Annotated in this window: 51 protein-coding genes and 1 pseudogene (1 of these 52 only partly in view); 33 read left to right on the top strand and 19 right to left on the bottom strand. The window is 72.4% G+C overall.

What is annotated here, in order from left to right; genetic code table 11:
- Window positions 1-185, bottom strand: the beginning of a protein-coding gene (locus DTB53_RS35545; RefSeq protein WP_012382342.1) for an SMP-30/gluconolactonase/LRE family protein. Its footprint begins 835 nt before the window's first position; 185 of the gene's 1,020 nt are visible here — the first part of the coding sequence; it begins with the start codon at window positions 183-185; its stop codon lies beyond the left edge, outside the window.
- 222 nt (window positions 186-407) lie between these two features.
- On the opposite strand from DTB53_RS35545, the gene DTB53_RS35540 reads away from it, so the two are divergent.
- A complete protein-coding gene (locus tag DTB53_RS35540; RefSeq protein WP_012382341.1) occupies window positions 408-2,216 on the top strand; it encodes a flavin-containing monooxygenase in 1,809 nt (602 codons plus the stop codon).
- An 85-nt stretch (window positions 2,217-2,301) separates the two neighbouring features.
- Window positions 2,302-3,090, top strand: a complete 789-nt coding sequence (locus tag DTB53_RS35535; protein ID WP_012382340.1) for an SDR family NAD(P)-dependent oxidoreductase — start codon at window positions 2,302-2,304, stop codon at window positions 3,088-3,090.
- A gap of 52 nt (window positions 3,091-3,142) precedes the next feature.
- Here the strand turns inward: DTB53_RS35535 and rph are convergent, their stop codons facing one another.
- The 3 genes from rph to DTB53_RS35520 form a co-directional block, all read right to left on the bottom strand.
- Window positions 3,143-5,803 (bottom strand): rifamycin-inactivating phosphotransferase, encoded by a 2,661-nt coding sequence (gene rph, locus DTB53_RS35530; RefSeq protein WP_012382339.1) that lies wholly within the window; start codon window positions 5,801-5,803, stop codon window positions 3,143-3,145.
- Window positions 5,804-6,153: 350 nt separating this feature from the next.
- Window positions 6,154-6,831 carry a response regulator gene (locus DTB53_RS35525; protein WP_003971268.1) on the bottom strand — a complete coding sequence of 226 codons (678 nt, stop codon included), beginning with the start codon at window positions 6,829-6,831 and terminating at the stop codon, window positions 6,154-6,156.
- A complete protein-coding gene (locus DTB53_RS35520; protein ID WP_012382338.1) occupies window positions 6,832-8,016 on the bottom strand; it encodes a sensor histidine kinase in 1,185 nt (394 codons plus the stop codon).
- Window positions 8,017-8,285: 269 nt separating this feature from the next.
- On the opposite strand from DTB53_RS35520, the gene DTB53_RS35515 reads away from it, so the two are divergent.
- The 3 genes from DTB53_RS35515 to DTB53_RS35505 all read left to right on the top strand — a co-directional run bounded on the left by DTB53_RS35515 (window position 8,286) and on the right by DTB53_RS35505 (window position 14,027).
- Complete coding sequence (locus tag DTB53_RS35515; protein WP_042497866.1) at window positions 8,286-9,761, top strand: alpha/beta hydrolase; 1,476 nt, start codon at window positions 8,286-8,288, stop codon at window positions 9,759-9,761.
- Between the two features lie 203 nt (window positions 9,762-9,964).
- Window positions 9,965-10,621, top strand: coding sequence for a DUF5701 family protein (locus tag DTB53_RS35510; protein WP_012382336.1), 657 nt, complete (start codon window positions 9,965-9,967; stop codon window positions 10,619-10,621).
- A 409-nt stretch (window positions 10,622-11,030) separates the two neighbouring features.
- Window positions 11,031-14,027 carry a 3-keto-alpha-glucoside-1,2-lyase-like domain-containing protein gene (locus DTB53_RS35505; RefSeq protein ID WP_012382335.1) on the top strand — a complete coding sequence of 999 codons (2,997 nt, stop codon included), beginning with the start codon at window positions 11,031-11,033 and terminating at the stop codon, window positions 14,025-14,027.
- 213 nt (window positions 14,028-14,240) lie between these two features.
- On the opposite strand, the gene DTB53_RS35500 is transcribed toward DTB53_RS35505, so the two are convergent.
- A complete protein-coding gene (locus DTB53_RS35500; RefSeq protein ID WP_003971263.1) occupies window positions 14,241-14,825 on the bottom strand; it encodes a DUF998 domain-containing protein in 585 nt (194 codons plus the stop codon).
- A 102-nt stretch (window positions 14,826-14,927) separates the two neighbouring features.
- Window positions 14,928-15,347: a DoxX family protein gene (locus DTB53_RS35495; protein WP_012382334.1), complete on the bottom strand. Its 420-nt coding sequence runs from the start codon at window positions 15,345-15,347 to the stop codon at window positions 14,928-14,930.
- Between the two features lie 26 nt (window positions 15,348-15,373).
- On the opposite strand from DTB53_RS35495, the gene DTB53_RS35490 reads away from it, so the two are divergent.
- Window positions 15,374-15,865: a MarR family winged helix-turn-helix transcriptional regulator gene (locus DTB53_RS35490; RefSeq protein ID WP_012382333.1), complete on the top strand. Its 492-nt coding sequence runs from the start codon at window positions 15,374-15,376 to the stop codon at window positions 15,863-15,865.
- A 56-nt stretch (window positions 15,866-15,921) separates the two neighbouring features.
- Here the strand turns inward: DTB53_RS35490 and DTB53_RS35485 are convergent, their stop codons facing one another.
- Window positions 15,922-16,911: a helix-turn-helix domain-containing protein gene (locus DTB53_RS35485; RefSeq protein WP_012382332.1), complete on the bottom strand. Its 990-nt coding sequence runs from the start codon at window positions 16,909-16,911 to the stop codon at window positions 15,922-15,924.
- A 160-nt stretch (window positions 16,912-17,071) separates the two neighbouring features.
- On the opposite strand from DTB53_RS35485, the gene DTB53_RS35480 reads away from it, so the two are divergent.
- Window positions 17,072-18,100: a saccharopine dehydrogenase family protein gene (locus DTB53_RS35480; protein WP_042497863.1), complete on the top strand. Its 1,029-nt coding sequence runs from the start codon at window positions 17,072-17,074 to the stop codon at window positions 18,098-18,100.
- 102 nt (window positions 18,101-18,202) lie between these two features.
- On the opposite strand, the gene DTB53_RS35475 is transcribed toward DTB53_RS35480, so the two are convergent.
- Both DTB53_RS35475 and DTB53_RS35470 read right to left on the bottom strand, forming a co-directional pair.
- Window positions 18,203-19,009 (bottom strand): alpha/beta fold hydrolase, encoded by an 807-nt coding sequence (locus tag DTB53_RS35475; protein WP_042497861.1) that lies wholly within the window; start codon window positions 19,007-19,009, stop codon window positions 18,203-18,205.
- A gap of 123 nt (window positions 19,010-19,132) precedes the next feature.
- Window positions 19,133-19,861: a TetR/AcrR family transcriptional regulator gene (locus DTB53_RS35470; RefSeq protein WP_012382329.1), complete on the bottom strand. Its 729-nt coding sequence runs from the start codon at window positions 19,859-19,861 to the stop codon at window positions 19,133-19,135.
- A gap of 148 nt (window positions 19,862-20,009) precedes the next feature.
- Here DTB53_RS35470 and DTB53_RS35465 point away from each other — a divergent pair, with 148 nt between their 5' ends.
- The 7 genes from DTB53_RS35465 to DTB53_RS35435 all read left to right on the top strand — a co-directional run bounded on the left by DTB53_RS35465 (window position 20,010) and on the right by DTB53_RS35435 (window position 27,790).
- Complete coding sequence (locus DTB53_RS35465) at window positions 20,010-21,218, top strand: saccharopine dehydrogenase family protein (protein ID WP_012382328.1); 1,209 nt, start codon at window positions 20,010-20,012, stop codon at window positions 21,216-21,218.
- Between the two features lie 133 nt (window positions 21,219-21,351).
- Window positions 21,352-21,759: a YciI family protein gene (locus DTB53_RS35460; protein ID WP_003971255.1), complete on the top strand. Its 408-nt coding sequence runs from the start codon at window positions 21,352-21,354 to the stop codon at window positions 21,757-21,759.
- A 7-nt stretch (window positions 21,760-21,766) separates the two neighbouring features.
- Window positions 21,767-22,912 (top strand): RNA polymerase sigma factor, encoded by a 1,146-nt coding sequence (locus tag DTB53_RS35455; RefSeq protein ID WP_012382327.1) that lies wholly within the window; start codon window positions 21,767-21,769, stop codon window positions 22,910-22,912.
- Window positions 22,913-23,136: 224 nt separating this feature from the next.
- Window positions 23,137-23,415: a hypothetical protein gene (locus DTB53_RS35450; protein ID WP_003971253.1), complete on the top strand. Its 279-nt coding sequence runs from the start codon at window positions 23,137-23,139 to the stop codon at window positions 23,413-23,415.
- Window positions 23,405-24,460, top strand: a complete 1,056-nt coding sequence (locus DTB53_RS35445; protein WP_012382326.1) for a polyprenyl synthetase family protein — start codon at window positions 23,405-23,407, stop codon at window positions 24,458-24,460. Before DTB53_RS35450 ends, DTB53_RS35445 begins: the two co-directional genes overlap by 11 nt.
- A 69-nt stretch (window positions 24,461-24,529) precedes the next feature.
- Window positions 24,530-25,714 carry an oxygenase MpaB family protein gene (locus tag DTB53_RS35440; RefSeq protein ID WP_012382325.1) on the top strand — a complete coding sequence of 395 codons (1,185 nt, stop codon included), beginning with the start codon at window positions 24,530-24,532 and terminating at the stop codon, window positions 25,712-25,714.
- Between the two features lie 144 nt (window positions 25,715-25,858).
- Window positions 25,859-27,790: an HtaA domain-containing protein gene (locus DTB53_RS35435; protein WP_042497859.1), complete on the top strand. Its 1,932-nt coding sequence runs from the start codon at window positions 25,859-25,861 to the stop codon at window positions 27,788-27,790.
- Between the two features lie 78 nt (window positions 27,791-27,868).
- Here the strand turns inward: DTB53_RS35435 and DTB53_RS35430 are convergent, their stop codons facing one another.
- The gene (locus DTB53_RS35430; protein WP_012382323.1) at window positions 27,869-29,998 is read right to left on the bottom strand and encodes a glycoside hydrolase family 6 protein; all 2,130 of its coding nucleotides are present in this window, start codon (window positions 29,996-29,998) and stop codon (window positions 27,869-27,871) included.
- Window positions 29,999-30,475: 477 nt separating this feature from the next.
- On the opposite strand from DTB53_RS35430, the gene DTB53_RS35425 reads away from it, so the two are divergent.
- Complete coding sequence (locus DTB53_RS35425; RefSeq protein ID WP_042497857.1) at window positions 30,476-31,612, top strand: PQQ-dependent sugar dehydrogenase; 1,137 nt, start codon at window positions 30,476-30,478, stop codon at window positions 31,610-31,612.
- A 132-nt stretch (window positions 31,613-31,744) separates the two neighbouring features.
- Here the strand turns inward: DTB53_RS35425 and DTB53_RS35420 are convergent, their stop codons facing one another.
- Entirely contained in the window at window positions 31,745-32,356 is a 612-nt protein-coding gene (locus DTB53_RS35420; protein WP_042497854.1) for a helix-turn-helix domain-containing protein, read from the bottom strand.
- Between the two features lie 208 nt (window positions 32,357-32,564).
- Between DTB53_RS35420 and DTB53_RS35415 the strand changes: the two genes are divergently transcribed.
- Entirely contained in the window at window positions 32,565-33,491 is a 927-nt protein-coding gene (locus tag DTB53_RS35415) for a LysR family transcriptional regulator (RefSeq protein WP_003971246.1), read from the top strand.
- 25 nt (window positions 33,492-33,516) lie between these two features.
- Here the strand turns inward: DTB53_RS35415 and DTB53_RS35410 are convergent.
- A pseudogene (locus DTB53_RS35410) lies at window positions 33,517-33,869 on the bottom strand (aminoglycoside phosphotransferase family protein); the annotation flags it as partial.
- 146 nt (window positions 33,870-34,015) lie between these two features.
- Between DTB53_RS35410 and thpR the strand changes: the two are divergent.
- Entirely contained in the window at window positions 34,016-34,645 is a 630-nt protein-coding gene (thpR, locus tag DTB53_RS35405; protein ID WP_003971245.1) for an RNA 2',3'-cyclic phosphodiesterase, read from the top strand.
- Between the two features lie 40 nt (window positions 34,646-34,685).
- Here the strand turns inward: thpR and DTB53_RS35400 are convergent, their stop codons facing one another.
- Both DTB53_RS35400 and DTB53_RS35395 read right to left on the bottom strand, forming a co-directional pair.
- The gene (locus DTB53_RS35400; protein WP_012382318.1) at window positions 34,686-35,342 is read right to left on the bottom strand and encodes a maleylpyruvate isomerase N-terminal domain-containing protein; all 657 of its coding nucleotides are present in this window, start codon (window positions 35,340-35,342) and stop codon (window positions 34,686-34,688) included.
- Window positions 35,343-35,500: 158 nt separating this feature from the next.
- Window positions 35,501-36,112 carry a hypothetical protein gene (locus DTB53_RS35395; RefSeq protein ID WP_012382317.1) on the bottom strand — a complete coding sequence of 204 codons (612 nt, stop codon included), beginning with the start codon at window positions 36,110-36,112 and terminating at the stop codon, window positions 35,501-35,503.
- Window positions 36,113-36,265: 153 nt separating this feature from the next.
- Between DTB53_RS35395 and DTB53_RS35390 the strand changes: the two genes are divergently transcribed.
- Both DTB53_RS35390 and DTB53_RS35385 read left to right on the top strand, forming a co-directional pair.
- Window positions 36,266-37,774 carry an MFS transporter gene (locus tag DTB53_RS35390; RefSeq protein ID WP_012382316.1) on the top strand — a complete coding sequence of 503 codons (1,509 nt, stop codon included), beginning with the start codon at window positions 36,266-36,268 and terminating at the stop codon, window positions 37,772-37,774.
- A gap of 90 nt (window positions 37,775-37,864) precedes the next feature.
- Window positions 37,865-38,410 carry a TetR/AcrR family transcriptional regulator gene (locus DTB53_RS35385; protein WP_012382315.1) on the top strand — a complete coding sequence of 182 codons (546 nt, stop codon included), beginning with the start codon at window positions 37,865-37,867 and terminating at the stop codon, window positions 38,408-38,410.
- Window positions 38,411-38,437: 27 nt separating this feature from the next.
- Here the strand turns inward: DTB53_RS35385 and DTB53_RS35380 are convergent, their stop codons facing one another.
- A complete protein-coding gene (locus DTB53_RS35380) occupies window positions 38,438-38,926 on the bottom strand; it encodes a MarR family winged helix-turn-helix transcriptional regulator (RefSeq protein ID WP_003971240.1) in 489 nt (162 codons plus the stop codon).
- Between the two features lie 113 nt (window positions 38,927-39,039).
- On the opposite strand from DTB53_RS35380, the gene DTB53_RS35375 reads away from it, so the two are divergent.
- Window positions 39,040-39,450: an Ohr family peroxiredoxin gene (locus DTB53_RS35375; RefSeq protein ID WP_012382314.1), complete on the top strand. Its 411-nt coding sequence runs from the start codon at window positions 39,040-39,042 to the stop codon at window positions 39,448-39,450.
- Window positions 39,451-39,489: 39 nt separating this feature from the next.
- Here DTB53_RS35375 and DTB53_RS35370 read toward each other — a convergent pair whose 3' ends face one another.
- Window positions 39,490-41,019: an alpha/beta fold hydrolase gene (locus tag DTB53_RS35370; protein WP_012382313.1), complete on the bottom strand. Its 1,530-nt coding sequence runs from the start codon at window positions 41,017-41,019 to the stop codon at window positions 39,490-39,492.
- Between the two features lie 93 nt (window positions 41,020-41,112).
- Between DTB53_RS35370 and DTB53_RS35365 the strand changes: the two genes are divergently transcribed.
- A complete protein-coding gene (locus DTB53_RS35365; RefSeq protein WP_012382312.1) occupies window positions 41,113-42,165 on the top strand; it encodes a MerR family transcriptional regulator in 1,053 nt (350 codons plus the stop codon).
- Here the strand turns inward: DTB53_RS35365 and DTB53_RS35360 are convergent.
- Window positions 42,154-43,065: a LysR family transcriptional regulator gene (locus DTB53_RS35360; protein WP_042497849.1), complete on the bottom strand. Its 912-nt coding sequence runs from the start codon at window positions 43,063-43,065 to the stop codon at window positions 42,154-42,156. The genes DTB53_RS35365 and DTB53_RS35360 overlap by 12 nt on opposite strands.
- A 230-nt stretch (window positions 43,066-43,295) precedes the next feature.
- On the opposite strand from DTB53_RS35360, the gene DTB53_RS35355 reads away from it, so the two are divergent.
- Window positions 43,296-43,790, top strand: a complete 495-nt coding sequence (locus DTB53_RS35355) for a hypothetical protein (protein WP_202549345.1) — start codon at window positions 43,296-43,298, stop codon at window positions 43,788-43,790.
- 21 nt (window positions 43,791-43,811) lie between these two features.
- On the opposite strand, the gene DTB53_RS35350 is transcribed toward DTB53_RS35355, so the two are convergent.
- Window positions 43,812-44,474, bottom strand: a complete 663-nt coding sequence (locus DTB53_RS35350) for a TetR/AcrR family transcriptional regulator (protein ID WP_003971234.1) — start codon at window positions 44,472-44,474, stop codon at window positions 43,812-43,814.
- A 217-nt stretch (window positions 44,475-44,691) separates the two neighbouring features.
- On the opposite strand from DTB53_RS35350, the gene DTB53_RS35345 reads away from it, so the two are divergent.
- A complete protein-coding gene (locus tag DTB53_RS35345) occupies window positions 44,692-46,590 on the top strand; it encodes an RICIN domain-containing protein (RefSeq protein ID WP_042497846.1) in 1,899 nt (632 codons plus the stop codon).
- Between the two features lie 163 nt (window positions 46,591-46,753).
- Here the strand turns inward: DTB53_RS35345 and DTB53_RS35340 are convergent, their stop codons facing one another.
- On the bottom strand, window positions 46,754-47,344 hold the full coding sequence (locus tag DTB53_RS35340; protein ID WP_003971232.1) for a TetR/AcrR family transcriptional regulator: 591 nt from the start codon (window positions 47,342-47,344) through the stop codon (window positions 46,754-46,756).
- A 114-nt stretch (window positions 47,345-47,458) separates the two neighbouring features.
- Here DTB53_RS35340 and DTB53_RS35335 point away from each other — a divergent pair, with 114 nt between their 5' ends.
- From DTB53_RS35335 to DTB53_RS35290, 10 genes are all read left to right on the top strand, one after another.
- Entirely contained in the window at window positions 47,459-48,583 is a 1,125-nt protein-coding gene (locus DTB53_RS35335; RefSeq protein WP_012382308.1) for an ABC transporter permease, read from the top strand.
- Complete coding sequence (locus DTB53_RS35330; RefSeq protein WP_012382307.1) at window positions 48,580-49,266, top strand: ABC transporter ATP-binding protein; 687 nt, start codon at window positions 48,580-48,582, stop codon at window positions 49,264-49,266. Before DTB53_RS35335 ends, DTB53_RS35330 begins: the two co-directional genes overlap by 4 nt.
- 578 nt (window positions 49,267-49,844) lie before the next feature.
- Entirely contained in the window at window positions 49,845-50,057 is a 213-nt protein-coding gene (locus DTB53_RS35325) for a hypothetical protein (protein WP_003971229.1), read from the top strand.
- 103 nt (window positions 50,058-50,160) lie between these two features.
- A complete protein-coding gene (yhfZ, locus tag DTB53_RS35320; protein WP_003971228.1) occupies window positions 50,161-51,099 on the top strand; it encodes a GntR family transcriptional regulator YhfZ in 939 nt (312 codons plus the stop codon).
- 91 nt (window positions 51,100-51,190) lie between these two features.
- On the top strand, window positions 51,191-51,577 hold the full coding sequence (locus tag DTB53_RS35315) for a PRD domain-containing protein (RefSeq protein WP_003971227.1): 387 nt from the start codon (window positions 51,191-51,193) through the stop codon (window positions 51,575-51,577).
- Between the two features lie 76 nt (window positions 51,578-51,653).
- A complete protein-coding gene (locus DTB53_RS35310) occupies window positions 51,654-52,010 on the top strand; it encodes a DUF2620 domain-containing protein (RefSeq protein ID WP_012382304.1) in 357 nt (118 codons plus the stop codon).
- Window positions 52,011-52,053: 43 nt separating this feature from the next.
- Entirely contained in the window at window positions 52,054-53,388 is a 1,335-nt protein-coding gene (locus tag DTB53_RS35305; protein ID WP_003971225.1) for a YhfT family protein, read from the top strand.
- Between the two features lie 47 nt (window positions 53,389-53,435).
- Window positions 53,436-54,392, top strand: a complete 957-nt coding sequence (locus tag DTB53_RS35300; RefSeq protein ID WP_012382303.1) for a phosphotriesterase family protein — start codon at window positions 53,436-53,438, stop codon at window positions 54,390-54,392.
- 1 nt (window position 54,393) lies between these two features.
- Window positions 54,394-55,521, top strand: coding sequence for an aminotransferase class V-fold PLP-dependent enzyme (locus DTB53_RS35295; protein ID WP_012382302.1), 1,128 nt, complete (start codon window positions 54,394-54,396; stop codon window positions 55,519-55,521).
- A gap of 2 nt (window positions 55,522-55,523) precedes the next feature.
- On the top strand, window positions 55,524-56,535 hold a 1,012-nt coding region (locus DTB53_RS35290; protein ID WP_112416021.1), incomplete at its 3' end, for an alanine racemase.

Raw genomic sequence — 56,535 nt, 5'->3', positions numbered from 1 at the left:
AAGGTCATTCCGGTCTCGGCGTGCACCTGGGTCAGTCGCATGACCTTCTGTGCCCGGATGGTCCTGCCCTCGGAGCCCGGGGCCGTCCCACTCTCGGAACCGCCTTGCTCCGTACCGCATCCGGTGAGGATCAGCGCGCCGACAGCGGCCAGCGCGGAAAGGGTTCGGGGTGAAAGTCGCCTCATGGGGGATCGGTCTTCCTGTCGGTGTCCTGTGGGCCTGTGGGCGTGTTTCGAGGTGGTGGGGGGGGCGGGGGTCGGGGCGACCCGGGCAGTGGGCGGGGGTGCTTGGCCGAATGTCGCTGTTCCTCCCCGCCTCCAACCGGACACTATTGTCCGGTAGTTGTTACCGTAGCGGACGGCCGCCCGACCGGGGCCGCCCACCACCATCCGGATCGAGGCCCCCACATGACGACTCCTCAACCCCCGGTTCCGCACGAGCTCGCCGCGCTGAGGCGCCGCTACCGGATCGAGCGCGAGCGGCGGGTGCGCCCCGACGGAGCCGCCCAGTACCGCGACGCCGACGCCGAGTTCGGGTACTACGCGGCGGACCCCTACACGCAGGGGCCGGTCGTGCGCGACGCTCTCCACGACACCGTGGACGTCGCCGTCATCGGCGGCGGGTTCGGCGGCATCCTCACCGGGGCGCGGCTGCGGCAGCAGGGCGTCGAGCGCGTCCGGATCATCGAGAAGGGCGGGGATTTCGGGGGCACCTGGTATTGGAATCGCTATCCGGGCGTCCACTGCGACGTCGAGTCGCACGTCTACCTGCCGATGCTCGACGAGACCGGGTACGTCCCGGAGTGGAAGTACGCGCCCGGTGACGAGATCCGCCGTCACGCGGTGCGGATCGCGCAGAAGTTCGACCTGTACGCGGATGCGTTGTTCTCCACCGGGGTCACCTCTCTGACCTGGGACGAGGCTTCCGAGACGTGGATGGTGGCCACGGACCGCGGCGACACCGTCCGGGCCACGTACGTCGTCAACGCCACCGGCACCCTCACCGACCCGAAGCTGCCCGGGATCCCCGGGATCGAGGACTTCGCCGGCCACACGTTCCACACCTCGCGGTGGGACTACGCGTACACCGGCGGCACCGCACGGGGCGGCATGACCGGACTCGCCGACAAGCGGGTGGGCATCGTCGGCACCGGGGCCACCGGCATCCAGGTCATCCCGATGCTGGCCGAGGACGCGGCGCACCTCTACGTCTTCCAGCGCACCCCCTCCACCGTGGACCTGCGCGGCAACCGCCGCACCACGGCCCGGGACGTGGGCGCCGACCGCGAGCACTGGGCCCGGGAGCGGCGGGAGAACTACCTGCGCATCGTCTCCGGCGAGAGCGCCGACGAGGACCTGGTGGCGGACCGGTGGACCGCGTCGGCGGGCCTGCTGGAGAAGCTCCTGCCGAGCTTCCGGCGGCAGGGTGACCGGCAGGACTTCGAAGCCGCCTACGAGGCCGCCGACGCCGCCAAGATGAACGAACTCCGTGCCCGCGTGGATCAGACGGTCACGGATCCGCGGACGGCGGAGAAGCTCAAGCCCTGGTACCGCTACGCCTGCAAGCGCCCCACCTTCTCCGACCTGTACTACCCGGCGTTCAACCGCGACAACGTCACTCTCGTCGACACCGCGGACACCCACGGCATCGAACGCGTCACCGAGCACGGCGTCACGGTCGCCGGCACCACGTACGAACTCGACTGCCTGATCTTCGCCACCGGGTTCAACGTCGGAACCTCCGGCATCCACTCCGGCAAGCTCCCCGTCCACGGCCGTGGCGGCGTCCAACTGCTGCACAGGTGGGCGCGGCAGGGACCGCGCACGCTCCACGGTTTCACGAGCAACGGCTTCCCCAACCTGCTGCAGATGGGGCCCCTGCAGAACGCCAGCAGCGTCAACTTCACGCACATCCTGGACGAGCAGGCTGTCCACGTCGCCGCCCTCGTCGCGGCCGCGGAAGCCGGCGGCGCCCTCATCGAGCCCTCGCCCGAGACCGAGGAGGCGTGGATCGCCGTCCTGGCCGAGGGCGCGCCCGACCACGCGTGGTTCCACGCCGAGTGCACCCCCGGCTACTACAACCGTGAAGGACGCGGCCGGCCCAACGGTCCCCTCGCCTATCCGCACGGAGCCGTCGCCTTTCACGAACTGCTGGGGCGCTGGCGCGAGGAGTCCATGGGGGAAGTCCTCCGTAGCAGGACCGTCCGCCTCGTCTGACGCGCCCGACTCGGCTCGGCACGCCCGGTCCTCGTCCCCCTCACGTCTCAGCCCTCAGCTCTCGCATTGTTGGAAGGACCGAGCCATGAACACACCCGTATCCGAGCCGGACAGCGCCTCTCGGCCGCGGCGGAGCGTGATCGTCACCGGGGCCGCGTCCGGCATCGGCCGGGCCTCTGCTCTGGCCTTCGTCGCTCAGGGGGACCGCGTCCTGGCGGCCGACCTCGACGCGGCGGGTGTGGAGGAGACCGTACGGGAGGCCACGGCCACCGGGGGCACCGCCCTGGCGGCCGTCGGGGATCTGACCGATCAACGGGTGGTCGACTCCGTGGTGGCCCGCGCGGTGGCGGAGTTCGGCGGGGTCGACGTCCTGGTCAACAACGCGGGGATCATGGACCGCATGTCGGCGGCGCACGAGACCGACGACGCCGAGTGGGACCGGGTGTTGCGCGTCGACCTCACGGCCCCCTTCCTCCTCACCCGCGCGGTACTCCCCCACATGCTGGCCGCCGGCGCCGGCTGCCTGGTCTTCACCGGCTCCGAGGCCGGCCTGCGCGGCGGCGGCGCCGGGGCCGCGTACACCGCCGCCAAGCACGGGATCACCGGGCTGGTGAAGAACCTGGCGGTGATGTACCGCGGGCGGGGCATCCGGGCCAACGTGATCGCGCCCGGCCCCACCGCGACCGGCATCGGTGTCGACAGCCGACCCGACGCGCACGGCCCCGCCGTCCTCAGGAGCCTCATCGGCGCGAACATCGGCCGCGTCGGCTCGGCGGACGAACAGGCCGCCGCCATCGTCTGGCTCGCGTCCGACGCGGCGTCCTTCGTCAACGGCGCCGTCCTGCCCGTGGACGACGGCTGGTCGGCCGTCTGACGCGACCGGGCCGCACCGACGCGTCACGGGCGTGCCGCGTCGGTGCGGGCGGTCAGGGCAGGAGTTCCACGTACCCGTCGGTACCGTGGACGCGGATGCGCTGTCCGTCCCGGATGATCCGGGTGGCGCGATCCACGCCCACGACGGCGGGCAGGCCGTACTCCCGGGCGATCACGGCCCCGTGGGTCATCAGGCCGCCGACCTCCGTCACCAGGCCCGCGATCCCGACGAACAGCGGCGACCAGCTGGGGTCCGTGAAGGTCGTGACCAGGATGTCGCCCGCTTCGAGGTCGGCCTCCGCCATGTCGAGGATGACGCGGGCCCGTCCCTCCACGGTCCCGGCGGACACCGGCAGGCCGGTCAGCGCGCCGTCCGGCACGTCGTCGCGCCGGTACGCGCCGGTGACGGCCTCACCGTCGGACGTGAGGACCCGGGGCGGGGTGAGCGCGTGGTACGACCGGAACGCCTCCTTGCGGCGCTGGATGAGCCGCTCGTCCACCCGGTTGGACCGCACGGCCTCGTGGAGTTCCCGGAACGTCAGGTAGAAGGCGTCCTCCTTCTCGGGAAGCACCTCGTCCCGGACGAGGCGTTCGGCCTCCGCCAGCAGGGCGCGCTTGTAGACGAGGTAGCGGCTGACGATGCCGTACTTCGGGTACTCCCGGTATCCGATGAAGGTCCTGACCCGGTCGATCATCCGCTGGGTCTCTTCGGCCTTCCGGTGCCCGTCCGGCAGGGCCCGCAGCCGTGACAGGACGTCCTGTTCCTTCCACCGGGCCTTCCGGCGCCCCTCTTCGAAGCGCTGCTGCGCGGCGCCCGGCCCGAAGTTCCGCACATGGTCGAGGATCACGGGAACGAGCGCGGTGGGGCGCTCGCACCATCGCGGCCTGGTGATGTCGATCTCGCCGACGCAGCGCATACCGTACCGGTCGAGGTACGCCTCGATGGCGTCCCGTGCCTCGCCCCCGCCCTCGGTCCTCGCGAGCTCGTCCAGGAAGGTGGCGTCCTCGAGCTGCTCGGCGTCCCGCAGGAAGGCCAGCACCTGCGGCAGCGGGCGGATCACGTCCGCGACGTCGAGCAGCGCCAGTCCCATCTCCGACGTGATGTTGTCCGGGGCCGACAGCGTCAGCGTGTCGGCGACGTTCTTCTCGCCCAGCCACTCCAGCAGTCTCTCGTTGAGCCACCAGGTGGCGTCCATTCCCGCCATGAGGGCCCGCATGCTCAGGGGGTCGGCCAGCACCCGCTTGTGCTCCTCGAAGGCTTCCAGCAGGAAGTCGAACAGTGCCGGACCCTTCTGCGTCCGGATGTCTCGTTCCAGGGCGGCGATGGAGGCCCGGCTGCGCTCGATCAGTCGGGTGACGACGGCCGGATCGGTCTCGATCGGGGCGGGCGCGCCGGTGGACGGCGGTGCGGCGGGGGTCGTGTCCGGGAGCGGGAGGACGAAGCCGTCACGGTCGAGGACGGTCTCCAGGGCGTCCCTGACCAGCGGATCGCCCTTCCCCACGACGTCCAGGAGGGTGTCGCGGCTCGTGGGCGACGCCAGGCGCGGGGTGACGTCGACGAACAGCCGCCCGCCGGCCTCGTGCATCGGCACCATGGCGGTCAGCTGCCACATGGAGTACCCGAGGGGCTTCATGGGGTCGGTCATCATCTGCTGGTGGCCGACGGAGACGTAAACGCGATTCCCCCCTGTGGTCCTCCCGTCGTGCCCCTCGGCGTCCTCCCCGGCCTTCCCCTCGTCGCCGTCCTCGATGACGGGGAGGGGGAAGAGGGTGGTGATCGGCCTGCTCTGCACGATCCGGAAGCCGTCGTCGACGAGGCACCATTCGATGTCCTGCGGGCGGCCGAAGTGCGCTTCGACGCGACGGCCGAGCCCCACGAGGCGGACGGCCTGCTCGTCCGTCAGCGCCGGGCGCTCCCGCTGCCGCGGATCGACCGTCACTTCCCGCGTGCCGCCGTCGGGCAGGGCGTGAACGGCGCGCTCCTTGGCGGCGATGGTCCTGGTGACGACTGCGCCGTCCCGGACCGTGAAGACGTCCGGGTTCACGAGGCCGGAGACCAGGGCCTCGCCGAGGCCGAAGCCGGCGTCCACGGTGGCGGTCTTCCGGTTGCCGGTGACGGGGTCGGCCGTGAAGAGGATGCCGGACGCCTGCGGGAAGACCATCCGCTGCACGACCACGGCCATGTGGACCGTACGGTGGTCGATGCCGTTGCGCTGGCGGTAGACGACGGCCCGTTCGGTGAACGTCGAGGCCCAGCACCGCCTGATGTGCTGGATGACCGCGGCAGGCCCGAGGACGTTCAGGTACGTGTCCTGCTGGCCGGCGAAGGAGGCCGTCGGCAGGTCCTCCGCCGTCGCGCTGGACCGGACGGCGTACGGGGCGTCCTCGCAGAAACGGTCGAGCGAGCCGGTGATCGCCGCGGCGATGTCGCCCGGGACGGCGATCCCTTCGATGCCGGCCCGGATCCGCCCGCTGAGCGTGCGGATCGCCTCCCGGTCCTCCGGGTTCAGCCGCGCCAGCTCATCGAGCCGTTCGTCGATCGACGGCACCTCCGCCAGGGCCCGCCGGAAGGCCTCCGTCGTCACGCAGAAGCCGTCCGGCACGCGGATGCCGTCGATCCGCGTCAGCCCGCCGAGGTGCGCTCCCTTGCCGCCCACGGTCGCGACGCGCGTCTCGTCGACCTCGCCGAGGTCCACCACATACGGGTCCGTCATCGCGACACCTCCACGGCAGTCGTGTTCCCTCGCATCGCGGCAGCCGATCGTGTCACCGGGGCCCGGCGCCCCGTCGAACCTCTTGTCGGGCACGTGCTCATTCCTGGTTGTCTTCCCTCGGACGAAGAGACCGGCGGATCCTTCCGGCCGGTCGGCGCAGGTCGCACCACCGTTTCCGCTGGTGGTGGCGTCGACCCGAGGATTCTGCGCCCTCACCGGGGTCTTGCCGCAAGCCCCCCGGTGAGCTATAAGTTGAGAGTGGCAAGGAGAGGTCTCCCTCCTTGCCTTTGTTGTTGGCCCCCTGGCGCCGGGACGTCCTCCGCGTCGTCGCCCCTCGGTCGTTCCCCCGGTCATTCCTCCGCGTCGCGGACCAGCAGGGCGATCTGTACCCGGTTCTGCACCGCCAGTTTGGAGAACAGGCTGCCGGTGTGCGCCTTGACCGTAGCGACGCTGATGTTCAGCCGCTGAGCGATCTCCGGGTTGCCCAGTCCGTCGGCGATGGCGCGAGCCGTTTCGTGTTCCCGCTCGGTCAGCGCCGACAGCCGTTCCCGCGCGGCCCGGCGGGTCGAGTCACGGGCGTGGGAGGACAGCGGGCCGGTGGCCGCTGCGATCACCCGTGCCGTGGCGGCCGGGGACAGCACCGGGCTGCCGTCCGCCACGGCCCGCACGGCGTCGAGGATCCGTTGCGGCGGGGTGTCCTTGAGGACGAAGCCGAGAGCTCCGGCCCGCAGGGCGCCGAGCACCAGGTCGTCGGAGTCGAAGGTCGTCAGCATGAGCACCCGGGGCGGCGCCGCCCGGGCCAGGATCTCCCGGGTCGCGCCGAGTCCGTCGAGGCCGGGCATCCGTACGTCCATCAGCACGACGTCCGGCCGCTGCTCGTCCACCACGATGACCGCGGCGTTCCCGTCGGCGGCCTCGGCGACGACGGTCAGATCCGGTTCGCCGTCGATGACGAGCCGCAGCGCCATGCGCACCAGTTGGTCGTCGTCGACGATGACGACGCGCACCGGCTTCCGCTCGCTGTCCACTCATGCTCTCTTCTCGTGGGTGGCGTTCGGCCAGGGTAGCCGCGCGCGGAGGACGTAGCCGTGGTCGGCCGTGGGGTGATGGTGGAGGGTTCCACCCGCCAGGCCGACCCTTTCGGTGAGGCCGAGCAGCCCGAATCCCGATGCGGGCGGCCGGTGCGCGGTGCTCGCGGTGGCCGGGGCGTTGCGGACGTCGACGCCGAGCCCCGCGCCCGCCGCGCCTTCGAGTGCGACGCGGACGGGCGCGCCCGGGGCGTGTTTGGCGGCGTTGGTCAGCCCTTCCTGGACGACCCGGTAGCAGGTTCTTCCCACGACGTCGGCCGGTGTTCCGGTCACCTCGGTGGTGAGGGTGACGTCGAGTCCCGACGCGCGGGCGTCGGCCACCAGGTCGGGGATCCGGTCGAGGGAGGGCTGCGGTGGTTCCGGGTGGCCCGGGTCGGCCCGGAGCACGCCGAGGACATCGCGCAGTTCCTCCAGAGCCTGGTGGGAGCCCTCGGCGATGCCGCGGACCAGGAGACGGCTCTCCTCGGCTCCGAGGTCGCCGCGGTGGTCCAGCACTCCGGCCTGCATGGCGACCAGGGAGATGCGGTGGGCGAGCACGTCGTGCATCTCGCGGGCGATCCGGTTGCGTTCCAGGACCCGTGCCTGTGTCGCCCGTGCCGCCTGTTCCCGCTCCGCGCTCTCCGCGCGGTCCCGCAGGGACCGCACCTCGACGCGCCGCGCGCCGATGGCCATGCCGACGGCCGCGGCGATACCCGCGGTGAGGGCCGGCAGCGCGAGCTGCAACCAGAGCATGCCGGGCGGGTTCTCGACCGGGTAGACGCCGCCCGCGAACTGTGACGCGGCCACATAGGCGAGGGCGACGGCCCCGATCTCCGCCGGGCGGCGTCGCGTGGCGATCGAGCCCAGCGCCAGGAGGGCGGCGCCGGTGGCGAGCGTCGACGCGGTCGAGGCGATCGCGACCGTCATGGCGACGGCGAGGGGGAATCGCCGCCGCCACAGCAGGGCCGTCAGGCAGCCGAGGGCCACGAGCGGATCGCCGAAGCGGAACCAGGCGCCCGGGCCGGCGCCCTGCCCGTGCAGCAGCACTCCGATGTAGAGCCAGATCGGCACGCTCACCGCGGCGGCCGCCGCCAGCCGCCAGGTCTCCTGCCACCGTCCGAGCCGTGGCGCGCCGTACGTGTTCACCCGTTCATTGTCGCGATGCCGTACGGGCGTCGAGTCGTCCCGGGGGCGGAGACGGCATCGACCGGAGTCGTAGCCGCGGCTCGCCCGTGGTCGGCGCGGCTTCGGGCCGCCGGACCGATGTGCCGCCCCGGCCCGCGCGCACAGACTCGTCCGGACAGCGGCCCCGAGCGTGGAGGCGGCCGGTACGACCACGTCACACAACCGGCGGCCGAGGCTCCGCCGCCGGTGTTCCCGGCGCCCCGCGCGCCCCTTCTCCAGGAGGACGTCAGATGCGTACATCCTTGTCCCTCGCTCTCGCCGTCGGCGTCATGGCGGTGGCGGTCGCGGTGCCCGGAGCGTCCGCTGCGGTTCCGGACAGCGCGCGGGTGGGTCCCGGCCCCGTGCGGTGGGGCCCGTGCCCCGAGGACGTCACCGCCCCCGGGCTGGAGTGCTCGACGCTCGACGTGCCGCTGGACCACCGGCGCCCGGAGGGCCGCCGGATCGGGATCGCGATCTCCCGGCTGGCGAGCGAGAACCCGTCGCAACGCCGGGGCGTACTGGTGACGAATCCGGGCGGTCCCGGGGGCGCGGGGCTGGAGTATCCGGCGGTTCTGGCCGGCGCGGGGCTGCCGCGGGAGGTGCTGGACTCCTACGACGTGATCGGCTTCGACCCCCGTGGCGTCGGCCGGAGCGCGCCCGTGACCTGCGATCTGACGCGGGAGCAGCAGTACCGCGGGAACTTCGCCCCCTACGCGCACACCCCGGCCGACGTCGCGCGGGAGGCAAGGTACGCGCGGACCGTCGCGAAGCAGTGCGCTGCCTCGCGCACGGCGTCGGCACTGCCGCACATCACCACCGCGAACACCGCGCGCGACATGGACCGGCTCCGTGCGGCGCTGGGTGAGCCGAAGCTCTCGTACCTCGGTCACTCCTACGGCACCCAGCTCGGTGCGGTGTACGCGACGATGTTCCCGAACCGCGGCGACCGGGTCGTCCTCGACAGCAATCTGGGCCCCGGCGGCTACGACGTCACCGCCATGCGGTCGTTCGGTCGCGGGCTGGAGGACCGGTTCCCGGACTTCGCGGCGTTCGCGGCAGCGCACCCCGGGTACGGTCTGGGGTCCACGCCCGAACAGGTGACCGCGAAGTTCTTCGAACTCGCCAAGCGGCTGGACGAGAAGCCGGTCCGGGGCATCGACGGGACCGCGTTCCGCGGCGTCACGTTCGAACGCCTCTACGCGGATGCTCTGATGCCCGGCCTGGCGGAGCTGTGGCGGGCGATCGACAGGGACACAGCGCTGCCGCCCTCTCCGCCGCTGCCCGCGAACCTGGAGAACCTCCTGGCCGCGCGCCATTACGTGATCTGCAATGACTCGCGCTGGCCGAGGACGGTCCGGGAGTATCAGCGCAACGTCGCCGTCGACCGGCTGAGGTATCCGATGATCGGGGCTTCCACGGCCGGGATCGGACCGTGTGCCTTCTGGCCGACGGAGCGGGCCGAGCCGCCGGTGCGGATCGGTGACCGGGGTCCGTCGAACGTGCTCATGGTGCAGAACGAACGCGACCCGGGGACGCCGCTGACCGGCGCCCGGGAGCTGCGACGGGCGTTCGGCCAGCGGGCCACGCTGGTGACGGCCGACCAGGGCGGGCACGGGGTCTACCCGTTCGGCGGCAACACCTGCGCGAACGACGCGGCGACGGCGTTCCTCACCACCGGGCAGCGCCCGGCGCGGGACCAGGCCTGCCCTGCGGAACCGGGCGCGTAGGGGAGACGAGAGCGGTGTGGGGGCGGGGGGCGCCGGCGTGTGGAACGGGAGCGGCGGAGGCGGCGCCGACGTGTGGAACGGGCACGGCGAAAGCCGGGCCGTCGGCGGGCCGGAAGGGGGTGGTCGCATCGGGAACACTTCGGTGAGCTCCCTCGTTTCGACTTCCGGCCCACTACCGCCAACCGTGAATCCGAGGAACAGCCTTGCCCGATCCTTCCACTGCCGGCACCGTGCACCCGCTTCCGTCGCCCTCCGATCAGGCGGAGCGCCTGATCGGGCTCGGGGTCCACGAGATCGCGGGGATTCCCGCCGAGGACGTCCGCGCGTTCGCCGCAACGGCCGGCCGGGGCCGTGACGTTCTGCTCGCCGTCCATCCGGACCGCGCCCCCGCCTCCGCCCTCGCGCCGCTGCTCCTCCGCGACGGCAAGCCCGGCTTCGTCGTCGTCGACATGCCCGACGTCGACCGGTTCGCCCCCTCCGCGCTCGACCTCCCCGACGCGCCGCTCTACTTCGTCGCCGGGCTCGACCGCGGCGACCACATGGCCAACTGGAGCCCGGAGGAGGCGTTGCCCGCCCTCACCGAGGAGGGCCGCACCCCCTTGGTGCTCACCGAGGGAATCCACTGGGTCCTGCAACAGCCGGCGGTGCTTGAGCGCAACCTCTGCTTCATGACCATCGGGTCCCGGCTGCGCAAGGCGGACGGCGCCCTGGACGCGCGTACCCCGGCGCTCTGGATCAGCAACGGCACCGGGCGGGACGGCAAGGAGCGGCGCAACGCCCCCAAGGTCGGCTGGTGCTGGTGGGGCAACCGCCATACATGGCTGGGATTCGCCTCCGCCGCGGGCCGCGAGGGCCGGTAGCACCCCTTTCGCCCCGCCGTCGAGCCATCTTCGACGTCTCACCTTCGATGACCGGCCTTTCGATGACCGGCCTTTGATGGAGCGGACGCCCGGCGCCCGTTCCATCGGCGCGCCCGAGAGCACCTCCCGAAGGTGCGCACCCACGCCCCGATCCGAACTGACAGCCTGCCAGATTCCTTGCACAGCAAGGGGTTTGGCGACTTTGCATCAACAACTGCGAACTTTGAACACTGTGGTGACGAAGTATGGACGCCGCCGATAGAAGCCTCCTACTGTTCTCGGCGCAGCCACCGGAGCCCTGTCCGGGCGAAGCGCTGCCACCGCACGAGCCGAACGTTCACCCCCGGGCGCCGGGTGGCCCCACCCACCGCCGCGACGCGCCCCTCGCCGCGAGGGGCCAGGAGGAAGAATGCATCCACGGCCGCTCCACCGTTGCCGCAGACATCTCACCGGTCTGCTGGTCTCCACGTTTCTCGTCGGCGCCTTCTCCGCCGCGCCGGCCGCCGCCGCGCCGGCACCGCGGGACGAACTCCCGCCGCAGGAGCCGGGCGTCACCCTGCGCGTCTTCGACGTACAGGTCCCCCTCAGCGAGCTCTGCGACATCAAGGCCGGACAGACCCCGAACGTCGACAAGTTGATGCCGGGCATCGACTGGAGCTCGCCGGACGACTTCGGCTTCGGCGATCACTTCGTCTCCCAGGTCACGGCCAACCTCACCGTTCCCGACGACGGCGCGTACGCCTTCCGCCTGACCAGCGACGACGGTTCGCGCCTTCGGATCGACGGCTCCACCGTCATCGATCACGACGGGCTGCACGGAGCCGAGCCCAAGGACGGCTCGACCGAGCTGACGGCCGGTCATCACGCCTTGCGGATCGACCACTTCGACCGCACCGGCGGCCAGCAGGTCACGCTCGAATGGAAGCCGCCGGGCGCGGGCGACTTCACCGTCGTGCCGAACTCCGTGCTGAGCACCGACGCCGACGTCGTACGGGTGACGGCACCGGGCAGGAAGGAGTGCGAGGGCGCTCTCGACTCCCCCGGCGACGGGCTGCCGCTGTCCGGGACGCACCCGGACTACGCGCTCACCGATCTGCGGCCGGCGGGCTTCGAGCCGCAGGTCACCGCGATGGACTGGCTGCCCGACGGCCGGCTCGCCGTGACCACCTGGGGCGGCACCGACAACACGACCGGGGAGCTCTACCTCCTCGACAACGTCCGGGGCGACACCGGCCCCGACGAGGTGACCGCCAAGAAGGTCGCCGAGGGGCTTAAGGAGCCGATGGGCGTCAAGGCGGTCGACGGCAAGCTGTACGTGTCCCAGAAACACGAGCTCACCGAGCTGACCGACACCGACGGCGACGACGTGACCGACGAGCGCCGGACCGTGGCGACCTGGCCGTACGGCGGGAACTTCCACGAGTTCGCCTTCGGTCTGCTCTACCGGGACGGGTACTTCTACCTGAACCTGTCCGTGGCGATCGACCTGGGCGGGGCGACCACCGATCCGCAGCCGGCGCCCGGCCGGGGTTCGACCATCAAGGTGAACAAGGAGACCGGCGAGGTCGACCACATCACCGGTGGTCTACGTACGCCCAACGGCATCGGCTGGGGCCCCGAGGGGGACATGTTCGTCCTCGACAACCAGGGCGGCTGGCTGCCCTCCTCGAAGCTGCTCCACATCAAGCAGGACCGCTTCTTCAACCACTACACCAACCCCTCCGGGCCCTTCGACGACAGGCCGGTCACCAAACCGGTGCTGTGGCTGCCGCAGAACGAGATAGCCAACTCCCCCAGCACTCCCCTTCAGTTGACCGAGGGGCGGTTCGCCGGGCAGATGCTGTTCGGGGACGTCACGTACGGCGGCATCCAGCGCGCGTACCTGGAGAAGGTCGACGGCGAGTACCAGGGTGCGGTGTTCCGCTTCACCCAGGGCCTCGAAGCCGGTGTCAACCGGATCAGCCTGGGGCCGGACGGCGCGATCTACGCCGGCGGCCTGGGCGCGGGCGGCAACTGGGGCCAGGAGGGCAAGCTGACCTACGGGCTCCAGAAGCTGTCGCCGAGCGGGGACAAGGCCTTCGACATCCTGGCGATGCGCGCCGAACCGGGCGGTTTCGAACTGGAGTACACCGAGCCGATCTCCGAGGAGACGGCCGCGAAGCTGGCCGAGAGCTACCGGGTCGAGCAGTGGACGTACGCCCCGACGCCCGCCTACGGGGGGCCGAAGATCGATGAGGAGGCCCTCGGGGTCAGCGCGGCCACGCTCTCCGAGGACGGCAGGAAGGTCACACTGACCATTCCCGGGCTCAAGGCGAACCGGGTCGTCCACCTCCGCTCGCCACGCCCCTTCAGCTCCGCCGACGGCACCGAGCTGTGGAGCACGGAGGCCTGGTACACCCTCAACTCGCTGCCCGGCGACCAGCCCCCGGCCACCCGGTACGAGGCGGAGGAGGCCACCCTCACCGGGGGTGCGGGCTTCGACACCGAGCACGCGGGCTACTCGGGCGGCGGCTTCGTCGACAACTTCGGCAACGAGGGAGCGGCGGTCACCTTCGACGTGGAAGCCGGCGAGGCCGGTACCCACGACGTGGGTCTGCGCTACTCCAACGGGCCGAACCCCGCGCCCGGCACGAAGACGGTGAGCGTCCACGTGAACGGGGAGAAGGTGCGCCAGACCAAGCTGCTCTCCACCACGGACTGGAAGACCTGGTCGACGGGCACGGAACAGCTGGAGCTGCGCGAGGGCCGCAACACGATCAGCTACTCCTACGACAGCGGCGACACCGGCCATGTGAACCTGGACATGATCACCGTCCATCCGCAGGGCGCCCGCGTGCAGCTTTTCGACGGCACGGACCAGGCGGCCTGGCAGCATCCGGACGGGCGGGCTCCCGAATGGCCGGTGAGCGGCGGGGAGATGGAGGTCGCCGGCGGGGACCTGCGCACCAAGCAGGGCTTCCAGGACTTCCGTGCGCACGTCGAGTTCCGGCTGCCGAACCTTCCGCCGGACGTGACCGGCCAGGACCGCGCCAACAGCGGCGTGTATCTGCAGGATCGCTACGAGGTGCAGATCCTCGACTCGTACGGTGACACGACGCTCGCCGACAACGAGGCCGGGGCCATCTACACCAAGAAGGCCCCGGACGTGAACGCCGCGACGGCCCCGGAGACCTGGCAGACGTACGACATCACCTTCCGCGCCGCCCGCTTCGACGCCTCGGGCGCGAAGACGGAGGACGCCCGGGTCACCGTCGTGTGGAACGGCGTCACCGTCCACGACGACGTGGCCGTCGACGGCCCGACGGGCGGCGGAGCGGCCGAGGGTCCGACCGCCGGGGCGATCAAACTCCAGGACCACGGGAGCAAGGTCCGCTACCGCAACGTGTGGGTCGAGCCGCTCACCTAACGACTCATCCGCGGTACGGCGGCCGGGCCGACGAAACGGTTCCGGGGTGACGGCGAACGGCTGCCACCCCGGTCCCGTCCGCTCGGGTGCTCCCGTCGCCCCCCGGCAAGATCCGGCCGACGGCGACTACGCGGCTCTCGACGCCTGGCTGCGGGGCGTCACGGGCGGGGCTCGGCGCCTGTCCCACCACGCGTCTTCGGGCTCCCGGGTCCGTCAGGCAGCGGCCCTGCGGCAGGAGACGACCACCAGGAACGGCCACAGCGCCTGGACGAACGTCACGACCCGCTCGGCGACGCCGGGCGCCCCCGCGCTCTGCAGCTCCGCCAGGAACCACAGAGCGCTCGCGCCCATCAAGGCGCTCGCGGCGAGCGACACGTCGAGCCTCAGCCCCCACGGGACCGGCCTCCGGTCCCGGACGGCGGCCAGGGGAGGCCACACCGCCAGCAGGACGAGGCCCACGGTGGACACGGCCCCGTGCTCCAACGCCCCGCCGCTGCTCGGGGCGGGCACCAGCGTCAGGGCCAGTGCGCACAGTCCGCCGCCGGCCAGGGCCACCCGACCGGCGGGTGCCGCGGGGCGGAGCGCGTGCGCGGTCAGCACGTAGCACGACCCCAGCACCAGCAGCATCCCCGTCATCAGCCAGTAGCTGGTGGCGCCGTAGGAGGCCAGCACGCTCAGGGTCTGCCTCGCGGGGTCGTACTCGGGGCCCTGGCGCGTCTGCGCAATCATCCAGGAGCCGACCAGCAGGACGGGGGCGCATCCGGAGGAGACCAAGGCCCACCAGGGAGCAGATCGCATCGAGTCAGCATAAATGCGTGCATCTCGCCTGCTGCTGACATCCGCTCGATGTCAGCCGGCCGGTGCCACCTGCCGCCCGGGGCCCGGCGGAGGTCGGGGCGTTCAGGCCGACAGTACGCGCAGGACCAGTGCGGCGGCGGCCAGCAGGGCGAGCACCACGGGCGGCGCGATCTCGTAGTCCTTGACGCGCAGGTGGGTGACGACGGCCCCGACGAAGTAGAGGACGACGCCGACGGCGGCGGCGGATCCGATCAGCGGCACGCCGAGGCCGATCAGCAGGCCGAGGGCGCCGGCCGCCTTGAGCGAGGCCAGCCAGGGGAACCAGGTGCCGGGGACGCCCACCTTGCCCATGGAGGCCGTGACGGCCTCGTTGCGTGTGAACGTCAGCGCGGCGGAGGCGCCGAGCGCGAAGGCGAGAAGGACGCCGACGACGGCGTAGGCGATGAACATGGTTACCTCGGGATCATCAATGATGCGAATGGCTAGATCGTTGATGACTATAAACAATTTTAAGAGTTCCACAATGTGCGTCCTGATACCGTGGTGGAATGTCAGCTCAGGACAGGGCCGCCCAGCCATCGGCGGGGCCTTCGACGTCTCCCGGCGATCCGGGCTACCGCCTCGGATTCCTGCTCGCCTACCACGGCAACGCGACGCAGACCCTCATCCACAAGGCGCTCGCGGCCACCGGGCTCACCCCGCGGCACATGATGACCCTCCTGCAGCTCGCCGACGGGCCGGTCACGCAGAAGGCGCTCATCGAGCGGCTCGACGTCGACCCCAGCGTCCTCGTGGCCCTCCTCAACGATCTCGAGGCCGACGATCTCGTACGCCGTCGTCGTGACACCGCCGACCGGCGCCGCCACATCGTCGAGATCACACCGCGCGGCACCTCACAGCTCCGCACCTCCGACACGGCGCTCGACACCGTGGAGGACGAACTCTTCACCGACCTGTCCGAGCGCGACCGGTCCACGCTGCGCCGACTGCTGGGCAAACTGCGGACCTCCCCGCAGGACTTCAGCTGCACGGAGGACTGACCCGCCACTGGCTGCGGAGGTCCGGCACCCGGGAAGTCACGGGAGTCCGGACGGAGTCAGCGGATGATGCCGGCCCCTCCCCCGGTCCCCGTGCCCGGGCCCGGTCCGGTGCGGGAGCGGAAGGTACGGCGATAGGTGTCCGGCGGCACGCCGACCGTGCGGTTGAAGTGGCGGCGCAGCGTCGTGGCGGTGCCCAGGCCCGTCGCCGTCGCGATGGCGTCGACGGTGTCGTCGGTGGTCTCCAACAACTCCTGCGCGTGCCGGATTCGTTGGACGAGGAGCCACCGCAGCGGCGTGGTGCCGGTCACCGACCGGAAGTGCCGGCCGAGGTTGCGCGAGCTCATCCCCGCCCGGCGTGCCAGGTCCTCGACCGTGAGCGGGTGGCCCAGCCGCTCGATCGCCCAGGGAAGCAGGGCGGCGAGCGGATGGTTGTCCGGTGCGGGGACCGGTGCGGTCACGAACTGGGCCTGACCACCGTCCCGGTGCGGCGGCACGACCAGGCGCCGGGCGAGGGCGTTGGCGACCGACGAGCCGTGGTCGAGGCGCACGAGGTGCAGGCACAGGTCCATGGCGGCGGCCTTGCCGGCGGACGTGAGGACCCGGCCGTTGTCCACGTAGAGGACGTCCGGGTCGACCATGACGCCGGGGTGACGCCCCGCCAGCTCCCGGGCGTGCGCCCAGTGGGTGGTGGCCCTCCCGCCGTCCAGGAGGCCCGCGGCGGCCAGCACGAAGGCTCCGGTGCAGAGCGACGCGACCCGCGCGCCGGCCTCGTGTGCCGTCCGCACCGCGTCGACGAGCTCGGCCGGCGGGTCCCGGTCGGTGTCGGCCCAGCCCGGGACGATGACGGTGTCGGCGCGCGCCAGAGAGGTCAGCCCGCGGTCGGGCTCCACGAGGAAGCGGCCGACCCGCACGGCACCCGGCCCGCAGAGCGAGAGGCGGTACCAGGATCGCGCCCCGGCGGGCGCGTGGGACCCGAAGACCTCGCAGGCCAGCGACAGTTCGAAGGGAAGCATGCCGTCGGTGACGGCCAGCGCGACGGTACCCATGTCCGAAAGTGTACGAGGGATGGCGTTCCGGACAGGCGCGGTGAGCGACTCCTCTTCGCCAGGATGTCCGTGACGGGCCACCGGGCTTCGGCCGGTCACGGATCACGGGCACCCCGGTCGTCGAGGGGCCGACCCACTCATGCGCGGACAGGGAGCACTCATGGCATCGGGACAGCAGGTGGTGGTGTTCGGCGCGTACGGACACACCGGGCGGTTCGTGGTCGCGGAACTGAGGGAGCGTGGTTTCCGCCCGGTCCTCTCCGGGCGTGACGCGGTCAAGCTCAAGGCCCTGGCGGAGACCGGGGCGGCGGAGGTCCGCGCGGCGTCGGCCGAGGAACCGGAGTCGCTCGACCGGGCGCTGGCCGGCACGGCGGCCGTCATCAACTGCGCGGGTCCCTTCGCCACGACGGCGGCCCCCGTGATCGAGGCCGCGCTGCGCGCCGGGATCCCCTACCTGGACGTGGCGGCCGAGATCGAGGCCAACGCCGACACGTTCACGCACTTCGGGGGCCCGGCCCGGGAGGCGGGGGCGGTGGTCGTCCCGGCGATGGCCTTCTTCGGGGGGCTGGGTGACCTGCTGGCCACCGCCGCGATGGGTGACTGGTCCGTCGCCGACGAGGCGCACATCGCGTACGGGCTCAGCAGTTGGCACCCCACCGCGGGTACGCGCGCGGCGGGTGCGGTCTCGCGGCAGCGGCGGGGCGGCCGGCGCGTCGTCCACACCGGCGGCCGGCTGGAGCACCGGTACGACGCCCCGCCCCGGTCGGAATGGCGCTTCCCGGAACCCCTGGGGCTGCGGCCCGTCGTCGGGGAGTTCACGATGGCCGACGTCGTGACCCTTCCCAGCCACCTCTCCGTCCCCGAGGTGCGCACGTACATGACGGCCGGTGCGGCCCGGGACGTCGCCTCCCCGGAGACGCCCGCCCCCGCAGCGGCCGACGAGCGCGGGCGGTCCGACCAGACCTTCCTCGTCGACGTCGTGGTCCGCTCGGGCGGCGCCGAACGGCGGGCCGTGGCTCGCGGGCAGGACATCTACGCCGTGACCGCGCCGCTCGTCGTGGAGGCGGTCGACCGGGTCCTCACCGGACGGACCCGTGCCCACGGGGTGGCCTCGGCGGGGAAGATCTTCGACGCGCCCGACTTCCTCGGTGCGCTGGCCCCGCACATCACGGTGGAGCTGTGGCCGTGAGGGGGTGGCGCCGTCGGCGGAGGCCGGCGGACCGCTGTGGGTGGAACGGCGGGCCGGGCAGCGAGGCCGGTGGGGTGAGAGGGCGTGCTCGTGCGGCGGCCGTCAGGCGGTGGTGCCCTCCGGGGCCCCGGTCGCCGCCCGCCGGATGGGCATCATGGTCTCCACCGCCTCCTGTGCCAGGTGGTCGAGGATCAGCCGGTCGACGAGGGCCGCCTTCTCCAGGGGTACCAGGTGGGACGCCCCGGGAACGACGGCCAGCTCGGCGTCCGGAAGCGCGCGGTACAGGGCGGTCGTGTGCTCCAGCGTCACCATGTCGTCGTCGCCGACCATGACGAGGGTGGGCGCCTCGACGCGGGCCAGATCCCGGGTCGTCAGCGTGGGCTGCGTGCGCCACATGTCGATCACCTTCTCGGCCACCACCGGCCAGTGGCCCGCGCCGTCCGGTGAGGCCCGCTCGTACAGTTCGCGGAAGAACGCGAGATCGGGCGCGGCGGGGGTCATCGCGTCGAGCATCGACGGCTCGACGAAGGCCTCGGGCCCCGGGCGGAAGTTGGCGCCGATCGCCACGGCCTTGCGGACGAGGTCGGGCCGGTCCCCCGCGACGATCAGGGCGACGACTCCTCCGTCGCTCCAGCCCACCAGATGCGCCGGCCCTCCGACGATCTCCTCCAGGAAGGCCACGGTGTCGTCCGCCATGTCCTGGTAGGTCAGCGGCCCCGCCACATCGGGTGTGTGCCCGTGGGCGCGCCGTTCCGGCAGATACAGGCGGTGCCCGGCGGCGAGGTCGGCACGCTGTGCGCCCCAGGTGTCGTTGGTGCAGAAGCCGCCGTGCAGCAGCACCAGCGGATCGCCGTCCCCCTCCACCTCGTACCAGGTCCTCACACCGGGCAGATCAACGTAGTCGCCCATCGCTCCAGGCCTTCCCGGGCTGTCGTCGCCCCCGTCCCCGTCCAGTCTGCGCCGTGCTCCCGGGGGCTGCCAGGCGGAGCCGTGCGACCACATCCGGGGCTCGCGTACGGAGCCGCCCGGGGATCAGGCGTCGTCCGCTTCGCCGCGGCCCCGCATGCGCCGGACGCTCGCCTCCGCGCCGTCGAGCAGCATTTCCAGGGCCGCGGGGTACGCGCTGTCGTTCATCCTGGCCACCAGCAGCGGAGCGAGGGCGGCGATGTTCGGGTGGGTCTCCGCGGGCAGCCGGGCGTAGGTGGCGCGCCAGACCTGTTCGTCGGCGGCCCGTGCCGCTTCGGGCAGGGCGAGGCTCGCGGCGTCCAGTGCGGCGAAGGCGAGCGCCTGGTCCACGAACGCCTGGTAGATCCGTACGACGTCCGGGTCGGGCAGTCCGGTCGACCGCAGGACGCCGAGGATCGCCTCGTCGCCGGCGATCTCGTTGGCGCGGCCGCTGACCCGGCTGGCGGTCAGCACCGCGGCCTCCGGATGCGCCAGATAGGCGGTGTGGATGCGCCGGCCCACCTCGCGCAGGTCCTCGCGCCACGGTCCGCCGGGCAGCCACCCCCGCATCGCGCGTCCGATCAGTTCGTCGGCGATCGCCAGGGTCAGGTCGTCGATGCCGCGGAAGTAGCGGTAGAGCGTGCTCGGGTCGGCTCCGAGTGCCACGCCCAGGCGTCGCACGGTCAGCCCGTCCCTGCCGTGTTCGTGGAGCATGCGCAGGGCCGTCTCGACGATCAGGCGCTGGGTGACCACCACGCCCTGCCTGGTCGGCCGCCTGCGCCGCCGCGCCTCCTCCGGAACGACTTCCTTCGCCATCGGCGCCCCTTCTCCCGTACCGACGCCGGCACGGTCTCGGCGAGCTTACGCCAACAGCGTTGACGTTGCTCAAGGGCAGCCCTTTCATGGACGAATCCAAGGGCACCGGCCTTCATGGCCCGGCTCTCTGACGAAAGGCACATCCGCCATGCGCGTTCTGCTCGTCGGCGCAGGTGGCGTGGGGACCGCGATCACCGGGATCGCCGCCCGCCGCGCCTTCTTCGACCACATGGTCGTCACCGATTTCGACCTCTCCCGCGCCGAGGCCGCGGTGGCCGCCCTCGGCGCGGAGGAGACCAGGTTCACCGCGCTGCGCGTCGACGCCTCGGACCGGGCCGCGGTCACCGCCCTCCTCGTCGAGCAGCGGTGCGACATCCTCGTGAACGCCACGGACCCCCGGTTCGTGATGTCGCTGTTCGACGCGGCGCTGGCCGCCGGGGCCGACTATCTGGACATGGCCATGTCCCTGTCCTCCCCGCACCCGGAGCGTCCGTACGAGGAGTGCGGCGTCAAGCTCGGCGACGAGCAGTTCGAGCGCGCCGCGCAGTGGGAGGAGGCCGGCCGTCTCGCGCTGGTCGGGGTGGGCGTCGAGCCGGGGCTCTCCGACGTCTTCGCCCGGTACGCGGCGGACGAGCTGTTCGACGAGATCGAGGAGATCGGGGTCCGGGACGGCGCGAATCTTGAGGTCGACGGCTACGACTTCGCCCCGTCGTTCTCGATCTGGACGACCATCGAGGAGTGCCTGAACCCGCCGGTGGTCTGGGAGAAGGAGCGGGGGTGGTTCACCACGGCCCCGTTCAGCGAGCCGGAGGTCTTCGACTTCCCCGAGGGCATCGGCCCGGTCGCCTGCGTCAACGTCGAGCACGAGGAGGTCCTGCTGATCCCGCGCTGGGTGGAGTCCCGGCGGGTCACGTTCAAGTACGGTCTGGGCGACGAGTTCATCGAGACCCTCAAGACCCTGCACGCGCTCGGCCTCGACCGCACGGACAAGGTGACCGTGCCCGGCGGCGAGGTCTCCCCCCGGGACGTGGTCGCGGCCTGCCTCCCCGACCCCGCGTCCCTCGGCGACCGTATGCGGGGCAAGACCTGCGCCGGCACCTGGGTCAAGGGCGCCAAGGACGGTGTGCCACGCGAGGTGTACCTCTACCACGTGGTCGACAACGCGTGGTCGATGCGCGAGTACGGCTCGCAGGCCGTGGTCTGGCAGACGGCGATCAATCCGGTGATCGCCCTGGAGCTGCTGGCGAGCGGCGCCTGGAGCGGCGCGGGCGTGCTCGGCGCCGAGGCGCTGCCTCCTCGGCCGTTCCTCGATCTGCTCGTCGACCACGGGTCGCCGTGGGGCCTGCGCGAGCAGTGACCACCGGCCCCTCAGGGGCCCGCCGAAAAAAGATCCGAGAAGTTTCGGGCGACGGTGTCGAGAACACGGGTCCGGCTCCGTCCCCGTAGTGGAAGCGGCCACAATGGGCCGCACAGCACCGAGGAGTGACACCATGGCCAAGTACCTTCTGCTCAAGCACTACCGCGGAGCCCCGGCCTCGGTCAACGACGTGCCGATGGACCGGTGGACGCCCGAGGAGATCTCGGCGCACATGCAGTACATGCAGGACTTCGCGGACCGGCTGGAGAAGACCGGGGAGTTCGTCGACGGGCAGGCGCTCGCCCCCGAGGGCGCTTGGGTCCGTTACGACGGCGAGGGCCGCCCGCCGGTGACCGACGGGCCGTTCGCCGAGACCAAGGACCTCATCGCCGGCTGGATGATCATCGACGTCGACGGCTACGACCGCGCCGTCGAACTGGCCGGGGAGCTGTCGGCCGCTCCGGGGGCGGGCGGGAAGCCCATCCACGAGTGGCTGGAGGTCCGCCCGTTCCTGTCCGCGCCGCCCACCGTCACGGAGTGACCCGACGATGAACGAGGCCCTTCTGCGGAGCCTCACGCCGAGCGTCCTCGGAGTCCTCGTCCGCCGCGGAGCAGACTTCGCGGCGGCCGAGGACGCCGTGCAGGACGCCCTGGTCGAGGCGGTCCGCGTGTGGCCGGGCGAGCGGCCGCGGGATCCGAAGGGCTGGCTGGTCACCGTGGCCTGGCGGCGGTTCCTCGACGCGACCCGGGCGGAGGCCGCCCGACGGCGGCGGGAGGACCTCGTCCACGAGGAGCCCACGCCCGGCCCCGTGCCGGCGGTGGACGACACGCTCCAGCTCTACTTCCTGTGCGCCCACCCGTCGCTGACGCCGTCGTCCGCCGTCGCGCTCACCCTGCGCGCCGTCGGGGGGCTCACGACCCGCCAGATCGCCCGGGCCTATCTGGTGCCCGAGGCGACCATGGCGCAGCGCATCAGCCGGGCGAAACGCACCGTCTCCGGTGTGCCGTTCGATCAGCCCGGCGATGTGGCCACCGTGCTCCGCGTCCTCTACCTGGTCTTCAACGAGGGGTACTCCGGCGACGTCGACCTCGCAGCCGAGGCGATCCGGATCACCCGCCGGCTCGCGGTGGCGATCGACCACCCGGAGGTGGCGGGGCTGCTCGCCCTCATGCTGCTCCACCACGCCCGCCGCGCCACCCGCACCGCGCCCGACGGGAGTCTGGTGCCGCTCGCCGAGCAGGACAGGGACCGCTGGGACAAGGGGGCGATCGCCGAGGGCGTCGGGATCCTGCAGGGGGCCCTCGCCCGCGACCGGCTGGGCGAGTTCCAGGCCCAGGCCGCGATCGCCGCGCTCCACGCCGACGCGCCGACCGCCGGGGAGACCGACTGGGTGCAGATCGTCGAGTGGTACGACGAACTGGTGGGCCTGACGGACAGCCCGGTCGTGCGGCTCAACCGTGCGGTGGCGGTCGGCGAGGCCGACGGACCGCGCGCCGGGCTGAACGAACTCGCCTCACTGAGCGACACGCTGCCCCGCCGCACGGCGGTCGCCGCGTATCTCCACGAGCGGGACGGCGACCTGCCGAAGGCGGCCCGGCTGTACGCGGAGGCCGCCCACAAGGCCCCCACGCTCGCCGAGCGCGACCACCTCACGCGCCAGGCCGCCCGAATCAACGCGGATCTCCGGAACTGACGAGCCCGACCGCGCCCGCACGCCTCCTCGGGTGTGCGGCCGGTCCGGTCCACGGTTGTGCGGCCGGTCCGGCGTACGCCCCACCGATTCCGCCTTCGAACCGTACGGTCGAGCGAGGTGATCACTCGATCGTGACTTCCCCCCGTTCGTCGCCCGGTGCGTCGGGATGCTGGGTACGGGCGCGCGCGTCCGGCGCCGTCGGCAGCTGTGGGGTGGGGAGTGGCATGACGCGAGAAGCGGGGCCTGAGGGTGGCCTGGACGAACGGGTGGTCCTGCTCGTGGCGGGAGCGGCCGATCTGGCCGTGAGCGCGGTGGGTTCGGCCCTGGGCGCGGTGCGCGGGCTGCTGCGGCGCTCGGACGCCGCGGAACTGGCGGCGGAGGCCGAGCAGGAGTTGACCGCGCGTGGGCGTCTGGTGCTGGGTCGGTACACCGCCCCGCCGCCGGCCCATCTGGAACTGCTCGCCCGGCAGGTCGTCGCCCGGCGGGCCGCCGATGACGCCTGACCCGCGGGAGCCGGCCTCTCTCAAGGTCCGGGTCGAGAAGGTGCTGCACCCGTTCGTCGCCCGGGAGGCCGATCTGTTCGCGGCGATCGACCCGGCCCTGGCTCCGGTGGCCGCGCAGGTGGAGGCGGTCGTCGCGGACGGCAAACGGCTGCGGGCGGCGTTCTGTTACTGGGGCTGGCGGGCGGCGGGGCAGCCGGACAGCGACGCGCTGGTGCGGGCGGCCGCTTCCCTGGAGCTGATCCACGCCGCCGCCGTCGTCCACGACGATCTCATCGACGACAGCGCTCTGCGGCACGGCCGCCCGACCGCGCACATCGCTCTGCGCGGTGCCGTGCGCCGTCGCCCGCGTTCGGTCGCCGCCGCCAGGTCGTTGGCGATGCTGGTGGGGGATCTGCTGATGGGAATGGCCGGGCAGCTGTTCACAACCAGCGGTCTGCCCGCCGCCTATCTGGGCCGGGCCCGCCCGCTGTGGACGGTTCTGGGCCGGGAGCTGATCGCGGGCGAGTGCCTGGAGATCCTGCGCACCGGAGCGGAGCCGGACACCGCGGCCTCGCTGAAGGTGATCCGGTACAAGACCGCCAAGTACACCGTCGAGCAGCCCCTGTTGATCGGTGGCGCGCTGGCCGGGGCCGGTGCCCGGCTGTGCGAGGGCTACTCCGCCTACGGGCTGCCCCTGGGCGAGGCCTTCCAGCTGAGGGACGACCTGCTGGGGCTGTTCGGAGATCCCGGACGCACCGGCAAGGCCAACGCCGACGACGTGTGCGGCCATCGGCCCACGGCTCTGCTGGCGGAGACCTGGCGGGTCGCCGGTGACGACGACCGCGACCGGCTCCGGTCCCTGCTGGGCCGGCGCGACCTGGACGAGGACGGGCTGAACGCGGTGCGGGCGGTCATGCGCCGGCTGAAGACCCCCGGACTCGTCGAAGGCATGATCTCGGCGCGCGTCGACGAGGCCCTCGCCGCCCTCCACGAGCTGGACGTGCCACCGCGCGCTGCCGAGGCCCTCACCGCGCTGGCGACGTCGGCGACCGTCCGGATGTCCTGACCTCTCGCCCGTCCGCCACGCACAGCACCACATCTCACAGCACCCGCACCAAATACGAGGAGGTCCGTCGTGACGTATACCGAGGCTTCGATGAACGCCCTGCGGCAGGGCGGTGACGAACTGGCCGACGCCACCGTCGCCGCGCTCTTCGAGCGCGGGGAGGTGGGGAAGTTCAACACGCTGATGCGCTACGTCTCCACGGCCGGCGCACCCCTGCCGGACGGGTTGCCCGACGTCGCCCGGGAGTACCTCCGGGCCACGAGTGCCCCGCCGGACTGGGTCGATTGGGCGGAGATGGAGAAGGCCCGGCTGTTCTTCATCGACAACAACGTCCACATCTCGACCGCGCTGTCGTTCGCCTCCATGCCCGCCTGCTACCTGGTACCGCACGTGGCGAAGCTCCTCTCGGCCACCCACGGACTGAAGTACCCCTCCAAACGGATGGCGGAGACCGGCCAGTTCACGGTCCACCTGATGCGGCCCGACGCCTTCGAGGCCGGAGGCCGGTTCCTCCCCGCCGCCCAGAAGGTCCGCCTTCTGCACGCGTCGATCCGCCACCATCTCCTGCGCGAGGAGCGGTGGGACACCGACGCGCTCGGGACGCCGATCTGCCAGGAGGACATGATCGGCGGGCAGATGTTCTTCTCCCTGCTCGTGCTCGACAGCCTGCACCGCCTCGGCATCCACCTGTCGGAGGAGGGCGCCGCGGCCTACTACTACGCCTGGCGCGTGGTCGGCGCGATGCTGGGCGTCAGCCAGGAAGCCGCCCCCCGGTCCCTGGACGAGGCGCGCCGGTTCCTCGACCTCTACATGATCCGGCACATGGGGCCCTCCGACGAAGGCGCGCTGCTGACCCGGCAGCTCATCGAACTCTACGAGGAGGTCGTGCCCGGGACCCTCTTCGATCCGATCGTCTCCGCGCTGATCAGGCACCTGGTCGGCGCCACGTGCGCGGACTGGCTCCAGGTGCCCCGCACCTCGTGGGACACCGTCGTCAAGGCCGTACCCCACCTCCTCGGCGCCCTGGAGACCGTGGAGGACCGGTCACCCCTCGGCGCCTGGGCCCTGGACCGCCTGGGCCACCTCACCACCGTCCTCGAACTGTCCTCCCTCACCCGTGGACGCGTGATGCACTACGCCATCCCCGAGCAGCTCAAGGAGGAGTACGGGGTCTCCCCCGGGTCGTCCCGAACCCGCCGCTGGAGCCCGCCGCCCGTCACCGTCCCCGCCCACCCACCCCACCGTGACAATTAGGTAAGCCTCACCTAATATGCGATGTGTCGTCTTCGGGTCCCCACATGCCGAGAAGCCGGTATCCCCCCTTCTTTCGTTCGCCTCCCGGGAACGGCTCCGTCCAGACGTGCGCCGTACCCCTCCCCCGAAGGAGACATGCAGCGCATGTCCATGCCCCGCCGCGGCCGCCTGGCCGCTCTCGCAGCCCTGACCGTCGTATCCGTGGGCGCCGGCGTCCTCGCCGTTCCCGCCTCCGCCGCCACCCCGGGCGTCCACGCGGCCGAGCGGGCCCAGGCCGGCGGTACCACGTCCGCGGCCTCCCCGATCCTGGTCTCCGGCCGGTCCTCCTGGGGGTTCAAGGACTCCTGGGTCCGTTACGTCACCGGCTCGGGCGGGTCGGTGACGGTGGCCGGCGGCGCGACCGCGGACGCGACCGGACGGGTCGACTACCCCGTCCGGCACGGCTCGGTGGACCCCGCGGGGCGCTCCGCCGATGTGCGCTTCGGCGGCTCGGTCACCTACGCGGTCCCGAGTCACGGGATAACCGGCATCACGCTCGCCAACCCCCGTGTCGTCCTCAAGAACGGCAAGGGCACGCTCCACGCGGACGTGACGACCGACCTCACCGCCGGCGAGGCCCCGGTGACCACGCCCGGCGTGCCGCTCGCCGCCCTGACGGCCTCCGCCGGCGCCCTCGACGGAGCCGTCCTCGACTGGAAGGGCATCACCACCGCGCTCACCGACGAGGGCGCGGCCATCTTCGCCTACCAGGGCCGGCCCATGTACCCGGTCGGCACGGCGCTGGACCCCGTCGCCATCAGCGGCGACGTCAGCGTCCCCACTCTGACGGTCAGCCAGGTCACCGGCCTGGGCGCGGAGAACGAGGTCACCGTCAGCGGCAAGGGCTACCAGCCCGGGCGCGGCGTGTATCTCGCCCAGTCCATCGCCCTGCCCGGCACCACCTACCCCAGCGTCTTCGGCAACGCGGCGTACATCCGTCAGGTCGGCGCGGACGGCACCTTCAACGTCACGCTGAAGCTCACCGAGACCTTCACCCCCTCCGGGGGACCCGCCGTCGACTGCCGGACCACCGCCTGCTTCGTGACGAGCTTCAACTCGCACGACGGCAGCGACTCCAGCTGGATGCCCTCCCGGGCCCAGGACGTCGCCCAGCCGCTCCGGTTCGGCGTCGAGGTGCCCGCCGCCACCGTCACCCAGCACCCCGCGCCCCGTACCGTCCGTTCGGGCGCCACCGCCACGTTCACCGCGGCCGCAACCGGCGCGGACACGGTCCGCTGGGAGCGGAGCACCGACGGCGGCAAGACCTGGAGCACCGTCTCCGGAGCCGTCACCACCACCCTGTCGGTCAAGGCGTCGGCCGCGCTCCACGGCCAGCGCTACCGTGCCGTCTTCGTCAACACGAGCGGCGAGACGGCCACGTCGGCCGCCGCTCTCACGGTGTCCGCGGTGCCCGCCCGGATCGTCTCCTTCAACGCCTCCCCCGAGCCGGTCGGCAAGGGTTCCAAGCTGAAGGTGGTCGGCACGCTCCAGACCGTCGGCGCCACGGACAACGTCTGGCGGCCACTGGCCAAGACGCCCGTCGTGATCGAGTTCCGGGCGAAGGGCGGCAAGACCTGGAGCCGGGCCACCACGGTCAGCACCAGCGGCAAGGGCATCGCCTCGGCGTCCGTCACCGCCGTCAAGGACGGCACCTGGCGTGCCCGTTACGCGGGGACCGCCGACCGTGCCGCGGCCGTCAGCACCCTTGACAACGTGGACGTCAAGCTGCGGACGGCCATCTCCGGCTTCAACGCCTCGCCCGAGCCGGTCCGCAAGGGGCGCACCATCACGGTCAAGGGCACCCTGCGCAGCCTGGACGGCACCTGGAAGAACACCTCCGGCCAGTCCGTGGCCATCCTCTTCAAGGCCGACGGCTCCAGCAAGTGGAGCACGCTGGCGACCGTGCGGACGAACGGCAAGGGCGTGTTCTCGAAGGGGTTCACCGCCAAGAAGGACGGCACCTGGAAGGCGCAGTTCAAGGCCACGTCGTCCCGTCTGGGCACGACCGGCGCCGGCGACCGGGTCGACGTGCGCTGACCCGCCCGGCCGCCGCGCCGCTGCCCCTCTCCCGTCGTCCGGGGAGAGGGGCAGCGGCCGTGCCGGTGGTGGGACGGATCAGGGCGCGGTGCCCCAGGCGAGGGCGGAGCCGGTGAAGACGCCGATCCTCGGGGCGTCGGCGAAGGCCGTGTTGGTGGCGCGGCTGTAGTCGTCGCTCTCCTGGAACGCCGACCAGTCGCTCTTGTTGATCCGCAGCTGGATCTCCCCGGTCGAGGCGCCCGCCGCGAGGCTGCCGCCGCCGAAGCCGACTTCGAGGTAGTGGCTGGCGCCGGTGGCGGGTGTGCTCGCCGACCGGACGCCGTGCGTCACGTTCCCGCAGCCGAGCACCGCGTAGTCGCAGGCGGTACCGAAGGTGCTCGCACCGCCGTCGGGGGTGAACCAGTAGCGGGCCGTGACCGTGGACAGGTCGATCGCGGCCGAACCGGTGTTGACCAGGCGGAGGGACATCCGGATCTGGTTGTCGGTCGGCGAGTTGTCGGTGTTGCGGTACTCGGCCTTGAGGGCTCCCGTTCCGGTGCCGCCGCCCGCCTCGGTGGTGACCTGTGCGGCCGGGGTGCCCGCCGAGACGTTGCCCGCCGCGTCCTTGGCCCTGACGGAGTAGCTGTAGGCGGTCGAGGCGCGGACCCCGGTGTCCGTGTAGGTCGTCGTGGACGTCGTCCCCACCCGGACGCCGTCGCGGAGGACGTCGTACCCGGTGACGCCGGTGTCGTCCGTGGAAGCGGTCCAGGCCAGGGTGACGCTGCTGCTGGACTTGGCCGTCACCCGCAGGTTCGTGGGCACGGTCGGCGCCTGGGTGTCGTCCTCGCCTCCACTGCCGCCGTCCAGCGGCGGGTGGGCGTTGCGGAGCAGTTCCTGGAACTGCCCGGAGAACCAGTGCCCGGCCACCGGGGAGCCCGGCAGGGCGCCGGTGAGGTTGAAGCCGTTGCGGCCGTTGCCGGTGTACGTGGGATCGCACATCCGGTCGAAGCCCTTGCCCTCGTCGTTGTCGATGGGCTCGCTGCTGCCGTCGGACTCGCCCGGGGGCTTGGCCCAGACGTAGGCGTCGATCCCCGGCTCGGGGGCGGTCGTGGGGCGCTCGCCGATGCCGGCGCCGCTCTGGTTGCACCAGTTGCCGGCGTGGATGCGGCGGTCGGTGCGGCCACCGTCGACGTAGGCGTCGGCGCTGGTCAGCGGTCCCGGTCCGGTGGGCCGGGAGGAGCCGCCCCAGCCGTTGCGGGCGGTGTCGATGAGCATGCCGATGTCGGAGGCGAAGCCCTGGCGGACCAGCTCCGTGCGCAGGGCCTTCGCGAACGAGAGCTCGTCCACGTAGTAGTTCCAGTCCACCCAGCGCGACTGGCGCACCGTGGTCCCGTTCACGGAGTCGGTCACCGCGAAGTGCGGCTCCTTGAGCGCGGAATAGTTGGCCGTGTTCACGATGAAGCCGTGCACGTCGGAGACGGTGGCGCCCTCCGTCGTCGCCGCCTTCTTGAACTGCTGGGCCGCGGGGACGAAGTTGGAGTCCCAGCCGAGCCAGCCGTGGTGGGCGGCGTCGACGTAGTTGTACACGTTGGGCAGGGCGCCCAGGGTGTGCAGGGCGTATCCGATGCCCTTCTCGTAGTTGCCGTTGGCCTTCATGGTGGCGCACTCGGGGGTGGAGCCGGCGGTCCCTCCGGCGTTGGTGACGAGGTTGGGCAGCGAGTCCGGTTCGATGAGCGTGACGATGCGCATGCTCGCGTAGGCGGGGTCGCCGAGGATGTCGGCGATGGGGTCGATGTAGTCGTCCTTGTAGCGGCTCAGCTCGGTGGGGCCGAGTTCGCCGTTGGAGGCGAGGGCCGCGCAGTCCCGGCCGGGCAGGTTGTAGATGACGACCTGGAAGAGGTCGGCTCCCTGGCTCACGGCCGTGTCGAGGTGTGCGCGCAGACCCCGCGCACCGGGTGTGCCGCCGATCGCGGCGATGCGGTCCATCCAGACGAACGAGGGCTCGTCCGCGATGACGTCGCCGCCGGGCTCGGCGGCGGCCTTGGCCGACCAGTCGGGGTTCACGTACGCGGTGGCGCCCGCATAGGGGTTGTCGACGCGGTCGGCGGCCAACGCCTGTCCGGGTACGGCCACCGCGAGTGCGGCGCCCATGACCAGTGCGGACAGTGCGGCGGCCGCCCTTCTGCGAAGTGCGCGCGGGGGGTGCTGGGTGGTGCCTCTGCTGCTCATTGCGGCTCCGTGCTCCTCTCGTACGTCCGTCGGGGGTGGCGACGGACGGGTTCAGGGGTCCGTGACGCTCAGGAGGTAAGGGGTACGGGTGGGGAAGCGTGCGTGTGGGAGCGCTCCCAAACTGGCGCGGCATTCGATGCCTGTCAAGCGGTGCAACGCAATTACGTTGCATGAACAGGGAGTTGAGCGCTGTTGGAGCGCTCCCACCAATGGCCCGTCAGAGCGTACGCACACCTCGCGGGTCGACTTCGCGTCGCGGATTGGCCGACTACCGACTTGCGGAGCGGGCGAGCGCCACCGCGGGAGAAGACGACGTGACGCTGGTCTAGGCCAGACCACGTCCGTCCCCCTATCCTCGCCCGTAGCCGGTGACACACCAACTCCCCCACCCAGGTTGCCTGCCGGCTCGTGCCCCCCACTCAACTCCGCTCGAGCAGCCGGGTGACCTCCCCCCTTCGCCGCCTCCAGGAGGCCACGGTGAAATTCCGCACCAGAAGCTCGGCGATCATCGGCACGCTCTGCCTCGTCACATCACTGGCGTTGGCCACGGCGTCGGCCGACGAACCCGCCGGCCCCGTTCAGCCGGTATCCGCGTCCCTGACCGAAGTGGCCAGGGCCCAGGGCCCGTCCGCCGGAGCGGCCGGACCCGATGACACGCTGTGGATCGCCGAACGCGCCGGAACCGTAAGGGTCCTGGACGACCAGGGCCTGGGCGCACCCGTGCTCGACATCTCCGCCGAGACCACCACGGACGGCGAACGCGGCCTGCTGGGCGTCGCGTTCGACAAGGACTTCGCCCACTTCTACCTCTCGTTCACGGATCTCGAAGGCACCAGCACGGTGGACGAGATCGCGGTGGAGGACGGCCGACTCCAACCGGAGACACGGCGCACCGTCCTGACCCAGACACAGCCGTACGCCAATCACAACGGCGGGGACATCAAGTTCGGCCCCGACGGCTACCTGTACATCGCCTTCGGCGACGGCGGGTCGGGCGGCGACCCGCACGGCAACGGGCAGAAGCTCGACACGCTGCTCGGCAAGCTGCTGCGGATCGACCCGGCCGGCGGCGAACCGTACGCGATCCCGGCGGACAACCCGTTCGTGGACGACGCGAACGCGAAGGACGAGATCTGGTCCTACGGGCTGCGCAATCCGTGGCGGTTCTCCTTCGACGCGGGCACGGGCGACCTGCTGATCGGCGATGTCGGCCAGAGCGACTGGGAGGAGATCGACTGGGCCCCGGCGGGCAGCGACGGCGGGGAGAACTACGGCTGGTCCTCCATGGAGGGCACCCACCCCTTCCGGGGCGGTACCGAGCCCGCGAACCACGTCCCGCCGGTGTACGAGTACGACCGCACGGGACTCGGCTGCTCGGTGACCGGCGGATTCGTCTACCGCGGCGACGCGCTCCCCGACCTCCGGGGCAGTTACGTGTTCAGCGACTACTGCGACGGCACCCTGCGCACGCTGCAACTGGAGAACGGCGAGGTGACCGGCGTGGGCGACCTCGGGGTGAGCGGCGGCGAGGTCATCTCGTTCGCCGAGAGCGGTGACGGCGAGCTGTACGTCCTCGCCAGCAACGGCACCATCTCCCGCGTCGATCCCGCGTGAGCCGCTGAAACAAGCGCGAGGAGGCCGGCCGAGCGGACCGGTCCCGGGGCCACCGGCCATCACGGCCGGCGGCCCCGGGACCGCCGCGGTCCGCCCGTTCCCGCGCACCGGGAGGACGACGACGTGCGTCCGTCAGGGGCGGGGCCGTCCTGAGGGGGCCGGGGCGTCCGCCTTCTCGGCCCCCTCGCCGCGCTGATGGCCGCGGCGGGCGTCCCGGTCGAAGATGCCCAGCAGTTCGCACGGCCCGCCCTCGGCGCCGATCGCGTGCGGGAGCATCGTGGGGAACTCCGCCGCCTGGTTCGTCTCGATCCGCAGGCGCCGATTGCCGAGGAGCAGGATCGCGGTGCCGGAGAGGACGACGAGCCACTCGCGGCCCGGATGCGCGCGCAACCGCGCGGGGTTGTCGGGCGGCGGCTCGGTCACACGCTGGCGGATGACGGTCATGCCGGGTTCCGCCTTGATGGGCCATCGCAGCTGCCCGTGGGCCCCGTCGACCGTCGGGTTGGAGACGACGTCGTCGGAGGCGGTCTCGACCAGCTGGTCGAGGGAGGTGTCCAGGGCGCGGGCGAGTGTGACGAGCTGGTCCAGGGCCAGTCGGCGCCGGCCGTTCTCGATGCGGCTGAGCGTGGACTGGCTGACCTTCGCGCGCGCGGCCAACTCCTCCAGGGACCAGCCCTGGGCCACACGCAGAGCGCGAATGCGTTTGCGCACCAGGCTGTCGAGCTCACCGTCTTCTTGCGTCATGGGCATGATCGTATGCGAATGAGGCAACCCTCGTCGCTCCGCGTCGTCCGCGCTCGGCCCCGGAGGCAGGGGGCATGCGATGGAGGGAACCAGGCCGCGCCGACCGGCCGGGACGCGGAGGGCACCGCGGGCACGGATAGCGCTGTGGGCATACGTCCTGCCGCCGGTGAGCCACAACCAGCGGTTGTGAGCCTCTAGGCTTCGGGGCGTGGACATCGAAGCCGTGCGCACGTTCGTCACCGTCGCGGACACCGGGCAGTTCCGGGAAGCCGCCGTGGACCTGCGCATCAGTCAGCAGGCCGTCTCCAAACGCGTGGCGGGCCTGGAGCGCGTGCTCGGGGCGACCTTGTTCGTGCGCACCGCCCGGGGAGCGCACCCCACTCCGGACGGGCAGGCCTTCCTGCCTCACGCCCGCGAGGTGCTGCGGGCCGTGGAACGGGCCGTTGCCTCGGTACGTCCCGGGGAGCGGGTGCTGCGCGTGGACGTGCTCCACCGGCGCATCGCCCCGGCGCTGGCCGTACGTGGCTTCTACGAGGCCCATCCCTGCACGGACCTCGACGTGGTGACCCTCGCAGACACGAACGTGACCGGGGCGGCCGAGGCGGTGCGGGCGGGCGAGATCGACGCGACGTTCCGCGCCGTACCCGCGGGTCCGCTGCCCGACGGGGTCAGCGCCGAAAGCGTCCTGGACGATCCGTTGCAGCTCCTCGTCGGACCGCGCCATCCGCTCGCCTCGGCCCGGTCGCTGGCCCCGACGGACCTGGCCGGGCACCGGATCTGGATCCCGGGCATCAGACCGGGCACCGAGTGGGCCGCCTACTACCACCGGCTCGCGGAGGACTTCGGTCTGCGCATCGACGCGGTCGGACCCGACTTCGGGACCGAGGCGCTGATGGACTCGATCGCCGACTCCGCCGCGCTGGCCACACTCGTCGGGTCCCGGGACAGATACGTGTGGCCGGCCTCGCACGACCTGCGGCGGATCCCGGTGGTGGGGCCGACTCCGGTCTATCCGCACGTGTTCCTGTACCGCACGGACGATCCGCACCCGGTTCTGGCGGCGCTGCGCGGCTACCTCGCGCAGGTACGGCCGGCGTCGCCGGCCGACGCGTGGACACCGGACCGGCCTCGCTGACGCCCGTGCGGCGATCCGCCCCGGCTCAGGGGCGTTGCGCGGGGACGGGCCGGAGCCCTGGCCAGCGGGCGCGCACCCGCCGGCGCATGTCCGTGCGGAGGGTGCCCAGTCCGCTCAGACCGTCGTGGTCGACGGTCGTGCCGCCGACCACACCGAGCCGGTGGACGAGGCATTGCCGGGCGGTGGCGGTGCCCCATTTCCAGGCGAGTTCCACCGGCCCGCTGCCCAGGGAGGCTGTTCGAAGTCGATGAACCGGGTCCCATCGATGGTGTGCGGGTCGTTGCCGGGGCACGGGTCGCCGTGGAGCAGGGCGTGTCCGGGCGCCCGGGCGAGCCGGTGCACGAGAGCGTCGAGCTCGCCGGGCACGCCGGGCGGCACCGGAGCGGTCGTCCGGGCCGCTCGCGGGGTTCGGGCACTCCCCCGGGCCGTATCGCGCCGTACGGCAGGGGCGCCGGCCGACGCCCGCGTCCGGCGTCGGGCCCCGCGTCGCGGGAGGAGCGTGACCGGCACGTACGGTACGGCAGGTGAACGAACCGCTCGAAGCCGTGACCGGCCCCCTCGCGGACGAATACGTCCGGACCACGACGACCCGTGTGTTCCTGGCGCTCGCCCCGCCCGACGACGCGAAGGACGAGCTGGCGCAGGCGCTGCGTCCGGCGTACGGCGCCCATCCCCGCATGCGGTGGAACCGCATCGAGGACTGGCACATCACCCTGGCGTTCCTCGGCGAGCTACCGGTCGCCGCCGTCCCGCCCCTGATGGCTCCGCTCGCCGGGCTCGCGGCGCGGCGGCGTCCTCTGCGGCTGGCGCTGCACGGCGGCGGGCACTTCGACGAGCGGGTGCTGTGGACCGGGATCGCGGGGGACCTCGCAGGGCTGCACCACCTCGCCACCGACGTGCGTGCCCTCGTCAGGGAGTGCGGCGTCTCCTTCCCCGAGCGACCGCTGCGCCCCCACCTGACGCTGGCCCGGTCACGCCGGGGCGACCAGGCGGCCACGGTGGAGGCCGCGGCGGGGATCGCCGCGTTCTCCGGCCGGAGTTGGGAGGCCCGGCGGCTCCATCTGGTCGGCAGCAACGTCGGTCGGGGCCCGGGCCCGATCCACTACCGCGACATCGACGCCTGGGACTTCGGCCGCGGAGCGGACGGGACCTGAACGACCGCCGACCGCCGTCGCTCCCGCGGCGGGGCAACCCTCAGCCGAGGACGAACGGGAGCGCGGAAGCCAGTTCGCCCAGCTCACGCCTCTCGGCATCGGTCGGCGCCCGCCGCCCGGTGCCGACCAGCAACACGTCCTCGTCGGAGAAGGACGCCGGGAACGCGGCCCTACAGATCCCCTCGACCATCTCGCGTGACCGGGCGAGCCCCTCGGGAGGCGGTCCCGCCGCGTGCGGGAGGTGCTTCACCAGATCGAGGTGGTGCAGGGTCCATTCCAGTACGTACGCGCGAAGGTAGTCGGCCGCGGTGAGGACCTCGCCGCAGGTGCTGACCCGGAGAGCGGGATCGGCGAGCCGGGCGGCGCGGCCGGCGGCGGATCCCACGTCGTCGAGGTGGAACCGGAGCAGACCGGGGTCCCCGTAGGCGGCGGCCAGCCGTACGGTCAGGGCGTCGAGCGGGTCGTCCCCCGTGGGCGGTGTGCCGGATACGGTCCAGTAGGTCAGCGCGTCACGGGTCGGCTCCGCGTCGGCGGGCGTCACCAGCGTGATCAGGACGTCCTGCGCGTCGATGATCAAGTGGCACACCAGGTCCCGCACGAGCCATCCCGCGCAGCCCGACGGCCGGGCGAGGTCCTCGGCGGGAAGCCCGGCGACCGTCGTGCGGAGCGCCGTCCACGAACGCGAGAAGAGATCCACGTCGACCACGGTAGTGCGACGCGGGCGCCAGCGCCTCGAACACTGTCCGATGGCCGTCGGCACGCGGTTCCGTGCCGCACGGCCCCGCGTCACACGGGCCGATCTTTCGTTTGTCCTTCCGCGTCACACGGGCCGGTCGTGCGGTCGTCCCTCCTGCGTCACACGGGCCGGTCGTGCGACAGCAGGAACTCGGTGGCCCGCGCGATGGCCTCGGCGGACGTGCCGTGGACGGCCTCCGACTCGTCCTCCTGCAAGTCCGCGCCCGTCGCGGTGTACCACCAGGCGTCCGCTCCCGGATCATGGTGGATGACGGCGTCGCCGCCCGCGTAGTGCAGCGGAATGGACTCGCTGGCGGACTTCTTGGGCACCGCGTGCGGCCACTTGAGGCGCGCCGACTGACGCTTGATGCCACCCCAGGCCGCACCGAGCTGCGCGTAGCTGGATCCACCGCGCCCCGCGACGGTGGCCGCGCTCTCGGCCAGCCGGTCGACGGACCGCTTGGCCTCGTAGAGCGACCGCAGCATCGCCAACTGCACATCGGGCGCGGCCATGAGCGCGGCGTCGAAGGGCTTGCCGGCCGCGCGGTAGGCGAGCGAGCGGGTCGAGATCCGTTCCGCCAGCGAGCGGACCGCGGCGAGCACCTGGTCGTCCATGGCGAAGGTGTCGTCGTCGCGGGGTTCGTTCCAGGCGGGGTCCACCGGGGTCAGGACCGTGGCCCAGAAGCTCTCGTCGCTCTTGTCGGGGGTCGGGATCGCCTTCACATCATCCATGCGACAACTTTAACTGTCGATGAGCTGTTCGGCAATATAATTTGTCAACGCCCGAGGCGACAGCACTTTCTGTCACGCGAGACCATAACTGTACCTTTCGTAAGGTACAGTTACGGAGATCGGGGCGGTTTCTCACAGTGAGGCTCATGAGGGATGACCATCAGCACGAAGCGGCGCTGGCTGCTCCTGGTAGTGGTGAGCGCGGGGCTGCTGCTGATCACGCTGGACAACTCCATCCTGTACGCGGCCCTGCCGACGCTGGTGGAGGATCTCGGCGCGAGCAGCTCCGAGGGGCTCTGGATCATCAACGCCTATCCGGTCGTGATGGCCGGCCTGCTCCTGGGCAGCGGCACGCTCGGTGACCGGGTGGGGCACCGGCGGATGTTCCTGATCGGCCTCGTGGTCTTCGGTGCGGCCTCGCTCGTCGCGGCGTTCTCCACCAGTCCGGAGGCCCTGATCGCCGCGCGGGCCTTCCTCGCGGTCGGCGCGGCCGCGATGATGCCCGCCACCCTCGCCCTGATCCGCGTGACCTTCGAGGACGAGCGCGAGCGCAACATGGCCATCGCGGTCTGGGGCACCATGGCGGTCGTGGGCAGCGCACTGGGGCCCATCATCAGCGGGATCCTGCTCCAGCACTTCTGGTGGGGATCGGTCTTCATCATCAACATCCCGGTCGTCCTCGCTGCCGTCGCGGCCACGCTGTTCGTCGCCCCGCCCAACGACCCGGACCCCTCCAAGCGCTGGGATCTGGCCTCCTCACTGCTGGCGCTCGTCGCCCTGGTCGGCCTCGTCATCGCGATCAAGGAGACGGCGAAGACGGATCCCGCTCCGACCGTCATCGCCGCCGCCGTCCTCGCGTCGACGATCGGCGGATGGACGTTCGCCCGGCGTCAGCGCCGTCTGCCCTACCCGCTGTTGGACTTCGCGATCTTCCGCAACCGGGCCTTCCTCGCGGGGGTACTGGCCGCCGGTTTCGCTCTCTTCGCCATCGCCGGCATCCAGCTCGTCACCACCCAGCGTTTCCAGCTCGTGGAGGGCTTCACTCCGCTGCGGGCCGGATTCCTCGTCGCGGCCGTCGCCCTGGGCGCGTTCCCCACGGCGATGCTGGGGGGCGCGATCCTCCACCGGGTGGGCCTGCTGCCCCTCATCACCGGGGGTCTCGCCCTGGGAGCCGTCGGCACCGTGCTGGTCCTCACGAACTTCGCCACCAGCACGGGCCTCCTCGTCACCGGGCTGATCATCACCGGCGGCGGCCTCGGCGCGGCCATGTCCGTCGCCTCCAGCGCGATCATGGGCAATGTCCCGGCCCGCCGGGCGGGGATGGCCTCGTCCGTCGAGGAGGTCTCCTACGAGTTCGGCAGCCTGGTCGCGGTCGCCCTCCTGGGCAGCCTGCTGACCGCCGTGTACTCCGCGACCCTCGACCTCCCCGCCGGGGTGTCCGAACGGGCGCGCGAGAGCCTCGACAGCGCCCTCGCCCTGGCCGGTGAGGGGGCGGGGGCCGACAGCGCGCTGGTCACCGCGGCGTCCGAGGCGTTCGACGGCGCGTACCTCGTCGTGATGATCGTGGTCGCCGCCGTCCTCGCCGTCGGCGCCCTCGCCACCGGCGTACTGCTGCGCCGCCACGGCCCCGGCTCGGCGCTGTCCGGCCCCGCACACCACTGAAGCGGCGCACCCGACGCAGCGCCGCGCACCCCTGGCCCGGTACACCACCGGGCCCCGTACACCACCGGCCCGACGGCACAGGAGCGACACATGCGCACCAGCAAACGGACCCAGATCCTCGAAGCCGCCACCCGCGTCGTCCAGCGCGAAGGCGTCAAGAGCGTCACCTTCGACTCCGTCGCCGCGGAGGCGGGGCTGACGAAGGGCGGCCTCCTCTACCACTTCGCCTCGCGCGACGACCTCGTCCGGGCGATCCACCAGCACCTGGCCGACCGGTGGGAAGCCGATCTGGTCACGGCGGCCGGGAAACCCGCGGCCGAGGCCACCCGGGAGGAACGGCTGGCCGCCTACACCCGGGTCGCCGTCCAGAGCGCCACGCGGGCCGAACTCCTGCTGATGCTCGAAGGCTCGACGAACCCCGCGCACGCGGCCGTGTGGGAAGCCGTGACGGAACGGTGGGCACCGCCCCCGGCGCCGACGGCCGGGGATCGAGCCGCGCTCGACCGGTTCATCGTCCGCCTCGCGGCCGACGGCCTGTGGCTGTACGACTCCCTGACCGCGGAGGGGCTGGACCCCGACATGCGGCGGGCGGTCGCCGACCGCATAGCCGACGCGCTGGCGCGCCACGACGGCTGAGACCCCTCCACCCCGGCCCCGGGCGGCTCAGGTGGCGTCGGCGGCCTCGCCCAGGGCGGCGGTGAGGCGGCCCAGCACGTCCTGCAGCCCCAGGACCTCGTCCAGGGACAGGCCGGTGGCGTCCAGCACGCCACGGGGGACGGACAGCGCGCGTTCACGCAGGCGCGCGCCCTCGTCCGTCAGGTCGATCAGGACGGACCGTTCGTCCTCGCGACTGCGTTCGCGGCTGACCAACCCCGCCGCCTCCAGCCGTTTCAGCAGCGGCGAGAGGGTTCCGGAGTCCAGCTGGAGGCGGTCCCCGATGCCCTTGACGGGCTGGGGGCCGTGCTCCCACAGGACCAGCATGACCAGGTACTGCGAGTACGTGAGGCCCAGACCCTTGAGTGCCTGCCGGTAGAAGCCGCCGAACGCGCGCGACGCCGCGTGCAGCGAGAAGCAGACCTGGTGGTCCAGTCGCAGCAGCTCCGCGTCGGGGACGCCGGAGAGATCGGGCGTGGTGCCCGGAGCAGTGGTCATGAGAACCAGCGTACCGCCGACCACCCAATTGAGTTGTGCGCAACTTAGTTGTGTGCAATCTTTATTTCTGTCGCCGCGACCACCCCGGTCGTGGCTCCAGTGGAGGGTCACCCATGGACGCGTTGTACACCGCCGCCGCCACCGCCAACGGCCGCGAGGGCCGTGCCGTGAGTTCGGACGGTCAGATCGACCTCCCCCTCGCCATGCCCCCGGCTCTCGGCGGCAACGGCCGGGGCACCAACCCCGAGCAGCTTTTCGCCGCCGGCTACGCCGCCTGTTTCGCCAGCGCGATGGCCGCGGTCGGTCGCGAGATGAAGGTCGACACCAAGGACGCCTCCGTGACCGCCGAGGTCTCCATCGGCAAGGACGGCGACGGCTTCGGGCTCTCGGTGGTCATGCGCGTGGAACTCCCGGACGCCCTCGCGGGCGAGACCGGGCGCAAGCTGGTCGAAGCCACCCACGCCTACTGCCCGTACTCCAAGGCCACCCGGGGAAACATCGACGTCGAGCTGGTCGTCGAGTAGTCGCCGCGCCCCCGGGTCACCCCGCGTCCGCTTCGGTCGTCACCCCTTCAAGCGGGCCAGCACCGCGCCCACCGCGCGGTGCACGGCCTCGCGCGCCCCGTCGGTCGGGTCGAGGGTCTCGAAGCCGTGGCGTCCCTCCGGTACGTCGATGACCTCGACGTTCGCTCCGCAGCGGCCGGCCTCGGTGAGGAACTCCTCGACGGTCGCGGCGATTTCGGCGCTCTCGCGTTCCGCCCGCACCAGTACGACGGGCAGCCGACCGGCCCGGGAGACCGCCCGGGCCGGGTGGAACCGGGTGGCGCCCAGCCCCCAACTCGGCAGCGGCGACAGGATCGGGTAGTTCGCCGCCACACAGCGCAGCCACCGCGGCGGGTCCGTCAGCCAGTCCGCCGCGAGCGGTCCCCCGCCCGAGAAGAACCACAGGGCGATCCGGTCCGCGTCCACCCGTGGATCGGCGCGCACCCGCTCCACCGCGTCGGCCACGTCCGCGGCGGCCACCTCGTACGCGGTGACGGCGTGCAGGCGGTGGTCCAGCACCACGCCCACGGCCCCGTGCCCCGCGACGCTGCGCGCGTATCCCGTCAGGGCCGGCCAGTCCCGGGGCGTGGGCCGCGCCTCGGCGGGCACCGGTCCGCCGTGCACGAACACCACGGCCGGGTGCGGGCCCGGACCGTCCGGCAGGTAGAGGTCGGTGTTGCCGGTCCGCTCGCGGGGCCTTTCGGGCACGTCCAGGAGGAACGGCCGCAGATGGGCGGGGGTGCGGGAGGCGTCGGCGGGGGCCAGTCGGCGACCTCCGCCGGACGCCGCCTCGATCAGGGTCCCGGCCAGCGCTGCGGGGCAGGACAGCATCGGCCAGTGGCCGGTGGGCAGTTCGAAGAAGGGCACCCGGGCCTCGGCCAGGGACCGGAGACCCGGATCGCCGACGTCCACCATGATCTGGAGCATCTCGACACCCGGCCCGTTGCCGGTGCACAGCACCCCGGTGACGGGCACGTCGGCCACGGCTCCGGTGAGCCGCAGCGGTTGGAGCAGCGTGCCCAGCGGCTGCGGCATCGCGCGAGCGGTGAGATCGTCGAGCGTCGCCGCGGAGAGCCCCGCGGTGCTCCCCCAGCGGGACCACGCGTCCCCGGCCGGGGGCGGCAGTTCGCCGCCGGCGCCTCTCACACCGCTTCCGGCGGCGAGCTCCACCACCTCCTCGCGCACCTCTCGGTCGGGCACGGCGGCCAGGGCGGGGACTCCGTCACGTGGCATGCCGGCGTCCAGGTAGACGATCCGGGCGATCGCCCCGGCCCTCCGGTCGGCCGCACCGAGCACCGGGTGGATGCCGTAGTCGTGGCCGACGAGCACGATCTCCCGGCCGGGCTCCGCGACCACCGCGTCGATCACCGCGAGCACGTCCGCGACATGGGTCTCCAGGTCGACGGCCTCGCCGGGATCTCCGGGGCGCCCGCCCAGCCCGGTGAGCGCCACGGTTCGCACCTCGGCGCCGTCCGCGCTCAGCAGGTCGGTGGTCTCCCGCCACACGTGCGGTCCGGTGAACGCCCCGGCCACCAGGATGAATACGGTCATGGCTCCTCCTCGTCACGGTGTCTCCCGCGCACCGGCCCGATCTCCCGGCAGCGCTCGCCGATACCGTAGGAACTCCCCCTGGTGGAGGTTCAAGTGTTCTCGTCGTACGACGGTCTGTGCACCATCGGCGAACTGGCCGGGCAGACGGGTGTGAGTGTCAGGACCGTCCGCTTCTATTCGGACCGAGGACTGCTCCCGGAAGCGTCCCGCAGCGCCGGCGGACACCGCAGATACGCCCCGGAGGCCGTGGAGCGGCTGCGGATGATCCGCGCCCTGCGCGGCCTCGACCTGCCGGTTGCCGAGGTGCGGCGCATCCTCGACGAGCAGGACGCGCGGGACGTCGGGGCCGGTGAGGGCAGTGCGTTGGAGGATGCCGTGGCCGGCCGGCTGCGCGCCCTGGGCTCCGAACTCGCCGCGCTGCGCTGGCGGGAGGCCGCGCTCAGGCTGGTCCAGGAGAGCCCGCCGGCCGAACGGCCCGACCGGCTGCGGCTGGTCGGTGCGGTCGCCGCCCCGCCGAGCACCGCCTCGCTGGCCCGCTTCTGGCGCGCGTGGCTGCCGCCCCGTATGCCCGCCCGGTCGGTCACGGCCTTCCTGGAGGCGGCGGTGCCGGATCTGCCCGACGACCCGCGGCCGGCCCAGGTCCTCGCCTTCGCACGGCTGCACGCCTACGTGACCCGTCCGTGCGACGGCCGGGGCGGCCGCTACCAGCCGCAGGCGCACGGCGTCGCGGGAGCCCGCGCGTCGGCCGTGCTGTACGCGGGTCTCGCCGAGGCGTACGACCTGGCGGGCGGGGAGCTGCGCCGCGATGCCGAACCCGGCCCCGGGGAGGCGCTGGACGCTTTCGTGGACGCGTACGCGAGCACGTACGGCACCTGCGACACGGCCGCCTTCCGCCACGGGCTGGCCGGACGGCTCGCGGACGATCCGCGCATCGACCGCTACTGGGAGCTGACGGCCGAGGTGATCAGCGCCCCCGACGACCGGCCCGAGCCGACTCCTGGCTCCGCGCACGACTGGCTCCTCGCCTCCCTGGAAACGCAGTTGGGGGCGATGGACGGCGTCGACGTGCGGGAGGGGGCCGGTTCCGAGGCGCGCTCGCCCGGATCGGACGCGCCGGACGGTGCGCGGGCCATCTCACCCCGGTGAGCGGGACGGTTCGCGCTCCGCGACCGCCGTGTGCAGGAACTCCCGCAGGACCAGAGCCGCCGCGAGGGGCGTGTCGGGCATCGCCACGTGCACGGTCCGGCGCAGGGCGGGGTCGGTGAGGGGGCGCAGCACGAGTTCGCCGGGGACCGCCGGCGCCGCCAGCGAGGGGACCAGGGCCACGCCGAGCCCGGCGACCGCGTAGCCGAACTTGCCCGCCCATCCGCCGATCCGCATGACGCTCCGCGGGGTGAAGCCCGCTCGGGCGCAGGCGTCGGCGAGCATCGTGGGGCGGTCGCCGTACGCGCTCTGGATCCAGGTCTCGTCGCGGAGTTCGTACAGGTCGACGGCCTCGGCCCCGGCCAGGGGATGGCGGCGTGGGAGGGCGACGAGCAGTTCGTCCTCGCACAGCACGGTCGTCGTGATCCCCTCGGCGGAGGGCAGGCCGTAGGGGTAGTCGCTCACGACGGCGAGGTCCAGCGTGCCATCGGCGAGTTGCCGCATCAGCGTGCCGGTCGGGCTTTCGGCCGCCACCACCTCGATCTCCGGACGGGCGTCCTTGAGGGCTCGCAGCGCGGCCGGCAGGAGGGCGATGCTCGCGGTGGCGAACGCGCCCGTGTGCAGCGGGCCGCCGTCTCCGGTGTGCAGCACGGTGAGGTCCCGCTCGGCCCGGGCCAGCCGGTCGAGCACGTCCACGGCGTGCCGGTGCAGCACCCGCCCGGCGGGAGTGAGCCGTACGCCTCGCGGGAGGCGTACGAACAGCGGTCCGCCCGCCCGCTTCTCCAGCGCGGCGATCCGCCGGGACACCGCGGACTGCGTGTAGTCGAGCCGGGCCGCCGCCCGCGTGAACGATCCGGTCTCGGCCACGGTGACGAGCAACCGGAGTGATGCGTTCTCCCACATGTCTTCCCCCTGCCGCCGCGCCTGTCGCCCGGACACCGGCATCCTCCCCGATCGCATTCCTCTGACGCATGGGTCGTATGCGATGTGGTCGCTGGTGTCATGGCTCGGCCGGCCATAGCGTCGGGTCCGCGGTGGCGCCGAGGGACGGTCGCGCGGCCGTCCGGGACCGCCGCTCGCTTCGCCGAGGACCCGCGGGCCCGGTGGCTTCGATCCCGAGAGGGCGGTTCATCATGCGGCAGACCCGGAGCGAGACGGAGTTGGGGCGGCGGATCGGCACCTACCACGCCGTGGGGATCGTGGGGGCGCTCGCGCAGTTCGCGGTGCGGTCCGTCACCCTGCTGGTGGTCGTTCTGATCGTCGCGCTGGTGTGGATCAGGCCGGACTCCGCGCTGCTCAAGGGGACCGTGGCCGCGACCGCGGTGCTCGTCCTGTTCGGACTGCGGCTGGTGTGGCGCCTCGTCACAGCGCGGTACGGCGGCAACCGGTGCCGGCTGCACGAGGGAGGCCTCGCCGTCACCGGCCCGCTGGGCGGGGTCCGGGACGCGGTGATGTGGCGGGAGGTGACCGGTCTGCGCAGGACGAGCAGCGCCTCCCTCCTCATGGCATCCCACCGGGTCGAGATCGAGCGTCGCGGCGCACCGCCCCTCGTCTTCACGGCACTGGGCCTCGAACCCGCCCTGATCGGCGCTCTGTCGAGGCTCGCGGCGCGCAACGGGCTGGAGTAGGCGACCGGCCGGCCGCAGCGTTCAGCCTGCGGTGCGCGGGCCGAAGCGCCCGGGGTCGAGAGTCGCCAGCAGTGAGGTGACCACGAGCTCGGTCGAGGCGGCCATGTCCACCGATTCCGGCGACAGGAGCCACTGGACCTGGAGGCCGTCCATGACCGCGATGATGGCGTTGGCCGCGTTCTCGGTGAGGTCCTCCCGGCCGGCGGGCGGTGCACAGGCCTCGCGCAGGGCGTCCGCGACGAAGGCGCGCAACCCGTGGTAGCGGTCGCGGAAGTAGTCCTGGGCGGGGTGGTCGTCGGTGACGGACTCCGCCGAGAGCACCGCGTACAGCCGGACGATGCCCTCGCGCTCCGCGTTGCGCAGGGCGGTGTTGACCAGGTGGCGCAGGAAGTCCAGCCCCTGGGGGCGGTCGGGGCCGAGGTGCTCGATGTCCCTCTGGTCGCGCAGTTCGAGCACGCTGGTGAGGAGAAGGGCCTTGGAGCGGAAGTAGTGCAGCACCCCCGCCTGCGTGAGGCCGACCCGGTCCGCGATCTCGGCCAGCGAGGCGTTGTTGTAGCCACGGGCGGCGAAGGTGTCCATGGCGATGGCCAGGATGTCCTGCTGTCGCTGCCGGGCTTCCGGGCTGCGCGGCGTGCGGGGCTTGGCGGGGCCGCGCGTCGGCCTGCTCACTGACTGGTTGCTCACCGGTTCACCTTAAGCCTGCCGGAGCCCGGGTGAAGATCTTCCCGGCGACCGGGAAGAACACCGGGGCCGACTACTTACTAACCACTTAGTGGGTGTGCTTTCATGCCGTTGTCCCGCCCTCTTGTGACCGGCACGCCCGGAGCGAGGCGTCCGCCGCGCCCTCCGCCGGCCGGGGTGCAGCCTGTCAGCAGGTACGAACCCAAGGAGAGCCGCAACCATGCCAAGCTCCACTTCCCCACGTTCCGGAGCGCGCGCGGCAGCCGCCGCACTCGTCCTCGCCGTGGCCGCACTCGGCGTCGACGCCTCCGTCGGCACCGCCCGGGCGGCCGACCCGGCCGCACAGGTGTGGATCACCACTCCGGACGGCGCCAAGAAGCTCTCCCCGGAGGGGAACGTCCCCTTCACCGGCAGCCCGCAGGCGGTCGACATCCGCGTCGACGCCTCGGACAAGGGCCAGAAGTTCACCGGAGCGGGGGCATCGGTGACGGGCGCTTCCGCCCATCTCCTCCAGAGCCTCCCCCAGGCCCAGCGCACCACGGTGCTGCGGTCGCTGTTCTCCTCGGAGGGCGACGGCATCGGGCTGAACTACCTCCGCCAGCCGCTGGGAAGCACCGACTTCGACGCGAACGGCAACGCGTACACGTACGAGGACACCCGGGGCGCCTTCTCCATCGACCGGGACCGGAGCCAGATCATCCCGGTCCTGAAGCAGGCCACGGCCATCAACCCGGCCATCCGCTTCATGGGCTCGCCCTGGTCGCCGCCGGCCTGGATGAAGACCGACAACTCGCTCAACGGCGGAAGTCTGCGGCCCGAGCACTATCAGGCGTACGCCGACTACCTGGTCAAGGCCATCAGGGCGTACGGGCAGGAGGGCATCACCCTCACCGACCTCACGGCGCAGAACGAGCCGGAGTTCGCGACCAGTTACCCGTCCATGAGCATGACCTCGGCACAACAGGCGGACTTCCTGCGGGTGCTGGACCGGGCCCTCACCGCGGCGAACCTGCCCACGAACATCCTGGCCTACGACCACAACTGGGACCATCCGAACTACCCGCTCGACGTGTTCGCGCGAACGGGCGGCATCCAGCGGATCATCGGCGCCGCGTTCCACTGCTACGGCGGAGCACCCGCCGCGCAGAAGCAGATCGCCGACGCCGGGAAGCGGGTGTTCTTCACGGAGTGCTCGGGCACCGACAGCGCCAACCCGGCGACGACGTTCGGCGACACGCTGAAGTGGCACGCCGAGAACCTCGTGGTGCAGAACATGCGCAACGGCGGGGAGACGGTCATCAACTGGAACCTCGCCCTCGACCGGAACGGCGGCCCCCACCAGGGTCACTGCACCAACCGCTGCAACGGCATCGTGGAGATCGACGGCGGCCAGGTCACCCGCAACGCCGAGTTCTACGTCCTCGGCCATGTCTCCAAGTTCGTCAAGGCGGGCGCGACGCGGATCGGCTCGACCAGCCAGGGCGCCGGAGGAGTACAGAACGTCGCTTTCCAGAACAGCGACGGCAGCCGCGCGGCCGTGGTCGTCAACACCGGCTCCGGAGCGCAGCGGTTCTCCCTGACCGACAACGGCAAGTCGCTCGCGTACACCCTGCCCGCCGGGGCCGTCGCCACCTTCACCTGGGACGGGAGCGGCGGTACGACGGAGCCGCCCGCGGGCTCCATCGACCCCGCCGCGTGGTACCAGGTGCGGAACGCCGGCAGCGGGGCCTGCCTCGACGCGGCCGACTGGGGTACGGCCAACGGCACGGCGCTGCAGCAGTGGTCCTGCGGGGCCGGGGCCAACCAGGGCTGGCAGTTCCGGCCGACGAGCGGCGGCCACTACCAGGTGGTGAACCGGCACAACGCGAAGGTCTGGGACGTCGTCGGCGGTTCCGGGGGGACCGCCGACGGCACGAAGGTGCACCTGTGGTCGTACGAGGGCGGCGCCAACCAGCAGTGGCGTCCGGAAGCCCTGGCCGGCGGCGGGCAGTACCGCTTCGTCGCCCGCCACAGCGGCAAGTGCCTCGGGGTCGACAACTCCTCGACGGCCGACGGGGCGCGGCTGTCCCAGCAGCCCTGCTCCGGCTCCCCGGCCCAGGCGTTCACCCTGACCCGCTGACGACCGGTGCCGCGGCGGCCCTCCTCGCGCGAAGCGTCAGGAGGGCCGCCGTCGACCGTCCGGGAGGGGCCTCGTCCATGAACTCCGGGGCTGGAGCCGGGCGACGGGCGCCGCCCGTTCGGTTCCGTGTGCGTGGCGCCGGGCCGGGAGCCGACGGGGGCTCTCACCGCCCCGGAGGCGTCCCGGTGACCGCGGTGACGGCCATGCGTACCGCGAGCTCCGTCACCGCGTCCGGGTCGTCGCCGTTCTCGATCGCCGTCGTGGCCGCGTTGACGATTCCCTGGAGGAGCAGCGACGTGCGCCGCGGATCCTCCTCGCCCAGCTCCGTCAGCGCGCCGATCAGCGGGGTGAGCAGCTCCCGGTGGGCCCGCGTCGCGCTGTCCCGCACCACCGCCGTGTCCCGCACCCCGGCCAGGGCCTGGGCGATCCGGTGCTCCCCGCCGCGCACCAGGTCCAGTTGCGACGCCACATAGGCGGCGATCTTCTCCTCGGGCGTTCCGGCCGCCGACATGCCGGCCCGGATGGCGTCGGTCCAGCGGGGCATCGCGTCCTCGACGACCGCGGCGAACAGTTCGGGGCGGCCCGGGAAGTACTTGTACACGCTGTTGCGGGCGAGGCCCGTGGCCTTCGCGATCGCGGCGAAGGTCACCGCACCGGCGTCGCCGCTCTCCAGCAGCTCACGCGCGGCCCGCACCAGGGCCAGTCTCTGCTGGGCATGGTGCTCGGCGACCGTGGCGGCACTGATCCTGGGCACGGACCCATTCTAGAAGCCCCCGCCGCACCCCACCCCCACTTAGGGACGCCACGTCCCCATCATTTATGTTAGCGACACACCGTCCCTAACATCGATCCACCGAAGGGAACCGCCGTGTTCCTCGCTCTCCTGGAGCTGCGCGCCGCCCGCGGCCGCTTCCTGCTCATGGGATCCGTCGTGGTGCTCGTCGCCGCACTCGTCGGCATCGTCTCCGGCTTCACCACCGGCCTGGGTGACGACACCGTCTCGGCGCTGCGCCGCCTGCCCGCCTCCCAGCTGGCCTTCTCCTCGGACGCCCGGTCCGACCAGTTCGCCCGCAGCCTTCTCGACCGGAAGACCGCCGCCGCGTGGAGCAAGGACGCCGACACCGGGACGACCCCGCTGGGGGTCTCCATCACCCGCGGCACGACGCATCGCGGCGCCGAGGTCGACATCGCCGCCTTCGGCGTCGAACCCGGTTCCTTCCTCGCCCCCTCGGTCACCGCGGGCGAGGAGTTGGCCGACGCAGGGGCGGACAGCATGGTGATGTCCGCCGGACTCGCCGATGAGGGCGTGCGCGTCGGCGACACCCTCGTCATCGACCGGCTGGGCATCGAACTGCGCGTCGTGGGAACGACGGACCGCTCCAGCTACGGCCATGTGCCCGTCGCCTACATCCCGCTGAAGACCTGGCAGCGCATCCGCTTCAGCACCCCGGGGGCTCCGGCGTCCGCGACGGCCGCGATCCCGGACCAGTTCAGCGCCCTCGCCCTGCGCACCCCGCCGGCCGGGGCGTCCGTCGCCACCCTCGACGCGCGGCACTCCACCACCACGCTCACCAAGGAGGAGGCCTACGAGGCGGCCCCCGGCTACACGGGAGAGCGCGTCACGATGAACTCCATCCAGGTCTTCCTCTACCTGATCGCCCCGCTCGTGGTCGGCGCCTTCTTCGCCGTGTGGACCGTGCAACGCCGGCCCGAGCTCGCCCTGCTGCGCGCCATGGGCGCCTCCCGCGCGCGACTGCTCGCCCACACCGTCGCCCAGGCGGCCCTCGTCGTCGTCCTGGGCACCACCGCCGGGGCCGTGCTCGCCGGAGCGGTCGGCCTGCTGGTCGGCGATCAGGTGCCGTTCAGCCTCCCCGCCGCCACCCTCGTCGCCACCATGTGCACCGTCGCGGCCGTGGGCCTCGCGGGCACCGCCCTGACCCTCCGCCGCGTCACCCGCGCCGACCCGATGACCATGCTGGGAGCCGACCGATGAGCCTCGAACTGACCGCCGTCACCGTCACGCTCGGCCGTGCCGACGCGCCCGCCACCGTCCTCGACGACCTCGACGTCACCTTCGAACCCGGCCGCATGACGGCTCTCGTCGGCCCGTCCGGCTCCGGCAAGTCGACCCTGCTCGCCGTCGCGGGGGCCCTGCTGCGGCCCACCTCCGGGGAGGTCCTGCTGGACGGCGAGAACCTCGCCGCCCTGTCCGACGGCCGGCGCGCCAAGGTCCGCCGGGAACGGATCGGCTACATGTTCCAGAGCGGCAACCTGCTCTCCGGCCTCACCGCCACCGACCAACTGCTCGCGGCGGTCCACATCAGCGGCGGGCGCCCCCGCGCCCACCGCGCCCGCGCGGAGGAGGCCCTGGACCGGGTGGGCCTCGGCCACCGCCTGCGCCACCGTCCCGAACAGCTCTCCGGCGGTGAACGCCAGCGGGTGGCCCTGGCCCGCGCCCTCTTCCTCTCGCCGAAACTGCTGCTGATCGACGAACCGACGGCGGCCGTCGACCGTTCCCAGGCCGGCGGCCTGGCCGCGATCCTCGCCGAACGCGCCCATCAGGACAACTGCGTCACGGTCGTGGCAACGCACGACCGGGTCGTGGCGGAGGCCGCCGACCGGGTCGTGGACATGGCCGCACTGACGGCCGACGCGGCGTCCCCCTCCCCGGCCTGACGGTGAATCGCTCCGCGAGGCCGCTCACGCCGGACGCCGCCCTTCGGCACCGTCCGGCGCCGATCGGCTCCGTTGCGGCGCCTCGGCCGAGCCGATCGGCGCACCGACCGGAGACCGTCCGACCACAGCGTGTCCCGGCGTGCGGTCCGGAGCGACCGCGACACCGGAACCGGGCTCCACCTGCCCCAGGCGCCTTGATCACGAGCGCTGTCAGCGCCGGTGGGGCCCGGTCATGACGAAGGCCCCCGTGCGGGGTGAAGGCGTCGAGCCCTCACCCGACACGGGGCCTTCGCGTTCCGCCGCGATGCCCGGCCGACCGTTCTCGGCAGCGGAATGCCGCCTGCGCCGGGACCGCGCGCTCGGACCCGCACGACTCGACCCGGCCCCCAGACCCGCCCCCGCGACGGTGCGCCGCGTCCTCACCCGGCACGGCCTCCGCACCACACGGGGCTCGCCTCGGATCCCGGGACGCACACGCGCGCCGACACCGCGAGGATCGCGCGCGCCGCACACCGCTCATGCCTCACGTGTCCTCATATGCTTCGCCTTCCACCTGTTCGTCCGCTTCAGGAGGTCCCGTGCCGAGCCGCGCCATGTACTGCGCCACGTGTGATTCCGATGAGCAGCACCGCCCCCTCACCGCCGACGAGAAGACCTGGCTCCGCGCCCGCACGGGCCGCCGGAGCGTCGACGAGTTCTTCGTCTGCAAGGTCCCGGACTGCCGCAACGTGCGCAGCGGTTTCAACAAGCATCCGTTCGCCCCCGTGATCCGCGTCCCCCTGCCCGACTGACTCCGGCCCGACACGGCCTGGCGCAGGGCCCACGCAGCGGGCCCGCACGGGACCGAGGACGGGACCCTTGTCAGTATCCAGAATCCTGTTTACTGTTTGATTTGTGAACGACCTCGACGACCGCCTCCTCACGCGCAACGGGCTCGCCGCCCGGCAGCTGGCCGTCCTGCTCCTGCACCACGAGCCGGACACCCGGCTGCCCCGCGTGCGCGACTTCGCCGAGGAGCTGGGCTGCGGCAACGGGACCGTCCAGGCGGCCCTCCAACTGCTGGAGGAGACCGGAGCGATCTCCACGACCGCGCGCGGCCACCTGGGGACCTTCCTGGTCCGCTCGGACCGCACCGTTCTGTGGCGGCTGTCCGGCCTCGGCACCCTGCTCGCGGCCATGCCGCTCCCCTACTCCCGCAGGTACGAGGGGCTCGCGACCGGACTGCGCAGCGCCTTCGAGGAGGCGGGCGCACCCTTCGCGATCACCTTCATGCGGGGCGCCGGAGCCCGCACCGCCGCCCTGCTGGAAGGCAAGGTCGACCTGGTGGTGCTGTCCCGCTTCGCCGCCGACCAGCTGATCGCCGAGCATCCGGTGGAGCTGGTGGCGGACCTCGGCCCCGCCACGTACGTCGGCGCGCACGGCATGCTCGTACGGCACGGGGCGGACCTGGCCGCACCGGGGCTCCGGGTGGCGATCGACCACGCCTCGGAGGACCTGCGCATGCTCGTGGAGCGGGTCTTCGCCGGCCGGGACGACATCGAGTGGCGGGAGGCCTCCTACATGCAACTGCACGACCTGTTCGCACGGAACGAGGTGGACGCGACCGTCTGGAACCTCGACGAGGCGCAGGACCGGCTCGGGCTCGGCGTCGACGTGGTGCCGCTCGGCGACGAGGTCACCCGGGAACTGGCCCTGCGCAACTCCACCGCCGCCGTGATCGGCCGGGCCGAGGGAGCGAAGGCGCTCGCCGCCGTCCGCGAGTCGCTCGACCTGTCGACGGTGACGCGGCTGCAGAGTGAGGTGCTGCGGGGGGAACGCGTTCCCTCGTACTGACCCCCGCGGGCCCGGGCGACACGGATCTCCCGGAGCGCCGCACACCCTGAAAATACAGAATCCTGGTTATTGTTGATTGAGGAGGACCGTGATGGACGACCAGCTCGCACTGCGGATCCAGCTGTTCCGCGAAGGCGGACAGGTCAAACCCGAGGTGGCCGACTTCGTCGCCGCCGAACTCGCGGCTCTGGAGGCCGAGGGGCACCTCGTCACCGAGGCCACGGCCGCCATGCTCACCAGCCACCTCATGATGGCCGTCGGCCGTCTGCTCAACGGTGAACCGATCGAGCAGTTCCTCACCGACGACCAGGTGGCCGCCGAACTGGCGGACCATCCGGAAGCGGTCGTCCGCGCCCGCGCCGTCGCCGCACGGGCCGAACGGGAGCTCGGGGCCGCGCTCCCCGAATCCGAGATCAACTTCCTCGGCATGCACCTGGCCGTACTGGCCCGGCACTCCCCGCCCGCCGCCACGTCCTGACCGGTCGCGGCCCCCTTCCCCCGTACGCCCCTCCCCGTGGCTCACCCCGCGGGAACACGCAGAAAGCAGAACAGCCATGACGAAGATCCTCACCGGTGGAGTCGGCAAGGTCGAGGTCACCCAGGCCATCGGCGGCCTCGGCATCGACTCCCTCGACGTCATCCCCTCCAGCGACATGGACGCCGCGATGAAGCTGCGCGCCGGCCAGGCCGACTACTACCTGGGCACCTGCCACACCGGCGCCGGCGCGTCGCTGGGCGTGCTCGTGGGTCTCCTGGGCAGCGCCTCCTGCCACACCTTCGGCCGGAGCGTCCCCACCGAGGACGCGATCGCCGCGCTGCTCGCCGACGGCAAGAAGGCCTTCGGCTTCTCGATGGACCAGATCGACGTCATCGCCCCGCTGATGGCCCGTGCCATCGCGGCCCGCGGCTGATCACAGCCTCCTCCTCATCGTCCCGGGCACCAAGGAGTGACTCGTGAGCACCACTCTCGCCGCCGGCGCGGAACTCGACTTCTCGCTGGCCCAGCAACTGACCGTGATAGCCCTCTGCGCGCTCACGGCCTTCATCGCGCACATGGCGCTGGCCGTCTTCAACGACGGCGTGCGCCCCTTCCTGCTGGACTTCATCCAGGGACGCACCACCCGCAGCGCGACGACGGCCGTCTCCTTCGGGCTCTCCGCCGGGTTCATCTTCGGGCTCGGCGCGCCGATGGCCCTGTCCACCGGTGTGCTCAACCCCTGGCTGCTCTTTCTGCCCACGGACATCCTCGGGATGCTGTCACCGAAGAAGTGGCTCGCCCCGATCCTCGGCGGCGCGTGGGGCGCGGTGGTCGTCTTCGGGCTGAACGGCGCCAACAACATCGCCCATGACCTCCCGGTCGACTTCCTGACCGCGATGCAGCAGATGTCGACGCCCATCCTGTTCCTGTTCACGCTCTTCCCGGTGCTCGCCATCACCAAGCAGTTCGGCCGGAAGTGGGGCGGCGTCGCGGGCGTCGTCGAAGTGGCCCTGGTCGTGATGACCATGAAGCTGTGGCCCAACATGTTCGCCGGGGCGCTGGCGATGGCGGTGGGCGTGCTGATGCTCATCGGTCTCGCCGTGTCCAAGGACCTTCGGCAGCGCCGGGCCGACCGGGCGTCGGGCGCCGTGGAGGAGGCGACCGGGGACGACCCGATGGCGTCCCTCTTCAGCGCCAGCGCGGCCCGGCTGCGGAAGTACCTGCCGCTGTTCATGCTGCTCGGCGCGGGCGTGTGCGTCCTCGCCCAGATGCACATATTCGGCGGCGGCGAGGCGACCAGCTTCCTCATCGCGAAGGGGCAGTACGCCGAGGCGGCACAGGTCGACTTCTACCGGGTCTTCGGCTTCATCCCGCTGATCGCGACCACCGCCCTGGCGTCCGGCGCGTACGGCATCGCGGGTTTCACCCTGGTGTACCCCATCGGGTACCTCATGCCGAACCCCTTCCTGGCCGCCGTCGTCGGTGCGCTGGTGTTCGCCGTCGAGGTGCTGGCCCTCTCCTGGATCGGCAAGGTGCTCGGCAAGCTGCCGAGCGTCCGTGACTCCTCCGAGCATCTGCGCAGCGCCATCGGGGACACCCTCCAGCTCGCGATCCTGTTCGGTTCGCTGATGGCCGCCAACGCCATGGGGGGCGGGCTCGGCATCCTCGTCGTCGGCGGGCTCTACCTGCTCAACGAGTCGATGGGGCGGCCCGTCGTGCGGATGGCGGCGGCCCCGGCCGCCGTGATCATCGGCGGCGTCCTCCTCAACGTCCTGTACTGGCTCGACCTGTTCACCCCGGTCAAGGGCTGAGGCCCGAACGCGTCCGGCCGCGCCGTACAGGAGAAGGAAGCCCCACCATGAACCACCCCGCACCGCACACCCTGCGCACCGTCACCGGAGAGCTCCGTTCCGCTTCGGTGCGCGGCCCCGCCCTCGCCCACGAGCACCTCGTCCTCGACCTGGACCGGGTGGGCGACGGCGCGGCCGTCCTCGGAGCGGAACGCCACGCGGCGGCCGTGGCCGCCGAACTCGTCGCACTGCGCGAGGAGTACGGCCTCGCCCTGGTCGTCGAGCTGACCTGCCGGGGCATGGGACGCGACGTCCGCGCGCTGTCCCGGATCGCCCGGGAGACCGGTGTCGCCGTCGTCGCCGCGACCGGTTGGTACTACGAGCCGTTCCACACGCCCGAGATCGACACCCTCGACGTGGCGGCGCTCGCCGGCGTCCTCGTCCGGGAGATCGAGGACGGCGTCGACGGGACCGGTGTCCGGCCCGGAGTCCTCGGGGAGCTCGGCAGCCACGGCGACGTCCCGGCCCCGGCCGAGGCCAAGGTGCTCCGGGCCGGCGCACGCGCCGCGGTCGCCACCGGCCTCTCCGTCGCCACCCACGCCCAGCTCGGCCGGGGCGGCCTCGCCCAGCTGGAGCTGCTCACGGGTGAGGGCCTGCCCGCCCACCGCGTGAGCATCGGGCACCAGGACCTCCTGGACGACCCGGGCGTCCACCGGGAGCTGGCGGAGCGCGGGGCGTACGTCGCGTTCGACACCGTGGGCAAGAGCGGCTACCAGAGCGACGGGACCCGGCTGCGGCTGCTGCTCGCGCTGCTGGAGGCGGGCCACGCCGACCGGGCCCTGCTCAGCTGCGACATCTCCCGCCACGGCTATCTGCGCGACGCGGGGGGCCAGGGGTACGGGCACCTCTTCGCGAGCTTCCTGCCCCGGCTGCGGGCGGCCGGGGCCGACGACGACCTGATCGACCTGCTGACCCGCCGCAATCCGGTGCGCTTCCTGACCGGCGCGACCGTGGAGGAGAACTGAGATGAGCCCCGCACCCCCGCCCACGCTCCCCACGACCTCTCCGCTGCCCACGGTGGCCCTGGAGGACGCCGCGGCCCGGCAGTTCCGGCTGCTGGAGGCCACGGCCGCGCACTTCGAGGGCGAGCAGTTGTTCTCCGCGGACGCGGGAGTCGTCCCCGGCCTCGGCCGGCCCCGGACCACGGCCCGCGTCGAGGCGGTCCTCGCCGACTTCTTCGGCGCCGAGGACGCCGCCCTCGTCCAGGGCGCGGGCACCGGCGCGATCCGGGCCGCGCTCAACGCCGTCGTCCGGGCGGGCGACGATCTGCTGATCCACCGGGCCCCGGTCTACCGAACCACCGGGGTCACCTTCCGGGGCATCGGCGTACGCACCACGGAGGCGGACTTCAACGACCGGGCGGCGCTCGACGCCGCTCTGGCGTCCGGACAGTTCCGGTGGGCGTACATCCAGCACACCCGGCAGCGGCTGGCCGACTCCTACGATCCGGCCGAGGTCATCGCCGCCTGCCGGGCGGCCGGGGTCCGCACGGTCGTGGACGACAACTACGCCGTCATGCGCACCCCGGCGGCCGGGGTCGAGCTGGGCGCCGACGCCTCCTGCTTCTCGCTCTTCAAACTCCACGGGCCCGAGGGCGTCGGCGCGGTCGTGGGCGCCCGCGACCTGGTCGAGGGCGTCCGGAGCGCCAACTACTCCGGCGGCGGGCAGGTCCAGGGGCACCAGGCGCTGGACGCGCTGCGCGCCCTCACCCACGTACCGCTCCTGTGGGCCGTGCAGTCCCGGGTCGGGACCGAGGTCGCCGAGCGGCTCGCGGCCGGTGAGGTGGACGGGGTGGCGGAGGTGCGCGTGGCCAACGCCCAGGACCGCTGCCTGCTGATCCGCCTGGACCGGCCCGTCGCCGCGGAACTGCCCTCCGTGGCCGCACGGTTCGGGGCCGCGCCCTACCCCGTCGGGTCCAACTCGCGCTACGAGATCGCGCCGCTCTTCTACCGGATGTCCAGCTCCGCCCTGGACGACGCCCCGGAGCTGGCCGACTGGACCGTGCGCGTCAATCCGATGCGGGCCGGAGCGGACCTCGTCATCGACATCCTGCGCCGCTCGCTCGCCGCGATGGCCGACCCGAAGGACCAGTGACCGTGTTTCTCGACACCGTGCTCACCCGCAACCCCGAGCTCGTCGACGCCGCGGCCGCCCTGCACCGGCGGGGCGAGATCCCGCCCGACACCTATGTGATGGACCTCGACGCCGTCGAGGCCAACGCGGCCCTGCTGGCGGCCGAGGCCGAACGCCTCGGCATCGGCCTGTGGTTCGTCGTCAAGCAGATCGGCCGCAACCCCGAACTGATCCGGGCCGTCGCCCGGCACATCCCCCGCTCCGCCGCCATCGACCCGGCGGAGGCCCGGGCCCTGCACGCGGCGGGGGCGAGGCCGGGCAACCTCGGCCACCTCGTGCAGATCCCCCGGCGGGCCCTGCCCGGCATGCTGGCGTGGCGGCCGGAGAACGTCACGGTCTTCGACCTGGCCAACGCCCGTGCCGTCTCGGACGCGGCCCGGGAGCAGGGCTTCGTCCAGGACGTCCTGATCCGGCTCGAAGGGGCGGAGGGCACCGTCTACCCCGGCCAGGAGGGCGGCGTTCCGCTGGAGCGGCTGGACGTCTTCGCCGAGGCCGCCGAGGCGCTCGGGGGCATCCGGATCGCGGGCGTCACCGCCTTCCCGTGCGTGCTCTGCGACCCGGAGTCGGGTCGGCCCGCGGCCACGGCCACCTTCGACCTGGCGCTCAAGGCCCGCGAACTCCTCGCCGCGCGCGGCCACCAGGACCTGCGGCTGAGCGCGCCCAGCGCCACCTCCATGGCGTCCCTCCCGCTGCTCGCCGAGCGCGGGGCCACGCACGGGGAGCCGGGCCACGCGCTCACCGGCACCACGCCACTGCACGCGCTGGACCCGGCCCAGCCCGAGAAGCCGGCGTACGTGTACGTCAGCGAGGTCGCCCACACCCTCGGGGACGGCCGCCCGGCCCTGTTCGGCGGCGGCTTCTACGCGCGCTCCCACATCCGCCACGCGCTGCTGCCGCGCACCGGGGCGCGTCTGGGCGTCCAGGGCGCCCCCGCCGAGAACATCGACTACTACCGGCTGCTCGACGCGCCCCCGC

It is taken from the genome of Streptomyces griseus (assembly GCF_900460065.1).
GTDB classification, from domain to species: domain Bacteria; phylum Actinomycetota; class Actinomycetes; order Streptomycetales; family Streptomycetaceae; genus Streptomyces; species Streptomyces griseus.
Note: the sequence above shows the minus strand (reverse complement) of the source record. Positions and strands in the feature narration are given on the sequence as shown.

What these genes read in the sequence shown, in the direction of transcription:
- DTB53_RS35455 (WP_012382327.1), top strand. Translation starts at nt 21,767, where the DNA reads ATGAACGAGGCCCTTCTGCGGAGCCTCACGCCGAGCGTCCTCGGAGTC.
- DTB53_RS35430 (WP_012382323.1), bottom strand. Translation starts at nt 29,998, where the DNA reads ATGAGCAGCAGAGGCACCACCCAGCACCCCCCGCGCGCACTTCGCAGA.
- DTB53_RS35490 (WP_012382333.1), top strand. Translation starts at nt 15,374, where the DNA reads ATGTCAGCTCAGGACAGGGCCGCCCAGCCATCGGCGGGGCCTTCGACG.
- rph (WP_012382339.1), bottom strand. Translation starts at nt 5,803, where the DNA reads ATGACGGACCCGTATGTGGTGGACCTCGGCGAGGTCGACGAGACGCGC.
- DTB53_RS35460 (WP_003971255.1), top strand. Translation starts at nt 21,352, where the DNA reads ATGGCCAAGTACCTTCTGCTCAAGCACTACCGCGGAGCCCCGGCCTCG.
- DTB53_RS35310 (WP_012382304.1), top strand. Translation starts at nt 51,654, where the DNA reads ATGACGAAGATCCTCACCGGTGGAGTCGGCAAGGTCGAGGTCACCCAG.
- DTB53_RS35345 (WP_042497846.1), top strand. Translation starts at nt 44,692, where the DNA reads ATGCCAAGCTCCACTTCCCCACGTTCCGGAGCGCGCGCGGCAGCCGCC.
- DTB53_RS35515 (WP_042497866.1), top strand. Translation starts at nt 8,286, where the DNA reads ATGCGTACATCCTTGTCCCTCGCTCTCGCCGTCGGCGTCATGGCGGTG.
- DTB53_RS35380 (WP_003971240.1), bottom strand. Translation starts at nt 38,926, where the DNA reads ATGACCACTGCTCCGGGCACCACGCCCGATCTCTCCGGCGTCCCCGAC.
- DTB53_RS35480 (WP_042497863.1), top strand. Translation starts at nt 17,072, where the DNA reads ATGGCATCGGGACAGCAGGTGGTGGTGTTCGGCGCGTACGGACACACC.
- DTB53_RS35330 (WP_012382307.1), top strand. Translation starts at nt 48,580, where the DNA reads ATGAGCCTCGAACTGACCGCCGTCACCGTCACGCTCGGCCGTGCCGAC.
- DTB53_RS35300 (WP_012382303.1), top strand. Translation starts at nt 53,436, where the DNA reads ATGAACCACCCCGCACCGCACACCCTGCGCACCGTCACCGGAGAGCTC.
- DTB53_RS35505 (WP_012382335.1), top strand. Translation starts at nt 11,031, where the DNA reads ATGCATCCACGGCCGCTCCACCGTTGCCGCAGACATCTCACCGGTCTG.
- DTB53_RS35395 (WP_012382317.1), bottom strand. Translation starts at nt 36,112, where the DNA reads ATGGATGATGTGAAGGCGATCCCGACCCCCGACAAGAGCGACGAGAGC.
- DTB53_RS35450 (WP_003971253.1), top strand. Translation starts at nt 23,137, where the DNA reads ATGACGCGAGAAGCGGGGCCTGAGGGTGGCCTGGACGAACGGGTGGTC.
- DTB53_RS35465 (WP_012382328.1), top strand. Translation starts at nt 20,010, where the DNA reads ATGCGCGTTCTGCTCGTCGGCGCAGGTGGCGTGGGGACCGCGATCACC.
- DTB53_RS35540 (WP_012382341.1), top strand. Translation starts at nt 408, where the DNA reads ATGACGACTCCTCAACCCCCGGTTCCGCACGAGCTCGCCGCGCTGAGG.
- DTB53_RS35445 (WP_012382326.1), top strand. Translation starts at nt 23,405, where the DNA reads ATGACGCCTGACCCGCGGGAGCCGGCCTCTCTCAAGGTCCGGGTCGAG.
- DTB53_RS35370 (WP_012382313.1), bottom strand. Translation starts at nt 41,019, where the DNA reads ATGACCGTATTCATCCTGGTGGCCGGGGCGTTCACCGGACCGCACGTG.
- DTB53_RS35375 (WP_012382314.1), top strand. Translation starts at nt 39,040, where the DNA reads ATGGACGCGTTGTACACCGCCGCCGCCACCGCCAACGGCCGCGAGGGC.
- DTB53_RS35475 (WP_042497861.1), bottom strand. Translation starts at nt 19,009, where the DNA reads ATGGGCGACTACGTTGATCTGCCCGGTGTGAGGACCTGGTACGAGGTG.
- DTB53_RS35485 (WP_012382332.1), bottom strand. Translation starts at nt 16,911, where the DNA reads ATGGGTACCGTCGCGCTGGCCGTCACCGACGGCATGCTTCCCTTCGAA.
- DTB53_RS35420 (WP_042497854.1), bottom strand. Translation starts at nt 32,356, where the DNA reads ATGACGCAAGAAGACGGTGAGCTCGACAGCCTGGTGCGCAAACGCATT.
- DTB53_RS35535 (WP_012382340.1), top strand. Translation starts at nt 2,302, where the DNA reads ATGAACACACCCGTATCCGAGCCGGACAGCGCCTCTCGGCCGCGGCGG.
- DTB53_RS35355 (WP_202549345.1), top strand. Translation starts at nt 43,296, where the DNA reads ATGCGGCAGACCCGGAGCGAGACGGAGTTGGGGCGGCGGATCGGCACC.
- DTB53_RS35500 (WP_003971263.1), bottom strand. Translation starts at nt 14,825, where the DNA reads ATGCGATCTGCTCCCTGGTGGGCCTTGGTCTCCTCCGGATGCGCCCCC.
- DTB53_RS35390 (WP_012382316.1), top strand. Translation starts at nt 36,266, where the DNA reads ATGACCATCAGCACGAAGCGGCGCTGGCTGCTCCTGGTAGTGGTGAGC.
- DTB53_RS35385 (WP_012382315.1), top strand. Translation starts at nt 37,865, where the DNA reads ATGCGCACCAGCAAACGGACCCAGATCCTCGAAGCCGCCACCCGCGTC.
- DTB53_RS35435 (WP_042497859.1), top strand. Translation starts at nt 25,859, where the DNA reads ATGTCCATGCCCCGCCGCGGCCGCCTGGCCGCTCTCGCAGCCCTGACC.
- DTB53_RS35295 (WP_012382302.1), top strand. Translation starts at nt 54,394, where the DNA reads ATGAGCCCCGCACCCCCGCCCACGCTCCCCACGACCTCTCCGCTGCCC.
- DTB53_RS35360 (WP_042497849.1), bottom strand. Translation starts at nt 43,065, where the DNA reads ATGTGGGAGAACGCATCACTCCGGTTGCTCGTCACCGTGGCCGAGACC.
- DTB53_RS35470 (WP_012382329.1), bottom strand. Translation starts at nt 19,861, where the DNA reads ATGGCGAAGGAAGTCGTTCCGGAGGAGGCGCGGCGGCGCAGGCGGCCG.
- DTB53_RS35315 (WP_003971227.1), top strand. Translation starts at nt 51,191, where the DNA reads ATGGACGACCAGCTCGCACTGCGGATCCAGCTGTTCCGCGAAGGCGGA.